Origin of the sequence: Streptomyces sp. NPDC047022, assembly GCF_040644155.1 — a bacterium.
Lineage (GTDB): Bacteria > Actinomycetota > Actinomycetes > Streptomycetales > Streptomycetaceae > Streptomyces.
Genome location: NZ_JBEYVV010000005.1, coordinates 112,652 through 168,811, shown reverse-complemented (window position 1 = coordinate 168,811; position 56,160 = coordinate 112,652). Strand labels below are relative to the sequence as shown.

Here is a 56,160-nt window from a genome sequence, read left to right as displayed (position 1 = left end):
GACATGGGCAAGGTCGCCCGTGTCATCGTCAACCGCATGAGGCGCGGCATGCCGTTGCAGATGGACTCCACCCTCAACTACGCCATGGACCGTTTCACGCTCGACACCACCATGGGCGATACGCGGATCGACAGTCCTTACAACACGTACAGGCGCGTGGGGCTGCCCCCGACGCCCATCGCCAACCCCGGTACGGACGCGCTGCGCGCGGTGCTCAGCCCGACGCCGGGCGACTGGCTGTACTTCGTCACGGTCAAGCCGGGCGACACCCGGTTCTCGGCCACGTACGACGAGCACCTGCGCAACGTCGAGGAGTTCAACCGGCTGCGCGCGAGCGCTTCGCCGTCGCACTGAGCGCCGTATGCCGCGTCCCGGCCCGACAAGGGCGGCGTCCCGGCCGGATCGAGACTTCGGCCGGTGCAGTCGGCGCCCCGCGGGTCATGCGACGTTCTCTCCCGCCGGTTCGGAGGACAACAGCCGCCTGATGTCCCGCACCGCGGCGCGTCCCGCGCGGTTGGCTCCGATCGTGCTGGCCGACGGGCCGTACCCGACCAGATGAATACGCGGATCGGAGACCACCCGGGTGCCCTCGACCTGGATGCCGCCGCCCGGTCCGCGCAGCCGCAGCGGGGCCAGGTGGTCGATGCCGGCCCGGAAACCGGTCGCCCACAGAATCACATCGGCGTCCACGTGCCGGCCGTCGTCCCAGTCCGCCCCGTCCGGCACGATCCGGTCGAACATCGGCTGCCGGTCCAGGACACCGTCCGCGATGGCCCGGCGGACCGCGTCGTTCAGCGGCAGCCCCGTGACCGAGACCACGCTCCTCGGTGGCAGTCCCTGCCTCACCCGTTCCTCCACCAGCGCCACCGCGGCACGTCCCACGTCCTCGGTGAACGGGCCCTCGCGGAACACCGGTGGGCGCCGCGTCACCCATGTGGTCGCGGCGGCGAAAGGCGCGATCTCCATCAGATGCTGCGTCCCGGACGCTCCGCCGCCCACGACGACGACCCGCTGCCCGGCGAATCCCTCCGGCCCCGGGTACTGGGCGGTGTGCAGTTGCCGCCCCCGGAAGGACTCCTGGCCGGGGTAGCGGGGCCAGAAGGGCCGGTCCCAGGTGCCCGTCGCGTTGACCAGCGCCCGCGTCGACCACGTCCCGGCCGAGGTCTCCACGAGCAGCCGTCCGTCCGTGCCCTCACGCACGGCCCGTACGTCGACCGGCCGCCGTACCCGGAGGTCGAACGTGCGCTCATAGCTGTCGAAGTACTCGCTGATGACCTCGGACGACGGCCGCGACGGATCGGCGTCCTTCAGCTCCATCCCGGGCAGCGCGTGCATTCCGTGCACCCTGCCGTACGTCAGCGAGGGCCAGCGGAACTGCCAGGCACCGCCGGGTCCGGGGGAGTGGTCGAGGACCACGAAGTCGTGGTCCGGTACGAACCCGGTGCGCCGCAGGTGATAGGCGCTGGACAGTCCGGCCTGGCCGGCGCCGATGAGGACCACGTCGATTTCTTGCACCCCGGTGTAGTTCACGATTCCACCAACCTGGCCGGGGGCGTAGATCTTCCCGCGGGACCGGCACACCCCCCCGCGACGGCACGTCACGGCATGGCATTGCCGGGCAGCACGGTCGGCAGGCCCGTATCAGGGGCGAGGATGGAGACATGTCCGATGCATTCAGCACACGCGTCCTGAACGTCGTCTCCGGCACCGCGGAGACCGTCGTCGACCTCACCCGGGAATGTGAGGCGTTCCTCCGGGAGGCGGCGGGAGACCGCGACGGCCTCCTCAATGTCTTCGTGCCGCACGCGACGGCCGGCGTCGCCGTCATCGAGACGGGTGCCGGCAGCGACCACGACCTCCTCGCCGCGCTGCACACGCTGCTGCCCGCCGACGACCGCTGGCAGCACCGCCACGGCAGCCCGGGCCACGGCCGCGACCATGTACTGCCCGCCCTCGTCCCGCCGCACGCGACCCTCCCGGTCATCGGCGGTCGACTCGAACTGGGAACCTGGCAGTCGGTGTGCCTGGTGGACACGAACATGGACAACCCGGACCGCCAGGTGCGGCTGAGCTTCCTTGGCTGATGCGTGTGACGGGACTGTAGCGTCAAATTCCGGCCGCGCCGAATCGCCCTCGTCCTGTGCGTAATCAGTTCCTGAGCATCGAGTTCGGGGGGCACCCTCGGGAGGCGGGACTCCTGTGCGTGCCCGCGAGGCAGGAGGCCTTTCCCGGCTCCGCGGTGGCACCATGAGCGACTACCGCACGACGTCAGGAGCGGCGAGGCCAGGCTCGGCGGGAGAGGTCCCGCCCTAGAAGATGACGGCGGCACCCGAGGCGGCCGCGTTCACCGAGGCCTGAAAGTCGCGCAGTCACCCGGCACCACGAGCGTCGCAGCCGCTTGGGCGACCGGCGCGATTCCCACCCACGGCGCCCAGTGCCGACAGGACCTAGGGGTGACCTAGGGGCACTCGCGGCACTGGGCCGAGGGCAGGGCCGCTACACGGCGAGCCAGGCGGCCTGGTCCGGTGCCAGCAGGCCATTGTCGACAGAGCCGCTTGTCAGCAGCACCGAGGTGTGCTCGGGCAGTGGGCACGGCTCGGTCGAGAGGTTGACCACGCAGACGAATCCGGGAGCGCGGCTGAATGCGAGGACACCTTCGGGGGCGTCCAACCACGTCAGGGTGCCCTCGCCGAGGGCGGGTTGTTCGCGGCGCAGGCGCAGGGCGGTTCGGTAGAGCTCCAGCATGGACGTCTCGTCGCCGTCCTGGGCTTCCACCGTGCGCGCAGCCCAGCCCCCGGGCTGTGGCAGCCAGGGCGCGGTGGTGGCACCGTCGGGGCTGAAGCCGTACGGCGCGCTCCGGCCGGACCACGGGATCGGGACCCGGCAGCCGTCGCGGCCGCGGTTGGTGTGTCCAGAGCGCTCCCACACGGGGTCCTGGAGCACGGCCTCGGGAAGGTCCTCGACCTCGGGTAGGCCGAGTTCCTCACCTTGGTAGACGTAGGCACCGCCGGGCAGAGCGAGCATCAACAGCGCGGCCCCGCGGGCGCGTCGGGTACCCAGTGCCAGGTCGAGTGGGCCCTCGGGTTCGTAGCGGTCGTTGGCCACCCATCGCTTGACGGTCTTGCGGCCGTAGCGGCTCGGGTGGCGCATGACGTCGTGGTTCGAGAGGACCCAGGTGGCCGGTGCGCCCACCGCGCCGAGCATGGCGAGCGAGTTGTCGATGACCGCGCGCAGGTCCTTGGGGTCCCAACTGGACATGAGAAAGTCGAAGTTGAAGGCGGTGTGCAGACCGTCCTCGCGGACGTAAGCGGCGAGCCGTTCAGGGGTGTCCGCCCATGCCTCGGCGACGAAGGACCTCTCGCCCGGGAACTCGTCGGCCACGCTGCGCCAGGAGCGGTAGATGTCGTGGACCTCGTCGCGATCCCAGTGCGGGTGGTCGACGTGCTGCCAGGGCTGGGTGGTGTCGGGATCCCGGCGTGGCGGGAGGTCCGGGAGTTCCGGGTGCTTGATCAGGCCGTGTGCCACGTCTATGCGGAAGCCGTCCACTCCGCGGCTGAACCAGAACCGCAGGATCGACTCGAACTCCGTGCGCACTTCAGGGTGTTGCCAGTTGAGGTCAGGCTGCTGAGGGGCGAACAGGTGCAGGTACCACTCGCCGTCGGGCAGCAGGGTCCAGGCGGGGCCGCCGAAGCAGGAGACCCAGTCGTTGGGCGGATTGGAACCGTCGGGGCCGCGGCCAGGGCGGAAGACGTAGCGTTCGCGTGCTGAGCTGCCCGGTCCGGCCGCCACCGCCTCCCGGAACCAGGCGTGCTGGTCGGAGGTGTGGTTGGGCACGAGGTCGGGGATGACGCGTATCCCGTACGCGTGCGCCTCCTCGATGAGCTGCTCGGCCTCGGCCACCGTGCCGAAGAGCGGGTCTATCTGACGGAAGTCAGCCACGTCGTAACCGTGGTCCGCCATCGGGGACCTGTACCACGGGTTGATCCAGACGGCGTCCACGCCGAGCGACTTGAGATACGGCAGACGGGAGCGGATGCCGGCGATGTCGCCGACGCCGTCACCGTTGCCGTCGGCGAAGCTGCGGATGTAGATCTGGTAGATGACGGCGCTGCGCCACCAGGGTGCGGCGGTGGGGGACACGTTGTATGGCTCCTTGGGCGTTCGGGGGGAGAGAGAGCGTCTACTTCGCCGCGCCCGCGGTGAGTCCGGCGACGATGCGGCGCTGGAAGAGCAGCACCATGACCACCAGCGGGACCGTGACGAGGACACCCGCAGCCATCTGACTGCCGAACGGTGTCTCGTACGTCGTGGCGCCGGTGAACTTCGAGATGGCGACCGGCGCGGTCTGCATCTCCGGTTTGTTCGTCATCGACAGGGCGATGAGGAACTCGTTCCAGGCGGCGATGAAGGTGATGATCGCCGTAGTGAGGATGCCCGGTGCGGCCAGCGGAATGATGACCTTGCGGAACGCCTTGCCACGGGTGCAGCCGTCGACCATGGCGGCGTGTTCCAGCTCTTCGGGCATCTGCCGGAAGAACGTGGTCAGGTTCCACACCGCCAGCGGCAGTGCGAAGGACATGCTCGGCACGATCATGGCCTGATAGGTGTTGATCCAGCCGATGTCCGTGAACAGCTTCAGCAACGGGACGACGATCGACACCACCGGGAACATCGAGGTCGCGATTATGAGGGTCAGGATCAGGCGCTTGAAGCGGAACTCCAACCGTGCCATCGCGTAGGCGGTGAACGTGGCCAGCAGGAGGGCCAGTGCGGTGGTGACGCCGGCGACGACCAGGCTGTTGAGCAGGGCGCGCGAGAAGCCCTGCGAGGGGTCGAACACCGCCCGGTAGTTTTCGAAGGACACCGGAGACGGGAGAAGCGACGTGTCGAAGATGTCCGAGGTGCGGCGCAGGCTGGAGACCAGCATCCAGTAGAACGGGGCCAAGCAGTAGGCCACGACCGCGACGACACCCGCGTACAGCAGGCCGGCGCGCCATTTCGCCTTGCCGGCCGGCTTCGGCATGACGATGGTCGTCATGCGGTCACCTCCGTACGGCGGGAGCGCGACATCCATCGGTGTCCGATGTTCTTTCCGCTCCTGTCACCCGCGCCGACGAGGTCCGCGCCGAGCAGCCGTACGAAGGCCAGTGCGATGAGGAAGACGTAGAGGAAGAGGAGTACGGCGTAGGCGGAGGCCGGTCCGAAGCGGACGTTGGACGCCTCGTTCTGGGCGAGCATGGAAAGGGTTTCCACCGAGTTCTTCTGGGGGCCGATGAGTATGTAGGGCAGGTCGAACATCCGCAGTGCGTCCATGCAGCGGAACAGCATCGCCACCAGCAGCGCCGGTTTGACCAGGGGCAGGGTGATGTGCCAGAACTGGCGAGGTGGGCCGGCTCCGTCGAGGCGGGCGGCCTCGTACACCTCCTTCGGGATCACCTGCAGGCCGGCCAGGACCAGCAGACCGATGAAGGGGGAGGTCTTCCACACCTCGGCGATGATGACGGCGACCTTGGCGTGGAAGCCCTCGGTGGTCCACAGGACCTGGTGGCCGATCAAGGCGTTGGCGACGCCGTCACTGTTGAAGATCCACCGCCACAGAAGCCCGGAGATGGCCGTGGGCACCGCCCAGGGGATGAGGATGCCAGCCCTCACGAGTGCGCGGCCCCGGAACGCTTTGTGCATGATCAGGGCCATGGCCACACCGATCATCGTCTCCAGGCCGACCGTGACGACGGTGAAGAAGGTGGTGTTCCCGAAGGCGTTCCAGAACCGGTCCCCGGTAGCGCCGAGGATGTCGGCGTAGTTCTTCAGACCGACGAACGGTTCGGTGGGGCTGATGAATCCGGTCTTGGGGTCCAGGCCCTTCGGCCCGTACAGCGACTCCTTCAGCGCCATGAGTGTCGGGTAGAGCACGACGATCGACAGCACCAGCATCGTCGGTGACACCAACAGGGCCGCCATCCGTCCCGAGCCAGCGGTTGCGCCGGTCTGTCGCGGGGCGCGCCGCCGACGCTTCGCCGGCTCGGAAGGCCGCCTGGTCCGGTCGTCGGCGGTGACGGTCGCGGGCGGGATCTCGGTCTTGGCCATGGCCCCGTTCCTCACTGCGCCGCGGACTTCTGCAGAGCCGACTGCAGATCCTTCAGCGCCTGCGCGCTGCTCTTGGTGCCGGTCAGGGCGGCGTACGCCTGCTGCTGGATCGCTGAGGTCACGTCGCCGTACTGCACGACGCGCGGGCGGGGCACGGCGCGCAGGATGGACGCCTTGAGGACGGGCAAGTACGGGTACAGCTTGATCAGAGCCTGGTCGTCGTACAGAGCGGCGTACGGCGGGGCGAGGGAGGCGTCCTTGAGGAACGTGGCTGTCGTCTCCTCGCTGGTGAAGAACTTGATGAAGTCCAGGGCGGTGGCCTTGTTCTTGGCGTAAGAGGACAGGGCCATGTTGTGGCCGCCCAGGCTGGAGGAGCCGGGTCCGTTCAGGCCGGGAAGCGGCGCGACCGCGTACTCCCCCTTGATCCCGCTCTTGCCGGCCAGGGCGTACACGTAGGGCCAGTTGCGCAGGAAGACCAGCTTGCCGGACTGGAACGCCTGGCGGCCGTCCTCCTCCTGGTATGTGATGGCCTCCTTGGGGATCGTGCCGTCCTTGACGGAGCTGACGAGGAAGTCCAAGCCCTTCTGCGCCTCGGGGGTGCTGACGTCCGGCCTGCCGTCGGCGTCGGTGACGGTGCCGCCTGCCGAGTTCACGGCTTCGGAGAAGTTCACCGTCAGACCCTCGTACTTCTGGAACTGCCCGGCGTAGCACGACATGTTCTTGGCCGCGGGCAGCTTCTGCACCTTTGCGCAGTCGACCTTCATCTGCGCCCACGTCGTCGGCGGCGCGCTGATGCCGGCCTTCTTCAGCAGGTCGGTGCGGTAGTACAGCATTCCACCGTCAGAGCTGGCCGGAACCGCGTACAGGCCGCCGCGGTACTTGGCCGTCTCGACTACCGGCTTGAGCATCTTGCCCAGGGGGAACTGCTTGTCGGGCAGCCTGTCGATCCACTGGTGGGCGGCGAACTCCGACGTCCACACGACGTCGAGGGAGAGCACCGTGTAGGCGTCGGACTTCGTCTCCGCGTTCTGGATCATCTGCTGGCGCTGTGCGTCCGCGTCCGTCGGCAGCTGGATGAAGGTGACCTTCTCCTTCGGGTGCAGCTTGTTCCAGCGGTCGATCGTCGGCTGGACGGTTCCGGTGGTGTCCTTGCCGGCCACGTACGTGATAGGTCCGCGCCCTTCGAACGACGACGTCCCGGCCTGTCCGGAGCCGTTGTCGCCGGATGAGCCGCAGGCGACGAGGAGGAGCCCGCCGGCGGCGAGCACGGCCGAACACTGAACCGCTCTGGTGGTGGTCTTGGAGGTCTTGGTCTTCACTGTCTCTCCTGGCTGGGCCTGTCGTGCGAAACCGTTGTCGCGGCTGGTTTCCCTGTAGGGCGCTCGCTGCCGAGACGGCTCTGAGATGACTCTGTTGTGAGACTGCGTTGTCACGGACTGTATAGATCAACTTCGCAGGTCAAAGCTCTGAGGGTCAGCTTGATCGGGCTGCTTCAACTCCGCTGAGACAACGCTTGCACGCTAGGGGGGTGTTTTCCGGAAGTCAATGCGCTACTTGGCGGTAATTGATTGTATGCAGGGCGGGGCGGCGCATGGTATTAGCCCCTTTTGCTCGTTTATGGGCGCCATGGCAGCGCTGTCATTGAAATCGGTAAACGAGACATTGATTGTGCTACCGTCCGCTCATGTCACCAGCTCAACGGCACCCCACGATGGCTGACGTAGCCGAGCGGGCCGGGGTATCGGTATCCACCGTCTCGCGCACCCTGCGCGGGCTGTCCACGGTTTCACCGGAGGTGCGCGCCCGTGTCGAGGAGGCCGCGCGAGAACTGAACTTCGCGGTATCCCGGCAGGCTGCAAGCCTTGTCACAGGCCGGACCGGGAACGTGGCCGTGCTCGTGCCCGCTCTCGACGCGTGGTTCATGGGATCCGCGCTGTCCAGTCTGGCTCCACTGCTGCGGGCGGCGGGCATGGAACTCAACGTCTATGTGATCCCCGACCTGGCCGAGCGCACCTCGTTCTTCGAGCGCCTCCCGGCCCGGCGCAATGCAGACGCGCTGCTGGTGTTCTCCTTCGACCTCACCGACGAGGAGACCACGCGCCTGGACAACCTGGGCATGCCCGTCATCTATGTCAGCCAGCACGTCGACGGGCGGCCCAGCGTCTACGTCGACGACGTGGCCGGCGCCCACTTCGGCACTCGCCACCTGCTCAACCTGGGCCACCGCCGAATCGCCTTCGTGCAGACGATCGGCGCCAGCGGCTTTTCCTTCAGCTCCAACGAGCGCCTGCTGGGCTACCAGCAGGCGCTCACCGAAGCGAATGTCCCCCTCGACAGCGACTTGGTCGTCGCCACCCAGGTGGGCGACAAGCGCGGCACGGCCGAGGTACTCGGTAAGCTGCTCAGCCTGCGCGAGCCGCCCACCGCGATCTTCGCCGAACAGGACGAGGTCGCGGTCGCTGTCATCCGGACCCTGCGCAAGACACACATCGCGGTCCCGGAACGGATCTCCGTCCTCGGCTTCGACGATCAGCCGCTCGCCGACTGGTTCGACCTGTCCACGGTGGCCCAGTCACCCTCGGACATCGGGCGGCAGGCCGGCGAGCTGGCCCTGAAGCTCATCGCCGACTCCGGCACGGACCACGGGCGGCACATCGTCCTGCCCACCATCGTGATACCACGGGCCACCACCGCGCCCCTCCCCAGCCCCCAGGACGAACAGGAAGTTCGAGATCACCCCTGAGGGCGTCCGCCAGTAGGTGCGGTGGTGGGGAGGCCGTAGCAGTGCGGGCAAGGTTCACACGAGTGCGTGCCTGTGCTGAGGGTCGCCTTAACGAAGGTTGGCGGACACCAACAAAGACAATGCAAACCGTCAGGTGCGGCTGAGCTTCCTGGGCTGAGCGAGATCGTCCTGGGTGTGGCCGCCAAATCTCAGTACGCAACTGGGAGCGGCATTCTCCGGCCTCGGTCATGGCAGTGGTGACTGCGGCTCCGACGTCGCGATTGCCGTAGAGGAAGGTGCGGGAAACGTCCGCGCGGCGGCCGACGGCGGCGACGCTGACCTGGGCTTTCTCAGCTCAGCTCAGGATCAGCTCAGCCACTGGAGCCGTCCGTGCCGCCGGACCGTGGTCCCCGACCGGGAGTTCCGGTCCGGCGGCGGGCCCCGTTCAGTGCTCAGGCCGTTCGAACGCCAGCAGCTCCCGGAGTTCGTCCATCGCCTCCCGGAGCCGGTCGGCGAACGTCCGCATCTGCGCAGCGACCGCAATCGGCGTGCTCAGGTAGAGGTTGAACCGCTCGGGAAGCAGCACATAGGCGACACCGATGCACTGGCTGCTGGTCGACCCGAAGCCGAAGTACTGGATATTGACGGACGGCGCGGAGCTCGTGCTCAGGTAGTCGTCCCGCATGGTCAACCAGCCCGGCGTCCGGTACAGCGCGGGCTGCTCGGTCACCCCGAGCTCGGCCCCGCGCCGGCGCTGGATCAGCTCCAGCTCCCACAGGTGCTGCTCCGGCACCTGCCCGGCCTGGCACGCCTTCGCGCGCGCCACATGGGCCTCGGTGGCTGCCCGGAACGCGGCGCGCCGGGCGTCCGCGTCCGCTGCCGGGTCCTCCATCACCGCCACGAAAGCCACCATCTCGGTGGTGACGACGCGCATCGCCTCGGTCCGCCCGTGCCGGTACTGCCGGGTGGCGATCGACTCGTACGTGGCACCCAGGTGCCCCTTGGCGCGCTGGTGGGCGAGCTGGTAGGCGGCTTGGACGAACGCGTCCGGCGAGACCCCCAACACCTTGGCCGCGCTGCTGCCGAAGTCCGCGAACGACAACGTGCTCGTCGCGGTGTTCTCGCCGTACGCCGCGAACGCGTCGGCGGCGGAGCGCGCCTGGTCCCGCAGCGCGTCGTCCAGTTCGAACACGATCCGCTCCAGCGCCGGAAGCCCCTGGGAGCGGGCTCCGGACTGCCGGGACTGCTCCTCGGACGGGGTGTTGAGCAGGGCGTCGGTGAAGGTGAGGATCGTGGTCCCGTCCAACTCGCAGTGCTCGACGTTGATGCCCGCCCGTCCGTCGGCGAAGACGACGAAGGACACGGCCTTGTCGAACCAGCGGTTGCCGCGGTCGCCGTACAGCAGCTGGTCACAGGCCTCGTGGACGTCCGCAGGGGCGAAGTCCTCCAGAGCGACGCAGAACAGCGCGGTCTCGACAACGTCAAGGGCGTCGGCGTTGCGGGGGTGGCTGGCGACCAGGGACTCCCGGGCGGCCGCCCACTCCGCGCGGGCCATGGTGGTGAGGTGGCCCACCGAGGTGTCCGTGCCGGCCGGGTCGGCGCCGGCCTTCATCACGGCGCGCAGTCCCGCCTCGATGTCATGCAGGCTGTGTGGGACACCGCCCGGACCCAGCACGTCCAGCCGGAACATGCCGCCCCGGAAGAACACCACGACATGCCGGGCCTCGGACGGGCCCGGCCACTCCTCGGTGTAGGGGGCGCGGACGGTGTCCTGCTGCACGCCGGGGATACGCGTGGTGGAGAACAGGAACTTGTTCTGCACCATCGACTGAGGTGCTCCGCGCTGCACCACCGGTGGAATCAGCCCCTGATCGAGCTGCCGCTTGTAGTTGAGGGCCCCGGCGACGAGCCCGGCCGCCCGCTCCACCTGCGCCTGGTCGGAGTCCTGGAACAGGAAGAAGAAGTTGGCGTTGAGCGCGATCCGGTCCCGGCGGCCCAGGTATCGGTACGGCCAGAAGGTGTCGAGCCAGCTGTGCACGCCCTCCGTGGCGTCGTACTCCTCCAGCGCGGCATGCAGCACCCGGCCGGGGCCACCGGGTCGGAGGAAGGCGGCGACCTCCGCCTCGGTCGCCGACCGCTCGTCGGCGGTCAGCAGCGGCGTACACCAGGCGAGAAACCTCTCGCAGCTCGCATCCAGCGTAGGCAGCGTCACGCGCGGGAGGCTGTCCTCCTGGGCGAAGGTCGCGTTGCCTGACGCATCCTGACTGGCCTTCAACTCTCTTCTCCATTCGGATCGTCGGTACCTGTGATGTCGTACGGCCGGGAAATGTAGAGCTGTGCGTACAGCCAGCCTTCCGCTTCCAGGCCCCGTGGATCCACCCCTGCGGCCGACATGCTGTCGAGCACGAGCGCCTGCTCCTGCGGGGAGGCGAACCGCCGCTGTCTGAACACCCCGTCGACGCGGACGGTCCGGTAGCCCAGACTCGCCAATGCGCGCTCGACGGGGTCGAACGGGAACATCCGCAGCACGAAGTGCGCCATCCAGGGCCGGCGGATGCCCTGTGTTCGGACTACTCGCGTGAGCGTCCGCTCGGTGACGTAGCCGACGCAGCCCGTCGAGATCACCAGGTCCGTACCCGAGAGCTGGGCGCGCTGTCGCGGTGTGGGCTCGTGCTCTTCCAGGTCGGCTTGCACCGCGTCGTCGAGGAACCCGGCCTCAAGGCCGTAGGACAGTGCGCTGCCGGAGGTGTCGAGGCCGACGAAGCGGATCGCTTGCGGGGGTTGGCGCGACCGTGCCAGCTCCCGGTCGCGGGCCAGCAAAGCCTCGCGGCTCTCACCCGCACGCTCCTCGTCGCCGTAGCGCGCGTACAGCTCGTCCATGGTCGCGTCATACTTCAGCAGGGCGGCGTTGGTTCCGTACGAGCAGCCGATGTCCAGCACCTTCGGTACCGCGACGTGCCGGGACTCCCGGTACTCCGTGATGATCTTGGCGAAGTAGGGCTTGGCCCGCTGCGGAACGCAGTAGTCGAGCGGGCGCAGCACCCTGAAATAGGTTCGCGGATCGGGCTGGTCGTAGATGTGGTCGAGTGAGACTTTTCCGGTCATGTCGAAACGCACAGGGCTTACTCCTCCGTGGGATCGCGCAGGGGAAACGGCCTACGGCGACTACGCGTTCTCGCCATCCGCTAGTGCCGCAGCAGGCAACGTTCGCCCCGTCGCGACGCCCGGCACATGCTTTCGCCGCACCGGCCGAAAGCCCAAGTACGTCCAGTACGAGGGCTTCCGGCCGGCACGCCGAGAGCACGCGCCCCCAAGCTCTCGACTCCGCTCGAGCAGGGGGGACCCCCATGACGCCGCTCCTCAACGGGCAAACGCTGCCTGCCACGGCACTAGTCCAGGAGCCGGTCGCCGCGGACCGCCCGGCCCTCGGCCGCCAGGTGCTCGGGCAGCACCCGGCCGAAGAGCTGCCGGGTCCGTTCCACGCTCCCGATGACGCCGGGGCGCTCGCTGTAGGCGAATATCGCGGAGTGGCGCGCGACCTCGCCGCGCACCGGGCTCACTCGGTGCAGCGAGTAGCGGCCTTTGAACAACTGAAGGTCACCAGGTTGCAGGGGGAGGCGCCGGGTCAACCGCTCGCCCCGGCCGTCCACTACGTCCCGGACGTCGTCGAAATTCTCGTCCTGCGCGGTCCGAATGTTCGGGCAGTACTCGAAGACTCCGCCGGCCTGCGCTTGCTGGGTGAGCATGCTCACGGTGAACTCGTTGGTGTCGAAGTGCCAGGGGTGCTCCATGCCCGGCGCGATGACGTTGAGAACCAGCCCGGAGAGCGGGTCCGCCAGCTCGTGCAGCTCCGGCAGTTCGAAGCAGCGGGCGATGAAGTGCCGGAACGCCATGTTGGAGTAGAGCCGGCTGACGAGGGAGTCCGCGGGGATGCGGTCCCGCGCGACGAACGCGTTACCCCGCTCGAAGATCTTCCGGCCCGGATGGTCCTCCGGCAGTGCCGAGTCCACTGCGATGTTGTAGACGTTCACCGTCTCGGTGTCGTGGTACGCCCGGGGGGCGATGGCCGAGCACTCCTGCCGCAGCACATCGCGTAGCGACGGGCGAATGAAGTCCGGCAGCACGGTGCATCCGAGAGTCAACAGGTCGCGCCGGGCACGGGAAACCACGGTCTGTCCCCGGGCGCTCGCGAGTTCCGACAGGGGATAGCGAGCCGTGTCGACTACCTGATCAAGCGTCAGGGCTTCGAAAGAGCGCATTCGATCCTCTCCGCAGGCGGGCCGCCCCTCTCGCCGGTTCCCCCGCCGGCCGGCGGTTCCGCCTCTTACGCACACATGGGACGAGCGACGCGATCCGGGCGGTCGGCCGGACCTCATGCTCGGCATTTCAGTAACTAGGCTGGCAGGAAGGGCACTTGAAGTTCCCACAGTGGTGCAGTGTTGTCTGTATGTGACGCGTCACACTGCCCAACTGTGCGTTCCAGCAGGCTTTCGCGGGTTCGGCACGGGCCGACAACGGGACCCGCCCGCCGACCCGGCCGGCTTCCGTGGCCAAGTGCTCGTCCATCTCCGGCTCCAGGGTGGCATGCATCAGGGGACCGGCATGATGCGCCGCCATGGGAACGGGAGACGACAGTGACGAGGCGTACGTAGCCGGCCTGTGCAACCTGGTGCTGATCCAGTCGGGCTTGACCCAGCACAAGTTCGACTGGTTGCTGGGTGATCCCGGGACGGGCGGTCGACACAACCGGTCGCCCCGACTCCGCTCTCAGCAGGTCGGAGGCCGATCTCTCATCCGTGAGGGGGAGGCCTTCCGTGCGTCCGGGGCTGTTGCAGCCGAGCCGCGAGCTCCCCCGGCAGGACGTCCCGGTTTGCCGGAGTGAGCTGGACGACCTCGATGTCGGTGCGCCGCTTGAGGGCGTCGGTGAACGGATCGGGGTGCGTGTGGACCGTGGCGACGACGTCGACCTCTGCGGCGAACAGCGCGTCGACCGCGTGCCGGAACGCCGTGCACGCCAGTTCCATCCGCCCCAGCTCGTCGATGAGCACCAGCCGCCCTGTTGCCTCCTCGGATGCTGCCGGCAGAAGCGACGGCAGCGCCAGTCGTTCCATGACGCCCGGGTCGACGCCGTATTTCCCCACCCGTGGCGGACCGGGCAGGTCGACATGGGCGAACACTTCCCGTCGGCCCGCCAGGGTCTCCAGAGCGAAACCGACGCGGGCGCCGGATTGCCGGATCTCCTCCGTGGTGAAGCCGCTGGCCGCGTGGGTGGGCAGCAGCGCGGCCAGCCGACGCAGGGCGGTCGTCTTGCCCGCGCCAGGGCGGCCCTCGAGCAGGATCCTTGTCGGCACACTGCCATCTTCACCCCGCTTCCAGAGGCGGCCCCGGGTGGGCTCGGCCGAACGGGGGTTTTGGGGTGTGGACCGGTGCCGGTGCTGCTGTTGTGGGCATGGCGGCGCGCATGAGCGGAATTGAACTCTGCAGCACCGCGTTCGACGACAAAACGGTGATCCCCCGTCGGTACAGCGGGGAGGGTGAGAACATCTCACCGCCCCTGACCTGGTCGGGGGTGCCCCACGAGGCCGCGGAGCTGGTGCTCCTGTGCGAGGACCCGGATGCGCCGGGGGCGACCTTCCTGCACTGGCTGGTGACCGGCATCGATCCGGGGAGCACCGGGGCGGCGGAGGGCCAGAAGCCCCAGGGGGCCTGCCGTGGCCCAACGGCTTCGGCCGCGTCGGCTGGGGAGGGCCGACGCCTCCACCGTGGCACGGGCCGCACCGCTGCTTCTTCCGTCTGTACGCCCTGTCCGAGCCACTGCCGTTGCACGACCATCCGGGCGTCGAGGACGTGCACCGTGCCCTGAAGGGCAGGGGGCCGGCCTCCGGCACCCTGGTCGGGACCTATCAGCGCTGAGCGCGTCACCGCTGGTCGTAGCCGTGCGCGCCGTACGGCCGGACGAACCGGGCCGCGGACCGTCTGGCGGTGCACCAGGTTGTGGGCCCGCCGCTCGTACAGCACGACGCGCTCCTGCCCGCCCTGCCCGATCGGCTGGACGAGCCGGCCACCGGTGCGGAGCTGATCCACGAGCGGCTCAGGCACTTGCGGGAAGGCCGCGCAGACGATGACGGCGTCGTACGGGGCACGGTCGGCATCCCGGGGGTCCCGTCGCCGGGTACGACCTCAGCATCGCCGACGCCCGGACAGCCGCAGGCGGGCCTCGTCGACCAGGCCGGGCCAGCGTTCGACGCTGACGACTTACGCGGCCAAGCGGGCCGGCGGCGCGGTCTGCCAGCCGTAGCCGGTCCCGACCTCCAGGACCTGTTTGTCTCCGGTGAGGCCGAGAGCGGAGACCATCATGGCGATCAGTGAGGGCTGGGTGGTCACCTGCCCTTGGGGGAGCGGAACGGGCGTGTCCCCGTACGCGGATGCCACCTCGTCCGCGGGGACGAACTCCGCCGGGAGGCGCAGCGCGTTGGCGTCAGGACGGGGTCCCCGGGTCGGTGTACCGCAGCAGGGCGCCCATGCTCTCGCACAGCCTCAGCTCGCTCTCCGGTACGAAGACCAGCTCGGCACCGGTGCCGACGAGGGCCCGGACGAGGGCCTCGTCGACGCGTTCCTCGCGCGGGGCGCGCACGCCGAAGGACATCAGCTCCGCCTCGGTCAGGGCGAGCTGAGCGGGCTGTGAGCCCGCCCAGAGCCGCAGCGAAGATCCTGGCGGCCGGTTCAGTAGCATTGCCGCGACCTGGCCGCGCTGGAGGGCGGCGACGGTGGCGGCCAGCCCCTCCGTCATGGGTCCGTCCAGGGCACGCCGGCCGATGAAGATGTCCACGAGTTCCCGGTCGTGCGCGGCCATGCGACCGCGGAAGACGCCGTCGAGCTGCGACTCCAACAGGGCGCGTCCGGTGTCGGTGGGGGTCCGGCCGCCCACGCGTACGACCTTGTCCCGCAGGGTGTGCGGCAGGCGGCGGATCAGTACGTTGCACGCCCACTCGTCCCCGCCCACGACGACGGCGTCGGCATGGGCGCGCCGCGCCCGTTCGTCCAGCCGGTGACCCAGCCGGAGGGAGGTGCCGTGCCAGGTCGCCACCGCGACCCTGCGGTGCAGCCGCTCACCCGGGGTGACGGTGGACACGGGCCAGGTGCCGGTCTCCGCCTCCAGAGTTACCCAGCCGTGGGTCTCGGCGGTCGGAAGGCCGCCGTAGTGGACGACTATGGCCATGTAGGGGATCTCCGGAACGTGCTGGGCGACCAGGGGCATCGCGTCCGGCAGGGTGCTGTAGCGCGCGGAGTCGTGCTCGGGCGGCCTGGGCAGCTCCCCGTACAGGACGAGTGTGCCGTGGGCGGCGAAGATGGCCTGACCGTGCCTTCCCGGCACCTCTGTGTCGGCGCCGACCACTTCCTCCAGTACGTTCAGCAGCGCCCGGTCCGAGCCCTGACGGGACAGACTCTCGCGCAGCCGCCGCCAGCGCAGCGCGATCGCCTGCTCGGGATGCTCGACGTCTCGGGAGGTGTCCAGGTACACGGAGGCGAACGGGCCCGGCTCCGCGTAGAGGGGTTCAAGGAACGACAGCCTCATCGCCACTCCTCGTCGATGGTCTCCCCTCCTTTGATGATGCGCGCCCCGGGGGCGATGGACCTCGACGAGCGCAAAGCGGTGCGGAACGCGGGGCGGTCAGGCGCCACCGGCAGCAGCCGGCCCATCGTGAGCATGGTGGCGGCGACCAGGCCGTCCAGCACCGCGGAGCCGGGGGCCGGGACAGCAGGCCACTGAGCAGTTGGGCTCCGTAGCCGGATGAAGGCGCAGTCTGCGCGGGGCCACCAGATCGTGGCGGGGGCCCCCTTGCTCCACATGAATACCGGTTTCTGGGCCGTTTTCGACAAACCGAGCGGCGCCTTCGTGAGCTGCGGATCCAGGACGGGCCCACCCACCCGGAGGCCATCGCGGCGCGCATGGAGTTGAAGAACTGGACGAGCGTGTCGGCTTCGGCAGGACGGACAGCCCCCGCCCGCCGGCAGCGTGGCGTCGACCTCCTTGGTGAAGGCCGGGCGACGACCCTCGTCCATCGCCCGGCCTGACCGTACCCCCGTCACTCGTTGTGCAGCACCTCGGCGATCGGCAGCCGGGCCGCAGAGCGGGCCGGGATGAGCGCACCGAGTACGGCGATCACCAGGCCGGCGAAGGCCAGCAGGATGAGCAGCGGCGCATGCCAGACGTCCAGCATCGATCCCGGGAGGTCGATTTGCGCCGCGCGGGCCATCGCCGGCATCACCAGGCGGTGGGCGAGGACCCCGAGCGGGAGGCCGATAACGCCGCCGACGGCGCCCAGAGCCGCCATTGAGCTCATCATCATCAGCGTGACCTGCCGGGGTGTCATCCCGATGGACTTGAGCATGCCCAGGTTTCGGCGGCGCTCGCGAGTGGTGAGTACCACGGTGTTGAAGACACCGAGCGCGGCGACCGCAGCCAGCATCAGGGTGAAGAGTGATGCGAAGCTGACGACGCTCAGGGTCCCCTGGTTCAGCTCGTACGTGTGCTTCACGGGATACAGACCGGGCCCGGACGCCTTCTTGAACGCGGTCACGAAGGCATCGGCGTCGGTGCCCGGGGCGAGCTGGACCATGTATCTGCTGGCCCGCTGGTCCGGTGCGAGCTCCGTCAAGGTGGCCCAGTTGGAGAGCATGCCGTCTGGGTCGTTGGCCATCAGCTGCCCGACGATGGTCACCGGGACCTGCTTGGCTCCCAGATCCACGGTGAGTCGGTCGCCAACTGCCAGACCACGCTGCCTCAGGAAGCCTCCCGAGACAACGATCTCACCCGGCCCGTCCAGCCAGTGTCCTTTGACCATCGTGTAGTTCAGGCTTGCGGAGTCCCCGCGCAGGAACTGGCCGTTGAGGATCTGTGTGGAACCGGCGAACTTGACGTTCTGCCATGTGCTGGCGGTGACGCGGACCGCACCCAGGGAGCGCATCAGGGATTCCGTCCGGGCATCGCTCAGCGTCGGTGCGGGCTGATCGGGGCGATGGCCGCCGACGGTCACATAGACCTGGTACGTGCCGTTGTGCTCCTCCGCGTTTCCATAGGCCGTCATGGTCTTGCCCAGGCCGCTCGCGAAGGTCACGGTGGTGACACCGAGGACGATGGCAGCCATGGTCAGTGCGGTGCGCGCCGGGCGGGCGAAGGGCTGGCCCAGCCCCAGGCTGACCGAACGCGGCAGTCGGGAGGCGCCGAGCCGGCGTTGGACACCCAGTCCGCGCCCAGCGCGTGGTGTGCTGCCCGCGCTGATCGCCTCGGCCGGGGAGAGCCGGTGGGCTCGCAGGGCGGGGCCAAGTGCGGCAAGAGCGACCACCATGGGCATGCCCAGCAATGAGACGGCATCCACCCAGTAGGCGAGGCTCACACTCTGTACCCCGAGCCCCTGGAACGCACTGAGCAACAGGGGTTGTGCCAGGAGGTTGCCGAGGACAGTGCCGACCAGGCAGCCGAGAACCGCGGGAACGGAGATCATCAGGACATAGACCGCGGCCACCTGGTTCGGGGTGAAGCCCAGCGCCTTCAGCACTCCGATATGCCTGAAGCCCGAAACGACCGCGCCGCTGACCACGTTGGCGACGATCAGGATGGCGACCACCAGCCCGAGGACGCCGAACGTCATCAGGAACGGGACGTAGGCGTCGGTTTGGACGGCGACGGTCTTCCTCAGGGCCAGGTAGGACTGTGATCCGGTCAAGGAGCCCTGCGGCAGGCCCGCAGTGACCGTCGCCACATCGGCGCGGATGTCCTCGTCCGTCGCGGAAGCGGCGAAGCGGTACAGCATCTGGCTGGTTCTCGGATGCAGGGCCATGAGCTGGTCCGGTGTCACCCACGCACCGGCCGACTGGCTCACGCTGTAGGCGTAGCCGACGACCCTGAGCTTCGATCCGTCAGGCAGCGGGAGCACGTAGTCGGACGGGAACGACGCATTGCGCCCGAACGGGGGGCTGTTCAGGACGATCTCGCCAGGACCGGTGGGCCAGCGGCCGGCCCACAGATTCAGATGGTCCACCGGGCTGTTCGGACCGGAACGATCCACCACCGTCATCGGTCCGGCCGAGAAACCCGGCGTCGCGTCAGGGACGTTGACGATGGCCTCGGCGAACGGCCCGGCGGCAGCCTTCACTCCTGGGCTCCGAGCCATCTGCGTCAGTTGCGCATCCGACACCTTGGAGCTGTCGAAGGTAGCCACGACATGGGCTCCGTGCTGCTGGGAGAACGCGTCGTCGAAGGGAGCCGCAGCAGCCGCCATCAGCCCCAGCGCGACCACGATCGTCGCGGTGGAGAGCAGGACGACTATGCCGATGATGGTCGTCTGCAGCTTCCGGCGCTTCACAGCTGCCCGTGACGCCCGCCGAACGGCGCTCATGCCGCCCGCTCCATCGTGCTCTCGCGCGCCACCTGGCCGTCCGCGACCTCGACCAGGCGGCTCGCGCAGCGGGCGGCCAGGTTGGGGTCGTGGGTGACGATCAGCAGGGTCTGCCCGATCTGGTTGAGGTCGATCAGCAGGTCCATCACCTGCTCGCCGGAGCGGCTGTCCAGCGCGCCGGTGGGCTCGTCCGCGAGCAGCAGGGCCGGGCGGTTCATCAGGGCGCGGGCCACCGCGACGCGCTGGCGTTCGCCGCCGCTGAGCGTGGCCGGGTAGGTGTCCTTGCGGTGTGCGACACCTAGTTCGTCGAGCAGCTCCAGCGCGCGGCGGCGAGCCTGGCGGGCCGTGGTGCCGGTGAGCTGGGCGGCCAGGGCGACGTTGTCGAGTGCTGGGAGGTCGTCGATGAGGTTGAAGAACTGGAAGATCATGCCGATGTGGCGGCGGCGGAACAGGGCCAGTCCGGTCTCGTTCAGCTGCCCGAGGTCCTGCCCCTGAACCCGGACGGTGCCGGAGGTCGGCCGGTCCAGCCCGGCCACCATGTTCAGCAGCGTGGACTTGCCGCAGCCGGAGGGCCCCATGACGGCGACCGCCTCGCCCGCCCGGATCCGCAGGTCGACGCCGTCGAGGGCCTTGGCGTCTCCGAATTCCTTGTGGACCTCGGACAGCTCGACGACGACCTGCGCGCCGTCCTGCCGGGTGCTCCCGGCGGGATCATTATTCATGGAACCCGACGGTAGGAGCGGCGGCCCCGGCGGGGCGTCCCACCCCGGGTGTAACCTTCCGCGGCCGTAGTACCTGGGATGTACCAGGGCGGCACCCCCGGATGATGTGGATCAAGACCTGAGCTGGGAAGCTGGCGACGTGTGGGGAACGGAGACGGGCTGGGTTGCCGCCCTGGTGGCGGCGGCCGCGGTCGGCTGGCTGGTCGCGACGGCCCGGGCGCGACGGGCGTACCGGGCGGCGATCGGCGAGCGCGGTTGGCTGCTGGAGCGGGAGCGGGAGAGCGCGGCACGCACGGCCGTCGAAGCCGAGCGGGCCAGGATCGCAGCAGAGCTGCACGACATCGTCAGCCACAACGTGAGCCTGATGGTCGTGCAGTCCTCGGCCGCCCGCGAGGTGCTCACCACCGCGCCGCAGGAGGCGGCCGCCGCGATGGCCGCCGTCGAGGCGGCGGGCCGGAACGCGATGACCGAACTGCGGCACCTGCTGGGCCTGCTGGCCCCCGCGCAGGACGGCCGCGACGACCAGGCAGAGGCCGAGTTCGCGCCGCAGCCGAGTCTGGCCCGGCTCAGCCCGCTGATCGACCGGTTCGCCTTCGCCGGCCTGCCGGTGGAGGTGCGGATCTCCGGCGAGCCGAGGCCGCTGCCCGGTGGCATCGACGTGACGGCGTACCGGATCATCCAGGAGGCGCTGACCAACGCGCTCAAGCACGGGGACGGGGGGAAGGTCGAGGTGACGGTGCGGTACGCGGACCACTACCTGCGGGTGGAGGTGCTCAACAGCGGGCCGAGCGTGCTCGCCGGCGACGCGGTGGCCGGACGGCAGCCCGCCGACGGGGCCGGGCGCGGGCTGCTCGGCCTGCGCGAGCGGGTCGCGGTGTACGGCGGCGACCTCGACGCCCGGCGCAGGTTCGGCGGTGGCTTCCGGGTCCGCGCGCGCATCCCGCTGGACCGGCCATGACCGGGGCGGTTCCCCAAGGCGACGTGGAACACGGCGATATGGAACGCCGCCCCAGGGTGGTGATCGCCGACGACCAGGAGCTCGTGCGCACCGGCTTCCGGATGATCCTCACCGCGCGCGGCATCGACGTCGTCGCCGAGGCCGCCGACGGCGCCGAGGCGGTGGCCGCGGCCCTGGCCCACCGGCCCGACGTCGCGCTGCTGGACATCCGGATGCCCACCATGGACGGCCTGGAGGCCGCCCGCCGGATCCTCGACCGGCTCCCGCGGTGCAGGGTGATCATGCTGACCACCTTCGACCTGGACCACTACGTGTACGAGGCCCTCGCCGCCGGTGCGAGCGGCTTTCTGCTCAAGGACGTCACGTCCGCCCATCTCGCCGCCGCCGTACGGCTGGTGGACACCGGGGGCGCGCTGCTCGCGCCGTCGATCACGCGTCGCCTGGTCGAGCGGTTCGCGGGAGGCACCCCGGCGCTCCACCGCGACCTGACCCCGCTGACGCCGCGCGAGGTGGAGGTGCTCACGCTACTCGGGCGCGGGCTCTCCAACACCGAGCTGGCGGGTGCGCTGACGCTGAGCGAGTCGACGGTGAAGACCCATGTGGCCCGGATCTTCGCCAAGTTGAACCTCCGCGACCGGACGCAGGCGGTGGTCCTGGCGTATGAGACCGGGCTCGTCGCGCCGGGAGGTGGGTGAACGGGCACACCGTCCTCGTGCTCACCCTCTTCGCCGGAGCCTGCGGGCACCGCGCGCGACTCACCCACTCCCGAGCGAGACCGAGGACGCGTCTACCACCGCTGCGGCTGCCGCGACGACCACCGCCGCCGGCCCGGCACCGCCTGACCCCGCAGGCAGTCCGCCGTCCCCCGGAACCGCGAGAGCTGAGGTTCCGTGGCTCTGGCGGGTAGTCGACTGTCAGCCGATCGCACTGACCAGAGCCTGGGCCGGGGCCGGTTGCGCCGTCCTCGTCCCTGGCCGTCACGAGTACCGCGGCGTCGTCGACGCCACTGCGGCGTCGTCTTCGGTTCGTCCGGCGCCGACCACGACCGAGCCCATGCCCACTGCGTCGGTGCCGGCGCCCGTGCGGCCTTGCCGGGCGATGCGGAGAACCCGGTGGATCCGGTGCACCGGAGTGTGATGCCGACCCATCCGAGGAGCTGACGCAGTGGTGGCCGGTCCGCTCTGCTCAGCGGGCCGGCCAGCCGGCTCAATGATGCCGGATCAGTTCCTGACGGGCAGTGTGATTCTTGCAGTCGGGTGGTTCGCCGTGCTGAACAGGACCGGGCCGTTGGTGGAGGGCGTGGTCCCGGAGCGCAGGGCGAGGCCGCCTGCGACGGTGTACAGACTCTCGTCGAAGGCCTGGCCGTTGGTGGGGGTCTTGCCGACAGCGAAGATGGAGACGCTGCGGCCGTTCACCATCGAGGTGGAGATGTAGTCGCCGACCGTGCTGCCCTGGGTGCTGCCGGCGACCTGGGCGAGCGACATGGGTCCGGCGACAGTCTGCAGAGTGCTCCAGGTGGCGCCGGCGTTGATGGAGGAGATGAAGCCGACCGCCAACTGGCAGGTGGGCCTGCTGCAGTTGGCGTTCGGGTGGAAGGAGCAGTAGAGGCCGAGCTCGGCGGTGCTGCCCGAGGTGGTGTGGTCGATGCCGAAGCCGGGGATGAAGTGGTCCACGCTGCTGATGGTGGCGTCGATCGGTACCCGCGTCACGGCGGACCAGGTGGTGCCGTTGCTGGAGGTCGAGTAGACGATGCCGTTGGAGGAGCAGCCGGAGCGGAAGCGGCAGTCCTGCCAGGCGACGTAGATGTTTCCGGCGGCGTCGATCTCGGCGGAGGGCAGGCCGCTACCGTGGCCCGTCGGGGGCACCGGCTCAGGCAGGCTTGCGCCACACGGAGATGTGCTTCCCGGAGTGCTCCGTGAACGGCGCCCCGTCCCAGTCCGCGACACGCCGTTCCAGTTCGAGCCCTGCGATCCGGGCCATCAGATCGAGCTCCGCCGGCCACGCGTACCGGTGCCGGGAGCTCTCGCGGCGGTACCGGCCGTCATCGCCGTCGCGGGTGAGGTGGTGCGAGACGAGGACCTGGGCGACGACGTCGAAGGTGTCGAAGCCGAGATGCCCCTCGGAGACATCGAACGGCACCGCGGCCTGACCGGGAGGCAGGCGTCGCAGCGGCGGCACGCCGAGCTCGATGACGAACCGGCCGCCGGGGGCCAGATGGCGTTCCGCGTTGCGGAAGCACTCGACCTGCTCGTCCTGTGTGAGCAGGTTCGAGATGGTGTTGTAGACGAGATAGACCAGGGTGAACTCGCCCGGTACGACGGTGGTGGCCATGTCCCCGATCGTCACCGGCAGGGTGTCCTCGCCGACCTTGCGCCGCAGGACCGCCGCCATGTCCTCGGACAGTTCGATGCCCGCCACCGGCACACCGCGTTCCCGGAGCGGGACGCCCACTCGACCGGTTCCGATGGCGAACTCCAACGCCCGGCCCTCTCCGGCGAGCCGGGCGAGGAACGCGAGGGTGGGTCCGAGGACCTCGGGCGAGGACATCGTGCTCTCCTCGGCGTCATAACGGTCGGCAGTCGCACGCGTCCACAGCTCACTGCTCGTCATGGGCGGTCACTCTGCCCGGTGCCGCGAGGGGCTGTCGACGCATTTTCCCGGGGCGCGGGCCCTTGAGGACGCTGTGTCGTGTGCAGCGTTCCCTGCGGCCCGCACCACCGCCGCATGTGGGAATTCGCCATCCCGGGGCCGCAGATGGAAGAAATCCTCCATCGCCGCGCTCTGGCTGGAGCTGCCGGGATCCGCGCTCGCACGCTGGCCCTTGGCCGCGCCGGACGCCCGCACCAAGGGACCGGCCCGGCGTGTCGACGACGGTGGAGAGGAACCCCGATGACTGCTGAGCGCGTGCTTTCGCCTGCCACGGCGACGGCGTACCGATGGCGCTGGACGGCGCTCACCGCCCTGCTGCTGGGCGAGGCGATGAACCTGCTGGACACGACCATCGTGCAGGTCGCCGCACCCGTGATCCACGCCGATCTGGGGGGATCGGTGTCCGACGTCCAATGGTTCACGACGGCCTACACACTGCCGTTCGCCGTGCTGCTGATCACGGGCGGCAGGCTCGGCGACATCGCGGGCCGCCGACGCATGTTCGTGGTCGGCGTAATCGGCTTCATGCTCGCGTCCCTCGCCTGTGCGCTGTCCCCCGCGCCGGATCCGCTGATCGTGTTCCGGGCGGTGCAGGGCGCCGCTGCGGCGTTGATCATTCCGCAGACCATCGGGCTGATCAAGGCGATGTTCTCCGGCGACGAGATGTCCAAGGCCCTGGGCAGCATCGGTCCCGTGATGGGCCTGGCCGCCGTCTGCGGGCCGGTGCTCGGCGGTGTCCTCACCCACGCCGACCTCTTCGGCTCATCGTGGCGTGCGGCGTTCCTGGTCAACGTTCCCGTGTCCCTGGTCGTGCTCGCCCTCGCTCCCAGACTGCCGGAGAACCGCGCCCCGAAGCGGCCCACGCTCGACCTGACCAGCACGCTCGCGGCCATGGCGGGCACCGGTCTCCTGGTGTACCCGCTGATCGGCGCCGACCTGTCCGCCATGTCCCCGTGGAGCTGGGGTGCCATCGCGGCGGGCCTGATCGTGATGGCAGTGTTCGCGCTGCACCAGCGCTCCGCGGCCACGGCCGGGCGCAGCCCCGTGGTGGAGCCGAGCCTGTTCGGCCACCGCGGTTTCCCGGCAGCCCTCGTGACATCCCTTGTGTTCTTCGCCGTGACGAACGGTTTGACGATGGTCGTCGTGCTGCAGCTTCAGCTGGGTCTCGGCACCGGCGTGCTCGGCGCGGGGCTGACACTCGCCCCGTGGTCGGTGGGGCTGGCCGTGGCGTCCTGGGCGTCAGGCGCCCACCTGGTCCGGCGTTGCGGACATCGCACGATGCCCCTGGGACTGTCCGTGCTCCTCGCCGGAGCGCTGGCGGCCATCGCGGTCTACCATGCCTCGGATCCCGCGAAGTACCCCAAGCCGTTGCTGATCGCGCTCTGCGTGATCGGTCTGGGCGCCGGGCTCTTCAGCCCCGCCTTCTTCACCCTCGCCCTCAAGCCGCTGCGACCGCAGGAGGTCGGATCGGCCGCGGGGCTCCTGAACGCCGTCCAGCAACTGGGCGCCACACTCGGGGTCGCCGTCCTTGGGAGCGTCTATCTCGACAATGCCGCGGCGGGAGGCCCCTCGGCCGCCCTGCACGGCGTCCAGGTGGCCTTCTGGGCGGGCGCCGCGCTGCTGTCGGTGAGCTTCGTGACCAGTGTGCTGATGGCTGAGAAGGCCGCGAAGGATGCCGTCACCACCACCGGTTCGGAGCACTGACCGAGACGGATCCACGCGGGCGCGAGTGCTCCGGTGCGGCGGCTTTGGCCGTCGTACCGGAGCGCGTGCCTGCCGGGCGTACGTGCCTTCACGACCGTCCGCGTGGAGGCGTGACGCTGAGCCGCGAGCGGGCGAGATCCGTGATCACCGGGCTCGCCGCCTTGACGTTCTGGAGCACCGGACTCGTCTCCAGGGAGCGGATCGCTTCCAGGGATCCGAGCCGGTGGACAAGGTAGTCGTGCAGGTCGGCGGGGTCCTTGCACAGCGCCTGGGCCACCAGGTTGGTGGGCCCGGTGGTGGCCGCGACGAAGGCCAGTTCGTCGTGACCCGCGAGTGTCGTCGCGACGTGCTCCAGACGCGCCGGGCTCACGGACATCCACAGCAGAGCCCGGGTGTTGGCGCCGAACAACGCGGCGTCCACCTCGACGTCGAAGAAGAGGGCCCCGCCCGCCCGCAGATCGGCCAGTCGGCGCGCCACGGTGGCCGCTGACCAGCCGGTCGCCCGGGCGAGTTCGGCGTGGTCGGTGCGGCCGTCCTTCTGCAGAGCCGTCAGCAGGTCCGCGTCCCTGTCTCCGAGTGGACGCGACAAGGGCACATTAACCGTCGAGTCCCGGTTGTCCGCTCGCAGGATGCGCTGCCGGTCCTCGTCGAGAGTCTCGGTACTCCGGCGCCAGTTGGTCGGGCCTCCGAGGTACATGTGGAGCAGGTAGTGGGCGGAGACCGCGGTGATGTCGCTGGTACGGGGGATGTCGCGCAGCAGCAGCGGATTGCCGCCGGCAGCGGCGTCAGTGGGGGCGTGGACGATGGCGACGATCTCGGTGCCGCCCGAGGTGAGCTTGACCCACGAGGTGTCCCGTCTGCGGGCCAGCGCGCGGGCGAGGTCCCGAGCCGAGCCCGCCGCTGTGGTGAGCCGGAGAATCCACTGCGTCTGGCCCGCCAGGTGGGGATCCGCGAGCCCGACGACCCTTAAGGACGCCTCGTGGCGCAGCCGCCGGTAGCGGCGGGCGACGGTCTGGGGCGAGACGTCCAGGGCGGCGGCGATCCGGCTGAAGGGCGCACGGCCGTCGATGTGCAGCGCGTGGATCAGGGCACGGTCCAGATCGTCGAGCATGCGCGCACATCCTTCACGGCGACCGCCGAAGATCAGGGGCGCGGCCCGTGGGACTGCTCGGCGGCTTCGGCGCGTTCGGTGTCCCTCTTCTTGATGCGCGCCGCTTCCTTGCGGACCTCGGCCTGCGTGGCGCGCTCCTTCTCCAGCCACTCGGGCCGGTTCTGCTTCAGGGCCTCGATCTGCTCGGTGGTGAGGGCTTCCGTCACCCCGCCGCGCGCCAGGCCCGCGATGGAGACACCCAGCTTCGCCGCGACCACCGGGCGGGGGTGCGGTCCGTCGCGTCGCAGCTCCAGCAGCCACTGGGGCGGATCGGCCTGCAGCGTGTTCAGCTCGGCGCGCGAGACGACGCCCTCCTGGAACTCGGCGGGCGTGGCGGGGAGGTACACGCCCAGCTTCTTCGCGGCGGTGGCCGGCTTCATCGTCTGGGGGGACTGGTGCGACTTCATGGTCTCCAGAATATCGGCCATGTGCGAGACGTCCGACCACGCCCGGTAACCTGGCGGAGTGACAGGCTCGGAAGCATCCCCCTCGTTCCGGCTCGCGTACGTCCCCGGGGTGACGCCCGCCAAATGGGTGCGGATCTGGAACGAACGCCTGCCCGACATCCCGCTGACCCTGCTCCAGGTGGCATCCCACGAGGTGTCGGATGTGCTGCGTGAGGGCGGGGCGGACGCGGGGCTGCTGCGGCTGCCGGTCGACCGCACCTTCTTCAGCGCGATCCCGCTCTACACCGAGGTGAGCGTGGTCGTGGTCCCCAAGGACCATGTGATCACGGCGGCCGAGGAGGTGTCGGTGAAGGACCTGGCCGAGGAGGTCGTCTTCCACCCGCTCGACGACGTCCTCGGCTGGGAACGGCCACCCGGTGAGCCCGCCTTCGAGCGTCCCGCCACGACGGCGGACGCGATCGAACTGGTCGCGGCAGGCGTAGGCCTCCTCGTCGTGCCGCAGTCGCTCGCTCGGCTGCACCACCGCAGGGATCTCACCTACCGGACGGTCGTGGACGCCCCGCAGTCGAGTGTCGCCCTGTCCTGGCCCGAGGGCGCGACCACCGATCTGGTGGAGGACTTCATCGGGATCGTCCGCGGGCGGACGGTCAACAGCACGCGGGGACGCAACGCCCCCGCGGCCCAGCCGGGGCGCAAGCAGTCCGACGCGTCGGCGGCACGGCGCAAGCCGGCGGCGGCGAAGAAATCCACCGGCAGGAACCCGCGGGGCAGTTCCGGCGGCTCCCGCGGTGCCGGCGGTTCCAAGGGCACGGGACGCGGCAAGCCCCGTCGCCGCTCCTAAGGCCGGCCCGCGGTCGGTCAGCGGCCTGCCGCGCGTCCGATCGACTCGACCAGGGGCAGCAGCCTGTGCGGTACACGCTCGCGCAGTGCCACCTCCGTGCGGGTGCGGACAACCCCGGGCAGGCTGATCAGTGCCTGGATGACGTCCTCGAGGTGCTCGTTGTCCCGCGCCACGACCCGGGTCATCAGATCACCGCCCCCGGTGATCGAGAACGCCTCCACGATCTCCGGTACGGCCGCCAGGGCGTCACCCACGTCGTCCAGGTGGCCCTGTGTCACCTCGATGTGCACGAAGGCGAGCACCGGGTGGCCCAGCGCGGCGGGGGAGAGTGAGGGCCCCGTTCCGGTGATCACCCCATCGCGCTCCAGACGGTCCAGCCGGGCCTGAAGCGTGCCGCGGGCGATGCCCAGGGTGCGTGCGTACTCGCGGACACTGGTCCGCGGCTGCTCGAGCAGCAGCCGCAGGATGCGGGTGTCGAGTTCATCCACAGACATGGTCCGTTGGCCTCCCTGTCACCTGAGTGGATCTTTCGTGACTGTACCAATGGCTCAGTCGATTCGGGCTCACTTGAGCCACTGCCGTAGTGATGGTTTGCTTACTCGTATCAATGGCGCCGCGCAGCGCAGGACCGGTGACGAAGCCGGAATCCGTGCCCGCGGCGCCATTTCCATGTCCTCGTGCCAGTGACGTCACCCGGGCATGCGGGCAATCAGGCGACACACAGGCAAGTAGTGGGGCGGGCGTCCGAAGGTGAAGAAGATGTTCACGGCTCCGGACCCGGGGCTGTTCCGGCTGCGGATCTCTCTGCGCGCGGTGCTCGGCATCGGCCTCGCCGTGACCGTGTGCGAGGCGGCCGGACTGCCGCTGTCCGCCTCGGTCACCGGCGGCCTCGCCGCGCTGCTCGCCCTGTTCACGGTCGCGGACCCGACCGTGCGCGGCCAGGCGATCACGACCGCGCTGCTGCCCTTCGCCGGGCTTCCGGTCCTCGCGCTCGCGAGCGCACTGCACGGCGTGCCACAGGCACGGGACGCGGCCTGGCTCGCGGTTGTCTTCGCCGGAGTTCACGCCCGCCGTTGGGGGCCGCGGGGCCATTCGGCCGGCGTCTTCGCGTTCATGATGTTCTTCGCCGCCCAGTTCCTGCGCGCGGTGCCGGACGAGATCCCGCGGTTGTACGCGGCTGTCGCGCTGTCACTCGCCGCCGCGTCAGCGGTGCGATTCGGCATGTGGTGCATCGAGCGCCGTACGCCCCTGCCCACGCCGCCGGCTCCCCTCGACGGGCGGGGCCTGGCCCGGCCCGCCACCCGTCAGGCGTTCCAGGCGACCGCCGCGTGCGCCTTCGCGATCGCCGCCGGTGAGGTGGTGTCCCATGACCGCTGGTACTGGGCCGTCGGCACCGCCTGGTGGATCTTCGTGAACACCGCCTCGCGCGGCGAGACGCTCGTACGAGGCTTCCGGCGGCTCCTCGGCACGGTGAGCGGCATCGCCGCCGGGCTCCTGGTCGCCGTTCCGCTGCACGGCGCCCCGGCGCCCACGGCCGCGCTCATCGCCGTCTGCGTGTTCGGGATCTTCTACACGGCGGCCCCGTCGTACAGCTGGATGATGTTCTTCGTGACCGTCATGGCGGGCCTGCTGTACGGCCTCCTGGGCGTGCTGCACCCCGGGCTGCTCGGCCTGCGCCTCGCCGAGACGGGCGTCGGGGCGCTCGGGGCGGCGCTCGCCGTCGCCCTCGTCCTGCCGGTCACCACCCATGCGGTCACCGACCAGTGGGTACGCCGTGCCCTGCACGCCGTGCACGGCTGCACCGCGGCGGCGGCCCGGCGGCTGGCGGGTGACGGCGAGGCGGATCCCGTGTCCCGTGCGGCGGAGCTGGAAGCGCTGCTGGCGCGTGTGCGCCAGGCACTCGCACCGCTGGTGCACCCGCTGAACCCGTTGCGGGCGCGCAAGGCGCGGGCCGGGCACGTGCTGGCCCTTCTCGACGAGTGCGCCCGGCAGACAGGGGGCCTCGTCGCCGTCGCCGCCGACCCTGACGCCTCGCACGACGCGCGCCTGACGGCCGCGTGCCGCCGCGTCGAGACCGCGGTGGAGGCGCTGCTCGGCGCGGTTCCCGAGGGCCCTCTCACGGTCCACGCGAGCGTTCCGGGCCACCACCCGGGCGCCGAGGAGGCTCTTGGCCATCTCCACGGCCTGGAACGAGCCCTCGTGTCCCTGGCCCCGCATCTGGGTAACCAACTGGGCAGCCCTTCACCGGTCCGCGTCTGACGTCGCCATCGGCGACGGGAACCCGGAGGGTATGTCGACGGGAGGGAACGGCAGTGGTGGACGGCGGCGGGCGGCGGCAGCGGGCGTACATAGGCTCCTTCACGACGGCCGGAGGGCGCGGGATCCTCGTCGCGGACGTGGACCCGGACAGTGGCGCCCTGCGCGTTCTCAGCGCCGTGGACGATCTGCCGGACCCGTCGTACCTGGCGATGTCGGGCGACCTGCTGTACGCGGTCAGCGAGACCCCCGACGGCATGGTCGCCGCCTACCGCCGGGACGGCGACGAGCTGAAGCTCATCGCCGAGCCCGTCCCCGTCGGCGCCGACGAACCCACGCATCTGAGCGTGCACGCGGGCCATGTCCTGACCGCCAACTACGGCTCCGGCAGCGTCACCGCCGTCATGCTGCGCGATGACGGCACCCCCGTCGTCGGCGCGGCGGCCGTGCTGCAGCACGAAGGCTCCGGGCCGGTCCGGGACAGGCAGCGCTTCCCGCACGCCCATCAGGTGCAGCCCGACCCCAGCGGCCGGTGGATCGTCTGTGTCGATCTCGGCACGGACTCCGTCCGCGTGGGTGCGCTGGAAGGCGGCGCCATGGCGTTGAAGCGCGAGATCCGGCTGCGTCCCGGGTCGGGGCCACGCCATCTGGCGTTCCACCCCGACGGGAGGCGTGCGTACGTCCTCAACGAGTTGACGCCGACCGTCATCAGCTGCGGCTGGGACGCCGAGAGGGGAATCCTCGAGCCGTTCGCCGAGACGTCCGTGCTGCCGGACGTACCCGTGGGCGACGCCTGCCCGTCCGGGATCGTCGTCTCACCCGACGGACGCTTCGTGTGGACCGCGACGCGCGGGCAGGACGTGGTTTCCGTGCTCGCCGTCGAGAACGACGGACTCCGCCTCGTGACCACGGTGCCGACCGGGGGAGTCTGGCCGCGGGCGCTCGCCCTGACCGGCGGATTCCTGTACGCGGCCAATGAACGGTCCGGCGATGTGACCTGGTTCGCCGTGGACCCGGATACCGGCGTGCCACTGCCGGGCGGCTCGGTGTCCGCGCCGGCGGCGTCCTGCGTCGTCTTCGGCTGAGCGGGGGTGATGTCGCCGTCCGGGCCGGTCATGCCGTCCGGGGCCGAGCCGCGAGAGCTTGTGCGGGTCCCGTCCATACCCGGGACCTCCCGGCACCGGCCACCGCGAAGGGCCCGCTCCGGAAGAGGAGGAGCGGGCCCTTTGTCGTACGAAGGTGTCCGTCGGGGCTCAGCGCACCGGAGCGCCCTGGACCTGCTGCGGGGCGATGCCGAGCGCCGCCGTGTACTTGGCGAGGGCCAGCTTGCCGATCGCCGGGTACGGGCCGAGCGCCTCGGCGGCCGCGCAGCCGGCCTCCTGGGCGGCGGCTTCGAGCAGGCCGGCCTCGAGCTCCGGACCGATCAGGTACGGGGCGAGCGCCAGCTGCTGCGAACCGGAGGAACGCAGCTGCTCGGCGACGGACGCGATCGAGCCCTCCTGGTCCACGGCCGCCGCCATCACCGGCACGGCGAGTCGCGCGGCCAGCAGCATGCCCGTGATCCCGGCGGCCTGTACGGCCTCGTCGCCGCCCACGGAGGCGAGGATGATGCCGTCGGCGGCGGTTGCCACGGTGAACAGCCGGGCACGGTCGGCGCGCGCCAGGCCGGACTCGGACAGACGGACGTGCAGGGCCTCGGCGAGCAGTGGGTGCGGGCCGAGGGCGTCGGTCAGGTCGGCCGCGACGCGGCTGTCCATGACGGCCTGGCGGACCCGGCGCAGCAGAGCGCTGTCCGGACCGGCCAGCAGCGGCACCACCACGGCGACGGGGCCGTCGGGCTCCTTGGCCTCCACACCTGCGGCGACGGCCTGCTCGAAGCGGGCGGTGCGCTCCTCGGCGGCGTGCGCGAGGATGGACTGCAGCGTGGGGAACTCGGAGTCGTCCCCGTCCAGGTAGCCGATCCGGGCGTCGAGGCCGGGGAGCTCGGAACGCGCGATGCTCACGACCTCCTCGGCGAGGCTGCGCGTGGCGGCACTGGGAGTGCCGGGCACCGCGAGGACCAGCGCGGGCGCCCCCTCGGGAGCCGCCAGGGGTTCCGGACGGCGGTGCCGACCGGGCTGGCGGGGTCGCGGCATTCGTACAGGCAGGCCGGATGCGGGGCCGGTGGAGGAGCTCATGGCGCCGCATGCTACTCACTTTGTGGGCTCCCCTGTTCGGGGAGGGGGCACGTGAGCGGTTTCCGTCCGGTTTTGTCTGATGAGTTACGTACCGATGAGAAGTGGTCGATACGGTCTGACTTTTCCATCACGTACCGGGATCAATTGCCTGCTTCCGGCAAGGGGAATCAGTCGCCCTTTTCGGTTGATATGTGCAGCAAGTGTTCGCTGCAGGGCAGTTCGGGACCGATCGGGGCGGTTCGAGTGCATGGCGGCGGTCCGCCCCACCGGCATCCCGCCCAGGGCGCAATCCAATCCGGCCTGCCCTCCGCGGGAGTTGGTCCAGCGGCTGGCAGGAATCGATCGTGAGCGCTTGTCGGGGGGAGTCCACATGGCGCGGTGGCGCTACGGCAGGCGCCAGTCCACCGGCTGTCCGCCCTGCCGGACGAGCAGGTCGTTGGCCCGGCTGAACGGACGCGAACCGAAGAATCCCCGGTCCGCCGACATCGGGGACGGGTGGGCCGACTCGACCGACGGCAGATCGCCGAGCAGCGGCCGAAGATTGCGGGCGTCACGTCCCCACAGGATCGACACGAGCGGCGTTCCGCGCGCGGCCAGTGCCCTGATGGCTTGTTCGGTGACCTCCTCCCAGCCCTTGCCCCGGTGCGCGGCAGGCCGCCGGGGCGCCGTGGTGAGCGCCCTGTTGAGCAGCAGCACGCCCTGCTGCGTCCAGGGCGTGAGATCGCCGTTGGACGGCGCGGACAGGCCCAGGTCCGTGTTCAGTTCTCTGAAGATGTTGATCAGGCTGCCTGGCAGCGGCCGCACCTCCGGGGCGACCGAGAACGACAGTCCCACCGCGTGTCCGGGGGTGGGATAAGGATCCTGGCCGACGATCAGGACGCGGACGTCGTCGAAGGGCTGCTGGAACGCCCGCAGAACGTGCGCGCCCGCGGGGAGGTATGTGCGTCCCGCGGCGATCTCCGCGCGCAGGAAGTCCCCCATTTCGGCGATCCGTCCGGACACGGGTTCCAGGGCTTTCGCCCAGCCGGGTTCGACGATCTCATGCAACGGTCGTGGTGCCACGGGCGTCACCCTACTGCCGGTCGGGTGCCGACGATCAACCGGTGGCCCGAGGACGACTGTGAATGATCGCCCGGGTGCCGAACCGGGTTCTCTGTGGGCGCTCGTGGCCGAAAGCGGCCGAGCGGTCCCGGTCAGGGCATACCCGACGGCCGGCGCGGCAGGCGGATGGGCGGCGCGTCAGGCGATCACCGCCGCTCGTACGCACAGGACGTCGGGCAGATGGGACGCGAGTTGCCGCCAGCTGTCGCCGTCGTCCGCCGAGGCGTACAACTCGCCGTTGCGGTTGCCGAAGTAGACGCCCGCGGGGTCTCCGTCGTCCGTGCACAGAGCGTCCCGCAGCACGGTCCCGTAATGGTGCTCCTCCGGCAGCCCGGCCGTGAGCGGCTCCCAGCTCCTGCCCGCGTCCGCGGTGCGGAAGACACGGCAACGGTGGCCGGCCGGGACGCGGTCCGCGTCCGCGTTGATGGGAAAGACGTACGCCGTCTCCCCGCGGTGGGGGTGCGTGGCCGCGGCGAACCCGAACGTCGACGGCAGCCCCTCGCCGATGTCCGTCCAGTGCGCCCCCGCGTCGTCGCTTCTGTACACACCCCAGTGGTTCTGCAGATACAGCCGGTCGGGAGCGGCCGCGTCCTGTGCGATCTTGTGCACGCACTGGCCGAACTCCGGGTTGGGGTCGGGCAGGAACACGGCGGAGACACCGGAGTTGGACGGCTGCCAGCTCTCGCCGCCGTCCCGGGTGCGGAACACTCCGGCCGTCGAGACGGCGACCGTCACGGCCTTCGGGTCCCGCCTGTCGGTGACCACGGTGTGCAGTCCCTCGCCGCCGCCGCCCGGCACCCACTTGTCCCTTGTCGGGTGCTCCCACAGGCTGCGCACAAGGGCGAAGCTCTCGCCCCGGTCCTCGGAGCGGTACAACGCGGCCGGTTCCGTGCCCGCGTACACCACGTCCGGTTCGGCGGCGGCCGGGTGCAACTGCCAGACGCGCTCCAGCGAAGCACCCGTGTCCTTCGGGAACTTGACGGCGGCCCGCGCCGGCTCGGTCCAGGTGCGGCCCAGGTCGTCGGAGTGGAAGACGGATGGTCCCCAGTGCGCGCTGTCCCCTCCGGCCAGCAGGCGCGGGCTCGGGCCCCGGGTATCGATCGCGACCGAGTAGACGGCCTGTGCGTTGAAATACGGACTCTCGTCGAACTCCCAGGCACCGCCCCGTCGTCTCCCGATGAACAGTCCTTTGCGCGTGCCCACCGTGAGTAGTACCTCGGCCATGCCGATCACCTCCGAAACGCCGTTGTTCCAGACATGGGCCAGTCTGCACCCCTGCACTGACACTCAGCCTAGGCCCTCTCATCAACGCAGGTCAGCTGCCGTGTTGTCAGTGGTGGAGGGAGCGCTCTCCGGATTCCCGGGGGGCCTTCGGCCAGTTTTCGGCAAGGGCCCGCGGCGGCCGATGGACACGAACCGGCCGCCGTCGGCTGAGCACTGCGGCGCCGGGCTCCGTATGGGAGGACGGGCGGGGGTGTCCGATGCGCTTGAGGAGGATTCCATCGATGAGGTGGCTGCCTTCGACGACCGTGATCCGCGGTTCCAGGGTGTGGCTGTGGCGGTGGCGGCGCAATCCGTTGCGGCGCCGCAGCGACGCGCTGGAGGCATGGGTTGTGCTGACGGTCTGGGTCGCGATCGTGATCGGGGGAGTGCTGACGGGCGTGGCCGCGGACCACTCGGTGGAGCGAGGTCTGACCCTGGAGCGGGACGAGTGGCACGTGGTCGTGGCCCGGCTCGCCGAGGACGCGCCCGAAGCGACCACGGCGACGGCGGCCGGTGGGGGACAGGTATGGGCGAAGGCGCGCTGGAAGACGGCGGACGGCTCGTCCCGCACGGGTCAGGCACGCGTGGCGGCCCGCAGCCCCCGAGGCACCTCCGTCAGGGTGTGGACGGACCGTGACGGCTCCATGGTGTCCGCGCCCGACACCGCGTCCGAGGTGCGGATGCGCGCGACGATGGTCGGTGTGCTGATGGGGGCGAGCGCCGCGGCGGTCCCGTTCATGTTCGGGCGCGTCGTCCGCGAGCGTCTCGAACGGCGGCGCATGGCGCAGTGGGACGAGGCATGGGCGCGGTTCGGCCCGTTGTGGGGGCGGACGACGGGCTGAGGTGCCAGCGGCACCGGCACGGCGTGACGGGGCGGACGTCACCTGATCCGGCCTGATGCAAACGAAAGACCCTAGTAGGGCTTGGTCATGTCGACTGGGGCGGTGCGTGTCCTCCAGGCCCGGCCTGGTGTTGGGAGTGTGTGACTCCGGACGAGATTGCTGTGGTGCGTGGTGAGTTGGAGGCGTTCGCGGCGGAGGTGTTCGAGCCGTTCGCGCGCAATGACCAGCGCCGTTGGGGGCAGGTCTACCTGCGGGGGCTGCTCACCGACGGGCAGCGCAAGTCGGTCGAGCCGATGGCCGCGCGGCTCGGTGAGGACGGGAACCGGCAGGCGCTGGCCCATTTCATCACCACCAGCCCGTGGGACCCGGCCCACATCCGGGCGAAACTGGCCTGGCGGATGGAGGGAGTGATCAGGCCGGAGGCCCTGGTCTTCGACGACACCGGGTTCCTGAAGGACGGGACCGCTTCGGCGTGTGTGTCGCGGCAGTACACCGGCACCGTCGGCAAGGTCACCAATTGCCAGGTCGGCGTCTCGCTCCACCTCGCCTCCGACCACGCCTCCGCGGCAGTCAACTGGCGACTGTTCCTGCCTCAGACATGGGATCCCGCGTCTGCGAGGGCCGATGCGGGCAAGGTCACCCGACGTGCCGCCTGCGGCATCCCCGACGACGTCGGGCATGTGGAGAAGTGGCAGCTGGCCCTGGACATGCTCGACGAGACCCGCTCCTGGGGCATCGAGGTACCGCTGGCCGTCGCGGACGCCGGATACGGCGACGCTGCCGCGTTCCGGCACGGACTGCAGGCCCGCGGCCTGAACTACGTCGTGGGAATCTCCAGCACGCTGTCGGCTCAGCCCGCCGGCGCGGTGCCGGTGACCGAGCCGTACTGCGGGACCGGACGCCCGCCGGTGGCCAAGTATCCCGACAAGCCGCAGTCGGTGAAGGAACTGGTCATCGCGGCAGGGCGGAAGGCGGCTCGGCCGGTGCAATGGCGGGAAGGCTCCCGGCCCGGCAGCGGACGCTCCGGCCGCAAGCGGATGTACTCCCGCTTCGTGGCCTTGCGTATCCGGCCTGCCGGACGCGAGGTCCGGCAGGCCACCGACGACCCGGAGCTGCCGGCGCGCTGGCTGCTGGCCGAATGGCCTGCCGGCGAGCCCGAGCCGGTGCAGTTCTGGCTGTCCGACCTGCCCTCCGGCATGCCACTGGCCACACTGGTCCGGCTCGCCAAGCTCCGCTGGCGCATCGAGCACGACTACCGGGAGATGAAGCAGGCCCTGGGCCTGGCCCACTTCGAGGGCCGAACCTGGGGCGGCTGGCACCACCACGTCACCCTTGTCTCTGTCGCGCATGCCTTCTGCACCCTGCAACGACTGGCCCGGGCCCCAAAAGACACGGCGTCGGCCTGAGCCTCTACCAGGTCGTCCGCGAGCTACAGACACTCCTCGCGGTCTGGACCGGCGCCTGCCCGACCTGCCACCGCGACATACCCACACCAATACACACCTGACCAAGCCCTACTAGCCACCGCTGCCTCCCAGGTCCTCGCCCCCGGCGGTCGCTGAACCGGCCTTCGAGGGGAGGTGGTTGAAGAGCAGGTTCAGGGAGATCGCCGTCAGGCAGCCGGCGCTGATTCCGCTGTTCATCACCGTCTGGAACCAGTCGGGGAACCCCGCATACACCGTCGGCACACCGACCGGCAGTAGGCCGACGGCCACGGAGACGGCCACCACGGTGAGGTTGTCGTTGGCCCTGAAGTCCACCTGGGCCAGGGTGCGAAGACCGCTCGCCGCGACGGTTCCGAACATCACCAGACCGGCCCCGCCCAGCACCGGTGCAGGGATCGCCGCCACCACGGCACCCAGCTTGGGCAGCAGACCCAGGAGGACGAGCATGACTCCGGCCGTCGCCACGACCCAGCGGCTGCGCACCCGGGTCATGCCGACCAGGCCGATGTTCTGCGCGTACGCCGTATACGGAAAGGTGTTGAACACCCCGCCGAGCACCGTGGACAGCCCGTCCGCCCGCAGCCCGTCCGCGAGCGACCGCGGAACGGTCGGGCGGCCGGTCAGCTCGCCGACGGCGAGCAGGTCACCGGTCGTCTCCGTCATTGTCACCAGCGCCACCACCAGCATCGACACGATCGCCGCGGCCTCGAAGTCCGGGGTGCCGAAGTGAAAGGGCGTGCTGATCCCGATCCAGCGCGCGTCGCTGACACCGCGGAAGTCGGTGAATCCGAACGGCACCGAGACCGCGAGCCCCACCGTGATACCGATGAGCACCGCCGTCCGGCTCAGAAACGGGGGCGCGAACCGTTGCACCCCGAGCACCACCGTGAGCACGAAGGCGGCGAGTGCCAGGTTCCTGGGTTCTCCGAAGCTCCTCGAGCCCTGCCCGCCCGCGGCCCAGTTGCCCGCCACGGGCAGCAGTGAGACGCCGATGATCAGGATCACGGTGCCGGTGACGAGCGGCGGGAAGAACCGCAGCAGTCTGCCGTAGACCGGTGCGAGCAGCATGATCGTGAGTCCCGCCACGATCACCGCGCCGTAGATCGCGGGCAGTCCGCCACCGGTCGTGCCGATCAGCACCATCGGAGATACGGCCGCGAAGGTGCAGCCCTGCATGATCGGCAGCCGTACGCCGAAACGCCAGAAGCCGACACACTGGATGAGCGTCGCCACACCGCAGACCATCAGATCCGCCGTGATCAAATAGGCCAGCTCTGGCCCCGACATCTTCAGCGCACCGCCCACGATCAGCGGAACGGCCACGGCGCCCGCGTACATCGCGAGGACGTGCTGCAGGCCGAGGGCGGTGAGCTGGCGCAGGGGCGGGACCTGATCGACGGGGTGCGCGGATGTCGTCATCGAGCAGACCCTGAGCCGCTTGAACGGGTTGTTGATTTCACGGTGACGGCCGGTGTGTGTCGCGCCGCTTCGGGAAGTGCTGCTTCAAGGCGTGCCATCGCGGGTGTACCGCTTCGCGGTGCCGCGCCGGGACGTGCCGTATCGGGACGTTCCGTATCGGGACCTGCCGGCTCAGCACGTGTCACGTCGGCGTATGCCACGTCAGGACGTGCCGCTGTGCGCGGCTGCCATGAGGGACCGCCAGTCCGGGAGCTTCACCACCGACCTGCCCAGCGACACTCCCAGTTCCGCCTCCGCACGCTCGATCGCGAGCCATCCGCTCCAGTCGACGGGGGCGAGCCCGTCCGCCCGCAGCGCCGGGAGAGCGTCCTCGGGAACCTCGTGCCGTACGAGTCCGGGTGCGTCCTCGAGCAGCGACGTCACCGTCTCCTTCGCGCACGGCCGGTTCGTGCCGATGACTCCCGTGGGGCCGCGCTTGATCCACCCGGCCACATACTCGCCCGGCGAGACGGCGCCGTCGCGCAGCACCCGGCCCGCTTCGTGCGGCACCGTGCCCCGTGTTCCGTCGAACGGCAGCCCCTCCAGGGGCACTCCGCGGTACCCGACCGAGCGCAGCACCAATTGGGCCTCGATGTCCTCGTACCGTCCGCTGCCCGTGACCCCGCCGGCTCCGTCGGGGAGTGTCCGCTCGAAGCGCACCGCGCCCACGCGGCCGGCGTCGGAGAGGAGTTCGACCGGGCGCAGGAAGAACCGCAGCCGGATCCGCCGCGGGGCGCCGCGCGGCGGTGCGGCGGCCCAGCCGCGCAGCACCTCGATGTTCCGGCGCTGGGCGGCCGGCAGACCGGACGGGTCGGCGTACGCGGGGTCGAGTGCCAGCTCGGCCTCGTCGACGACCACTTCGGTGTCCGGCAGGGAACCGAGTTCACGCAGTTCCTTGGTGGTGAAGCGGGCCTGTGAGGGGCCGCGCCGCCCCACCATATGAACTTCGGTGATCTTGCTCTCCGCCAGCGCGGTGAGCGCCGCCTGCGGCATGTCGGTGGGGCTGAGCTGCGGCGTCGCCCGGGCCAGCATCCGGGTCACGTCCACCGCGACGTTCCCGACGCCGATCACCGCCGCGCTGCGCGCACCGGGCACGAAGCCGCCGGCCACCGCGTCCGGGTGCGCGCTGTACCAGGACACGAACTCGGTCGCAGACCAGCTGCCGGGCAGTGCCTCGCCCGGAATGCCGAGCTGCCGGTCGGTCGCGGCGCCCACGCAGTAGACGACCGCGTGGTACAGCTCGCGCAGCCGCGCCGGCGGCACTCCGCCTTCGCCTGCCTGGACGCCGCCGAGGAACCGGATCCGCTCGTGCTCCAGCACGGAGCGCAGATTGCCCTGCAGCGACTTGATCTTCTCGTGGTCCGGGGCTACTCCGTAGCGCACGAGACCGTAGGGGCACGGCAGGCGGTCCAGGACGTCCACGCGCACGTCCGGGTCCTGCTGGACAAGGGTCTGGGCGGTGTAGACCCCGCTCGGCCCGGAGCCGACGACGGCGACATGCAGCACGGCGGAACTCCCTCACTGAGGAGATCGCTGGATCGCTGATGGCTCCAGCATTGCACCGCGCACGGCATGAGGGGAGAGGGCCGGCGAAGCGGCGCTGGGCCGACGGGGTGCGGTGAGTGAGCCTGCCGTGCGTGGCTTTCGCATGGTATGTGATGGTTCGCTTACGTTGCGTCTGTGCTCGAAGTGTCCTTTCGGGAATTTTCCGACCACTTTCGATCGGATAGAGCGGTGTCCGTGTGGACCGCGTGGGAAGTGCGGGAGCACGCAGGCGTCACGACGTGGCTGGCGGTACGGCTCGACCTGCCCGGCGGGGGGTGGGTCGACGCCCTTGCCGTGGTGGCGGGCGGATGTGTCGGGATCGAAGAGGTGCGGGCCCAGCCGCCCCTGTCCCTGGACGACCTGGCGGTGCTCGCCGACTGGATCGAGGAGCCGCTGCTCGCTGCCTGCGGAATGACCGCCGACCTGGCGCCCGTGCCTGCCGGGGCGTCCGCGCCCGAAGCGAGTCCCGAGCCCGGCAGGAGGCCGGTCGCCGAAGAAGGCCCCAGGCCCCCCGGGGTGTCCCTGCCCGAGGGGGCGTCCGCGCCCGGGGAGGGGCCATTGCCGGTAGGGACACCCGTGGCCGGAGGTGAGGCGGACACCTGGACGCGGGGCGCGGACGGGGCGCGTCGGATCGCCGAGGAGTATCTCGCGGCTCAGAGGCAGGGTGCCGATCCGGTGTCCGCCGTGATGTGCGCGACCGGGCGCAGTCGCCGTCAGTCCCTCAAGCTGATCGGCGGGGCGCGCGACGCGGGATACCTGACCCCGCGTCATGCCCGCCGCTGAACGCCCGTCTCCCACGCGCCCTCGCCCGCGGGCGCCGCGCCGTCACAGTGGGTCGCCGAGGGGCCCGTACTCCTCCTCCAGGCTCCGGGCCCAGTGGGCGGCGAAGTCCGGTTGCGTGCCGTCCGCGTCGGTGAACCCGTACTCCCGGTACAGGCCCCAGGTGGCCAGTGCCCGCCCGGACTTGGCCATGACACGGGGGTCGGCGGCCAGCGCGGCGACCGCCCGGCCCAGATAGGCCGGGGTCTCGGAGTGGGCGAAGTCGGGGTCCTGGGCCACGCCGTCGCGCCAGGTGGCCTCGGTGACGCCGAAGTGGTCCAGCATGGCCTCCGAGCGCAGGAAGCCGGGCGTGATCGCCACCGCCGCGACGCCGTGCGGCCTCAGTTCGGCCGCCTGCGCCACGGCCAGGCGGATGACCGAGGACTTCGCCAGATCGTAGAAGAACGAGCCGCGATAGCGGGCGGTGTTGCCGTCGGTCACCTCCACCACCAGGCCGCTCTTGCGGGCGACCATCAGCTGCAGCGCGAACCGGCTTGTGATCACGTGGGTCTCCACCGCCTGCCGCAGCAGCCGCAGACCTGTCTCCAGATCCTGCTCCCACAGGGGGTGCTCCCAGTCGGTCAGCGGGTCTCCGCCCCACACGGAGTTGACCAGGACGTCGAGCCGCCCGTCCTGCTCCGCCGAGATCTTGCCGACCAGGGCCCGCACCTCGTCGGGGCTGCTGTGGTCGGTGCGCACGGGAATGCCGAGACCGCCCGCGCCGGTGACCTTGTCCGCCGTCTCCTCGATGGTCTCGGGGCGGTCCAGAGCGGAGCGGCCGGCGGTGCTGCTGCGCCCCGTGACGTACACCGTCGCGCCGGCGGCACCTAGCTCGACCGCGATGCCCCGTCCGCCGCCCCGGGTGCCCCGGCTACCAGGGCGACCTTTCCGGCCAGCGGGCGTGTGCCATTGGTCATGCTTCCTCCAGGTCCTTCCCTTACCGGGGCGTGAGGTGGGGCGACAGCGCGATGCCGAGTTCGTGCCGCAGCCGCTGTCCGAGGGTGCCTTCGCGCTCGAGCGCCCAGGTCAGGCCCGTACCTGCGGTCATCGCCTGCACGGTGCCGGCCAGTACCGCGACATCCGTTCCGGTACGGAGCTCGCCCGCGTCGACCGCCTCCGTCAGCAGTGTCTCGATCGCCTGCTTCTGTGCCCGGTGAACGGCCAGGGCGCGTTCGTAGAGCTGCGGATCGGTCAGGTCCATGCACAGGAACGCCAGGTGATGGGCGAAGCTCTCCGGAGTGGCCATCTCGGCCGCCGACTGCACCGTCAACACCGTCAGGGCCTCGAGCGCCGAGTCGTGCGCCCGGCGCACTCGCCCGGCCAGTTCGCCCGCGTCCTTCGCGGACCGGTCGGCGAGCGCCAGCAGCAGACCGTGCTTGGACCCGAATCGCTGCACAAGGGTGCCGGGCACCAGCCCGACCTCGCGCGCCACGGCGGCCAGCGTGAGCCCCGCAGGACCGACCCGGCCCATGACCTGTGCCGTCGCGCGCAGGATCACCGCATCTTCGACCCCTCGGGGACGCCCCACAGCCGCACCTCTCATTAATAAATGGACGTTCATTTATTAAGCAGCAGGGACCCTCCCCCTGACAAGTCCCGCCCCGCCTCATGGCAGGCTTCGGCTTCAGCCGCCGTCGGTGATGCTTCTGTCAGCCAGGGTCAGAAATGGCTCATCGAGACCGGTCGCCCGTCCCGGGTGACCTGCTCTCCGTCGCGAAGAACCTCGACAGGTCCGGGTCGTACCCTTCGTCGGTCCCCTCCGGAGCCGGCGGTGTGCCCATCTCCCGGTCGAGCCCGTACCGCTTGAACAACTCGGCCCGTAGTACGGGCAGAGGCATCGGGGCGCCGGGCACCAAGGCCGCGTAGACGGCTCCCATCAGCAGGGCCCGCAGTACGGGGTAGTCGGCGTCGGGGTCCGACGACCCGTGCCTCGCGACCGTGTCCCGCAGGAGCTCCGCAAGCCGCTGCTGCTCGGGGCACTGGACGAACCCCTCGGCCTGCAGGATCGCGGCCATGTGGTGGCGCATGAGGACGGTGTGGTGGACGGTGAGGCCCAAGATCGCGTCGATGGCTCGCGCCATCCGCTCTCGGCCGTCGTCCGTGCGGGGCTCGCGCTCGAGTGCCTCCTCCAGAGTGCGGTGCATCAGCCGGTGGACGGCCGACTGGAGGAGCTGCCGTTTCCCCGGGAAGTAGTACGACACCAGTCCTCGCGCGGAACCCGCGCGATCCGCGATGCCGCCGAGGGTCGTCGCCTCGTAGCCGCGCTCGCTGACCAGTTCGACCGTCGCGTGCAGGAGCCTTTCGCGGGAACGCCGACGCAACTCTTCATTGACCGAGGCGCTTCGTGGCGACATCCTGGACTCCTGCGTTGACTGGCTGCCAGCCAACTATAATCAGCGCAACCCGGGCTCATCCCGCGCGGGTGGGTCCAGGGGGGAGGCCGACGCCTGCTCTGGGTCACACGGGGGATGGCCCAGAGCGGGCGCCTCGGCCGATCAGGCCGAGCACCGGGCGCAGGCCGTCCGGGCGTTCGGCCACGGGACGGTGGTCGACGAAGTGCACCGCGCACCCCAGATCCGCGGCGCCTCCGTCCGCGGGGCGGCTGTCGCCGACCATGAGGGTGTCCTGGGGGTCGACCCCGATCTCGTCGCAGGCCCGGGCGAACAACCGGACGTCGGGCTTCTGGATGCCGTGCTCGTACGACAGCACGTACGCGTCGATGTACGGATCGACGCCATGTTCGCGGAAGACGGGCCGCAGGTCCCAGCCGATGTTGCTGACCACGCCGACGGCCACCCCGTGCGCGTGCAGTGCGCTGAGCACCTCGGCCGTATCGGGATAGGGCTGCCACGCGGCGGGCGTCATATGGCGGTCGTACAGCGCGTCGTGCAGGCGGGGGTCCGGCAGCGGAACCCTTCGGGACAGGCCCGTGTAGGCGGCCCGGTGCGCCTCGGCGCTGCTGTCGCGCAGCGCCCACAGGTCCGCGAGACCGTCCGGCAGGGGCCCGTCGGGGGGAGACCCGCCGGCCAGCGCGCCCGCCGCCTCCAACTGCGCGGCGGTGCGCAGCAACTCGGCTTCGGCCGGCACGGCACCGGTCTCGCGCAGCACCGCCCGAAGCCATGATTCGGTGGATTCGACGCGGAAAAGCGTTCCGGAGAAATCGAAGAGCACGCCTTTGACCGTCATGGAAACGATCTTTCGGGAGACTCCCGGCGCGGGTCAAGAGCACCAGTCGCGCGGCCGGACGAGGCCCTGGTGCCGTGGCAGGCAACGCTCGCCCCGCCGAGGCGCCCGGCACGCTCCCCCCAAGCTCTTCGAGCAGGGGGCACCCCACTAGCGCAGTGCCCGTAGTCCCGGGACGAACGCGACCAGTACCGGGATCACGGGCACCAGCGCGGCCATCGCCGTCAGCCGCAACCGGTGTGCCGCCGGCAGCCGGTCCGGGGGAGTGAGCAGACGATGGACCCGCTGCGGAACGTGCGCGTGCGGGGTGGGGCAGGGCCCGAACACCCCTTTGTCCTCATTGAGTTCGACGAGTGCGAGGGCGGTTGTGAGGCGGCCGTGACGGCGCGACGCCATGTCGTCGGCGGCGAGTTCCACCAGCCGGTGCATCTCGTCGCGGAACGCGGCGAACACCGGCACCTGCGGGAATCCGTTCGCCAGCGCCGCGGAGGAGTGCAGCAGCCAGTCGTGCCGGGCCCGGGCGTGTCCCTGCTCATGGGCGAGCACGGCGTCGAGCTGCTTGCCCTTGAGTCGACGCAACGCGGCGGTGGTGACGACCAGTTGGGGCGTGGCGCCGGGCAGCCACCAGGCGTCCGGACGCTTTCCCTCCAGGACCACCAGCCGGCCGCTGTCGGGTTCCTCGCCGGGCAACAGGGGTGCCCGGACGAGCAGTTCTTCCCGGTTCCGGCGGCGCCGTGACCGTGCCCGGGCGAACTCCCGCACCAGCATCGCCGCGGTCCACACCCCACCGCACGCCAGCGCCACGGCCGTGGTCGCGGCCCAGGGGCCTGCGCTGCCGAAGGCGTAGGCATCCACGACCGAACTCGGCGCGGAGGCGAACACATGGCCGCGCACCGCGGCCCAGGCAGCCGCCGCGCTGAGCGTCATCGACAGCGCGCAGCACACCAGTACGGCAGCCACCACGCACTGCCACACCCAGAGGGCGACCACCGGTTCCCGGTCCGGCCATTCCGCGCGGGCGAGCAGCCGCGGAGCGAGAACGGCGGTCAGGGCGCCGAGCAGCAGCAGTGCCGCGGGGACCATCATGGGCCGAAGCCTATGAGCCGGGCGTTGTCGCCGGATACGTGATGCCGAGGCAAAGTGACGTACGCCACGGCCCGATGCGGACCCGCGGCGCGGCGGGGCGCCGTGGATCGGCGGACAGCACAGCGGATCAGAGAGTGAGCAGCATGGCAAGCATGGCCATGGCCATGGCCAAACGGCATGCGCGGGCGAGTTCCGGCCGGTCGCCCCAGCCGACGGTCCGTCCGACCCCGGCCGTGGCCACCGCCGCGACCGGAACCAGCCTCCCTCCGGACCACAGCACATACCCGGCGAAGTACAGCAGCAGTGCCCCCGTCAGCGGGGCGACGCCGCCGTGGCCGTGATGCCGCCCGGTCGCCATGGTGGCCGCCATGTAGGCCATCGCGAACGCCCCGACCAGATGGTGCAGATGGTGCGCGCTCCCGCGTGCGGCCCGCAGCGTCCGTATCGCGGCCCCGCCGAAGACCACGACATAGGCGATCCAGGCCCAGCGTGGCGGCGCAACCACCGTGGCGGGCACGGCCATCAGCGCCATCGCGAACCCCATCAGCGCCTCGCCGCCCGCGGCCCGGCGCTGTTCCTCGACCCTGCTGCGCATGCGCAGCAGGCAGTAGCCCCCCGTCGCCGCGCACAGCGCGACCAGCAGCCAGCCGGGTGAAGCCGGTCCGTGCACCGCGCACCTCCCCCTCCACGGTCTCGGACGGTCGCGGAAGGCATGCCCATCACGGATGGTGCACAAGCGAGCGCACAGGGGGACAGGGGGAGCGTGGGAGGCGCGATGTGTCGCTGGAGCGGCATCTGGACCGTCCCCCGCCGGGGGCGGCCTTCCGCAGTGCCCGGGTGGGGAGGGGGTCCGGCCCTGTGCGGGGGCGCACAAGCCTGGCGCCCCCGCACAGGGCCTCAAAGGGGGTCTGGCGGAGCCGGATGCGGTTGGGCAGCGCCCCGAAGCAGCGCGGGGTGCTGTCGACACGCGGCTGCGCCGCGTGGGCACGACCGGCCGGACGGCCCAGCAAATGACGACACGGAATTCCCGTGGAGCGCTCAGCCTTCCTGACCCGCCACATGAATGCCGAACAAGGCGCCCTGCGGGTCCTTCAGGACCGCGATGCGCGGGCCGTCCGGCACCGACGTCGGCTCCATCAGGACGCTTCCGCCCGCCCGTGTCGCCGCGTCCGCCGTGGTGTCCACGTCCTCCACCGCGAAATACGGCAGCCAGTGCGACGGCACCTCGTGCGGGAACCCGTCGCCCATCTCCACCATGCCGCCGAAGTCGGCGCCGTCGATCCCCCACTGCGTGTACTGCTCGGAGGCGTGCACGGTCCAGCCGAAGACCTTGGTGTAGAAGTCGGTGACGCTCTCCGGGGCGCGCGTCAGCAGTTCGACCCAGCCGAGTGACCCCGCAGCGTTGAACAGCCCGGCGCCGGAGAAGGAGCCCGGCTGCCACATCTGGAAGACCGCGCCGCCCGGATCGCGGGCCACCGTGAGCCGGCCCGCGTCGAAGATGTCCCTCGGCGGCGCGATCACCGAGCCGCCCGCGTTCCGGACCGCCTCGGCCGCCGCGTCAGCGTCCGTGACCGAGAACGCCACGTTCCAGGCGACGGGCTGCGACTCCTGGAACAGGGGCAAGAACGCCGCGACCTCCGCGTCGCCCAGATGGGCGACCGTGTATCCGCCTGCCTTCTCCCGTGGACCGGTCCCCGGGCGCCAGCCGAACAGATCGGCGTAGAACCGCTTGGCCGCTTCCATGTCGCTGGTCCCCAGTTCCGTCCAGCAGGGACCGCCGGTCACCGGTTTTTCGAGCTTCATGTCCGCCTCTCGTTTCGCGGGTCCCCCTGTGCAAACCATGTCCAAGCCGGAGGGCGCCATCAGATCCCGGGGCGGTACCGCAGGGGATGATCCGCCGGGATCTCCACGAGCACGATCTGCGTGCCGTCCGGATCCTCGATCCACATCTCGACCAGGCCCCACGGCTCCTTCACAGGCGGCCGTACGATCCGGATCCCGGCGTCGGCCAGCTCCCGGTGGACGGCTGTCACGTCCGCCACCTGCAGCCAGAGCTTCAGCGCGGGAGAAGCAGGAACGCCACCCCGGCCCGACACCTCCAGGAAGCCACCGCCGAGGAAGTACACGACTCCGCGCTCCGGCCCCGTGCCGAACTCCCGGTGGACCGGGAGCCCGAGCTTCTCGCCGTAGAAGGCGCGGGAGCGCTCCGGGTCTACGGGGCGCAGGAGCACGCGGCTGCTCAGTACGTGGACCATGCGTCCGGAGCCTACCGGCAGGGTTACCCTCGTCGATGTCCGCGCCGCGCCCGAGAACCGAAAGAAGCCGCCCATGGACAGCGCTGCCGCCGGCCTGACCTTCCGTGACGCAACCGGCGCCGACGTCGGCGTGCTGGTCGCGCTGATCGAGTCGGCGTACCGCGGTGACGCCAGCCGGGTCGGCTGGACCACCGAGGCGGACATCCTCAAGGGGCAGCGCACCTACCCCGAGAGGATCCACGCGCTCATCGAGTCGCCCGGCAGCCGGATGCTCACCGTCGAGCGCGACGGGGCGGCAGTCGCCTGCTGCCAGCTCGAGCACCGCGGCGACCACGCCTACTTCGGCATGTTCGCGGTCAGCCCCACGCTTCAGGGCGCGGGTCTGGGCAGGGCGGTCCTCGCCGAGGCCGAGCGGGCGGCACGCACCGTGTGGGGCGTCCTGGAGATGCGGATGACCGTGATCTCGGCCCGCGAGGACCTCATCGCCTGGTACGAGCGGCGCGGCTACCGCCGTACGGGACTGATGAGCCCTTTCCCGTACGGCGATGAGCGCGTCGGTATCCCGCAGCGCGACGACCTGGAGTTCGAACTGCTGGTCAAGCCGCTGGTATGACACCGGGCCGGGACGCACTCGGCGGTAGCCGCCCCGGGCGCAGTTCAGGCGATGAAGCGGCCGGTGCGCTTGATCTCCGGATAGTCGGTGGTCGCCGCGTCCAGTTCCAGGGCGCGGACCAGCCTCAGATGGTCCAGAGTGTTCACCACCCAGCCGTAGATCCTTAGGTCCGCCTTGCGCGCGTGCTCGACGACCTCCAGGGTCAACCGGCGGATGTTGAGGCAGACCGCGGCCGCACCGGCCTCGACGGCGCGCTCCACGACATCGGTCCCGTAGCGGCTGGCGACCAGCGCGGTGCGCACACCCGGTACGAGACGGGCGATCTCGGCGATCGCCTCGTCATGGAACGACAGCACCTCGACCCTGCCGACAAGGTCCCGGCGGTGCATGACCTCGGCCAGCGCCTGCGCCGCGGCCACATCCTTGATCTCCGCCTGGAGCGGCGCCTTCACCGCGTCGAGTACCTCCTCGAAGACGGGCACACGCTCACTGCGGCCCGCGTCGAGTTCGCGCAGTTCTGCGAGGGTCTGTTCGGCGATCGGCCCCGTGCCGTTGGTCGTACGGTCCACATCGGCGTCGTGCATGACCACGAGGGCGCCGTCTTTGCTCAGATGGAGATCGAGTTCGATCACATCGAGACCCGCGCGCTCGGCGGCGACGAACGACCGAAGGGTGTTCTCGGGCTCGACGCCCATGACTCCGCGGTGACCGATGGTGAGGAAGTTCAAGGTTCAACTCGCTTCCGTCGACGGCGGCTCGGCTGCCGCGCGGCGCCCCCGTACCGGCGCGGCTGGGCGGCAGCCTAGTGGTCCGGCCCCTCCGTGAACCCGCTCGTACACGAGGCAATGAGCGTGCGGCGCGCGGGAATCACGGCCGCGCCCCCGGCCACCTGTCACCCTCCGGTGGGCGCGTCACATGCGCGTTGACCCGGCAGGGTCCGCCGTCTCCTCCCGTGCCTTCGCTCACCTGCTCATGGCCGGACTTTGCCGTCGGAAGCGCGCCAATTGGCGGGCGTCGTACGCCGGGGGCGTTGTCCCGGGGGTGTCGAGAGGCGGACTTCCCGGTGACCTGGATCACCTTCCGCCCCGCATGACCGGCCCTTGGGGCGGGTAGCCGGTCTCGTTGTCGTTGTCGCGTCCGGCAGGAAAAAGAGCGGCGAGAGTGAGGGAGTGCAGGATAATTTCCCGATCATCCACTTGCCGAGAGAATCGGTGTACCCATACGGTGTCCTTACGCGAGTTTCTCCCGTGGAGGTTGGGTCATGACGGAAATTCTTGTGCAGGTGGGTACGGAGGAGCAGGTTCCTCCGGAGGGCAGGGTGGTGGATCACCCGGCTTGGCCCGCGCTCAAGGGTGCCGTGGAACAGATCCGGCCATGGCAGTCGAAGGACGGATCGATCGACTTCGACGCCGAGGGCGCGCCCGGCCGCTCGGAGGCCGAGGCCGCCGTTCGCCGCGTGGCGGACGGCGTCGCCGAGCTCTCCCCGCTCGTTCCGCACGACGCCGCCTACCACGAGGCGCTCGTGAAGGACCTGCACCGCTGGGCCGAGGACGGCTTCGGGGTGCCGGACTTCCTTGACTCGCTGCTCGCCTTCCACCCCGCGGCCGACCGCCGGGACGGCCTCCAGCACCTGGTCGTCTTCCCGATGTACACGCAGAACGGCAACCCGGACCGCAACCTGGAGGCGGTCGTGCTGCGGATGGTCTGGCCCGAGTGGCTCGCCGACCTGGAGGCCACCCGCTACGACAACCCGCTGTTCTGCGGCATCACCTTCGAGGACTTCACCCCGGGCTACGACACCAACTCGGCGGTCCTCTTCCCGGAGACCATCGCCGTGCGTGAGGCGCCCGCGCGCTTCACCTGGGGCGGCATCTTCTGCGACCGTGAGGCGGCCCGCTTCCGCCGGGTGACCGACGCCGCCGTGGACATCCTGGGCCTCGAACTGCCCGAGGACATCGCCGCGATGGTGCACGACCAGGAGCGCTGCGAGCAGGCCTTCGTGCTCTGGGACATGGTCCACGACCGGACCCACAGCCACGGGGACCTGCCGTTCGACCCGTTCATGATCAAGCAGCGCCAGCCGTTCTGGATGTACGGCCTGGAGGAGCTGCGCTGCGACCTCACCGCCTTCAAGGAGGCCGTGCGGCTGGAGGCCGACGGCTTCGACCAGGGCCGCGACGTCCAGTACGCGGTGCTCTTCGACCGCATGTTCCGCTTCCCGGTCACGGGTGACCGCGTCCGCAACTACGACGGTCTCGGCGGCCAGCTGCTCTTCGCCTATCTGCACAAGCACGACGTGCTGCGCTGGACGGACAACAAGCTCTTCATCGACTGGCAGCGCGCTCCGCAGATCACCAACCAGCTGTGCGGCGAGATCGAGGAGCTGTACCGGGAGGGCATCGACCGCCCCAAGCTGGTCCACTGGTTCAAGGCGTACGAGCTGGTCTCCACCTATCTCGCGCCGCACCCGGGTTCCCGCTGGGCCAAGGGTCCGGACACGCTCGACCTGTCACTGCCGCCGCGTAAGCTCGTGGACGACGTGCTTCCGGACGAGTTTCCGCTGAGCATGTTCTATGAGGCGCTCCAGAAGAAGCTGAAGAACGTGATCGCTTCCACCAAGGGCATCACGGCACAGAGCGCCGAGCAGGCCGCGTGAGCGACCGCACCGATGCGGCTCGGCAGGAGGCGAACATGGGGAACGGGGAACACATGGGGAACGGGAACGGTCCGCTGAGCGGCGCGGTCATCGCGGTGGCCGGTGCGGGCGGACCCGCCGGCAAGGCGGTGCTGATGCGGCTCGCCGAGGCCGGGGCGACCGTCGTCGGCTCGGACAACAACCCGGAGCGGCTGGCCGAGGCCGTCGACGCGGCCCGCTACGCACACGGCGGCGCCAGCGTCGTCGGGGAGAAGGTCGACCTGCTCGATCTCCAGTCCGTCCGTGACTGGGCGGACCACATCGAGAAGGACTTCGGCCGGGTCGACGGGGTGGTGCACCTGGTGGGCGGCTGGCGCGGTGGTAGCGCCTTCGCGGACACCGGCCTCGCCGACTGGGACATGCTGGAGAAGCCGCTCATCCGTACCGTGCAGCACACGTCGCTGGCCTTCTTCGACGCGCTCCAGCGCAGTGACCGCGGCCGGTACGTCCTGATCAGTGCCGCCGGCGCGTCCAAGCCGACCGCGGGGAACGCGGCGTATTCCGCCGCCAAGGCCGCAGCCGAGGCGTGGACCCTCGCCATGGCCGACGGATTCCGCAAGGCCGGCGGCGAGGGCGGTCCCGCCTCCGCTGCCACCGTCCTGGTCGTCAAGGCGCTGGTGCACGACGCGATGCGCGCCGAGCGGCCCAACGCGAAGTTCGCGGGCTTCACCGACGTCAAGGACCTGGCCGAGTCCATCGCAGGGGTCTGGGACAAGGCCGCCGCCGAAGTGAACGGAAACCGTCTGTGGCTGACCGAGCAGCCGTGAACCCTCCCAAGACCGACGCGTCCCGCCACCACGATCCCGAGATACGCGGCTTCGCGAGCGACAACTACGCGGCGGCGCACCCGGAGGTGCTCGCCGCCCTGGCCGTGGCCAACGGCGGGCACCAGGTCGCCTACGGCGAGGACGCCTACACCGAGAACCTTCAGCGGATCATCCGCAGCCACTTCGGTGCCACGGCCGAGGCCTTCCCGGTCTTCAACGGCACGGGTGCGAATGTCGTCGGGCTCCAGGCGGTCACCGACCGCTGGGGTGCGGTGATCTGCGCCGAGAGCGCGCACATCCATGTGGACGAGGGCGGCGCTCCCGAGCGCATGGGCGGCCTGAAGCTGCTCACCGTGCCCACACCGGACGGGAAGCTCACGCCCGAGCTGATCGACCGGCAGGCGTACGGCTGGGAGGACGAGCACCGCGCGATGCCGCAGGTCGTCTCGATCACCCAGAGCACCGAGCTGGGCACCCTCTACACGCCCGACGAGATCCGCGCGATCTGCGAGCACGCCCACGCGCACGGGATGAAGGTGCACCTGGACGGTTCCCGGATAGCCAACGCCGCCGCGTCCCTCGACATGCCGATGCGGACGTTCACCAACGCGGTCGGTGTCGACATCCTCTCCCTCGGCGGGACGAAGAACGGCGCCCTGTTCGGTGAGGCGGTCGTCGTCATCAACCAGGACGCCGTGAGCCACATGAAGCACCTGCGCAAGCTGTCCATGCAGCTCGCCTCCAAGATGCGTTTCGTGTCGGTCCAGCTGGAGGCGCTGCTGGCCAAGGATCTGTGGCTGCGCAACGCCCGCCATGCCAACGAGATGGCCCAGCGGCTGGCGGAGGGCGTACGGGCGGTGCACGGTGTGGAGATCCTCTACCCGGTGCAGGCCAACGCCGTCTTCGCCCGGCTGCCGCACGACGTGAGCGAACGCCTCCAGAAGCGCTTCCGCTTCTACTTCTGGGACGAGGCCGCGGGCGATGTCCGCTGGATGTGCTCCTTCGACACGACCGAGGACGACGTGGACCGGTTCGTCGCCGCCCTCAAGGAGGAGATGGCCCGGTAAGGCCTGAGCGCGAGCCCAGCACCGCATCTGCATAGATATGCGATCGACCGTAAAGTGATTGACCATCGGTCGGTCGCATTTCTATGCTCCGGACATGGATCTGATCCAGCAGACTCCGGACCTTTCCGCGTACCTGGCCGCCGATACGGTCATCGACCATCATCACCCGGTGGTGCGCGAGACGGCCGCGCGTCTTGCCGGTCATGTGGCGGACTCGTATGCCTATGCGCAAGCGGCGTACGACTTCGTGCGCGACGCCGTCGCGCACTCCGCCGACAGCGGCGACCCGCGTGTGACCTGGCGGGCCTCCGATGTACTCGGGCAGCGCACCGGCATCTGTCACGCCAAGGCGCACGCCCTCGCCGCCCTGCTGCGCGCCGAGGGCATTCCGGTGGCGCTGTGCTACCAGCGGCTGCGGGACGACGACGGCGGTCACGTCGTCCATGGCCTTGTCGCCGTACGGTTCGATGGCGCATGGCATCGGCAGGACCCCCGCGGCAACAAGCCGGGCATCGATGCCCGGTTCTCCCTCGAGGGTGAGCGACTGGCGTGGATCCCCGACAAGAAGTCCAGTGAAGAGGACTACCCGGTCCTGTACAGTGAACCTCACCCGGTTGTGCTCAGTGCCCTCAAAGCCGCGCCCGACCGGCGGACGCTCTGGAAGACGCTCCCCACCGCACTCCGAGGCAGGCCATGACCTTCACCCTGACCGTGTCCGACGAGGTGCGCGCTCTCGCGCCCGGTTTCACGTATGTCGCGATCGAGGCGCGCGGTCTTGTCAACTGCCCCAGCACCGACGGCACTTCGGCCCTGCTCGACGATGCTTCCCGCCGGCTCGCGGCACGTCTCGACGGCCGCGCGCCGCACGAGGATCCGCATATGGCGGCCTGGCGTGCGGCGTACACGGACTTCGGCGCCAAGCCGTCCCGCACCCGCAACTCGGCCGAGGCGCTGGCGAAGCGGGCCCTGTCGGATGCGGGTCTGCCCCGGATCAACGCCCTCGTCGACGTCTACAACGCCATCAGCGTGGCCCATCTCGTCCCGGTCGGCGGTGAGGACCTCGACCTCATCCAGGGCGCCATGAGGCTCGTACGGGCCACGGGCGAGGAGGAGTTCGTGACCGTCGCCGGGGGAGAGGCCACCGTCGAACGCCCGGACCCCGGGGAAGTGGTCTGGCGCGACGACGCCGGTGTCACGTGCCGCCGCTGGAACTGGCGCCAGGGGCCGCGCACCCGGCTCACGGAAGAGTCCACCTCGGCGATCTTCCTGCTGGAAAGCCTGTCCCCGATGCCGGTGGCCGACGTCGAGCAGGCCGGTGCGGAACTCGCCGAACTGCTGGAGAAGTTCAGCCCCGGGGCGCGGATCACCGTCCACGCCCCCGTCTGAACCGCGCGTCAGCGGGCCTCGGCCGCGAGCTGCTCCGGCGTGGGCGCGGTGCCGCCGAGGTGGGCGGGCATCCACCAGGTGTCGTCCGGACCCTTGGGGCGCACGGGGTAGGCGCGCTGCGCCGCCTCCAGGAGCTCCTGCACCCGCTCGCGCAGCTGGCGGGTGAGCGCTCCCGCGTACGTCTCCCGGGGAGCCTCGAACGCCTCGCCGACCCGGATCGTGACCGGGATGTGGCTGCGCTTGAAGTTGCGCGGGTGACCCTTGGTCCACAGGCGCTGGGTGCCCCACACGGACATCGGGATCAGCGGGACCCCGGCCTCCTGGGCCAGACGCACGGCACCCGACTTGAAGCCCTTGAGGGTGAAGGACTGGGAGATGGTGGCCTCCGGGAAGACGCCGATGATCTCTCCCGACTTCAGCGAGTCCAGCGCGTGCGCGTACGCCGCCTCACCCTGCTTGCGGTCCACCGGGATGTGCTTCATGGCGCGCATCAGCGGGCCGGAGACCTTGTGCCGGAACACGGACTCCTTCGCCATGAAGCGCACCAGGCGCTTTTGGGGGAGCGCCGCGAAGCCGTTGAAGATGAAGTCCAGATAGCTGATGTGGTTGCTCACCAGCACCGCACCGCCCGAGCGTGGAATGTTCTCCGAGCCCTTGCAGTCGATCTTCAGGTCCCATGCTTTGAACATAGTGAGGGCGAGACCGACGACGGGACGGTAGACAAGCTCAGCCATGGACGGGGTGGACCCTTCTCTCTGCCTGGAAAGGGCTTCCCGGCGAAAGTTACGCTGCCGTAGGTTTACGGCCTGTCGCAGATCGTGCCCGAAGAACGGACGCGGGGCCAGTCCTGGTGCCCCCGAGTGGCGAGATCCTCGTCACGTCACCCGAGTGCGCCCTTGCGCCGCGGGGGCGGCGGCGGGGAATCATCGCGGTCCGGTGAACGCTGGTGCGGAAGACGGCCGGTGGCGGAGCGGGAGAGTGCGGAGAGTGGGCATGCGCGGACGGAGCGACGGACAGCGGCTCGGCGTGGCCGAGTTGGGCCAGGTGCTCGGCGAACGAGCGACGCTGGTCCAGTTCTCCAGCGCCTTCTGCGCCCCGTGCCGGGCGACCCGGCGGATCCTCACCGAGGTCGCGGCGATGGTGCCCGGTGTCGCCCATGTGGAGATCGACGCCGAACAGCGGCTCGAACTCGTCCGCGCGCTGGACGTCGTCAGGACGCCGACCGTACTCGTCCTGGACGCGGAGGGGCGGATCGTGCGGCGGGCGGCGGGCCGGCCCCGTACGGCCGACGTCATCGCCGCACTCGGGGAAGTGGTCTGACGAAAACCCGACCGGACCGGGCGTGAGCCGGTTGATGACGTATATCCCAGTTCCCGGTACGCACTTGACTGTGGCCACCACCTATCGTCAACCTGACCGTATGCCCCCGGAACTCCTTCTCTTCGAGCGTGTCCACGTGGACCTGGCCCGCACCGCCGGCGCGAGCTGTCCGGCCTGTTGAGCAGCCACGGACCTTCTCCCTCGCCCGGCTTCGTCCGCGCGCAGGGATCTCCACGCCACCTCTCGCAGAAGGACAATTCCATGACGGCCACGCCCGGCCTAGGCGCCCGCTCGCTCGCTTCCCCCGGTCTCCTGCGCTCCGTCTTCCGGCGGCACGCCGCGGGAGTCGCCGTGATCACGGCGCAGGGGGACGGCGGACCGGTCGGATTCACCGCCACCTCCCTCACCTCCGTCTCGGCCGAGCCCCCGCTGCTCTCCTTCGGTATCGGTACCGGCGCCTCCAGCTGGCCCGCCGTCTCCGAGGCCGGCCACGTCGGCGTGCACATACTCGGCGAGCACCAGGAGGCGCTGGCCGGCACCTTCGCCAGGAGCGGCGCGGACCGCTTCGGCCCGCCCACGGTCTGGCGCGAGGGTCCCGAGGGCGTACCCGTCCTGGAGGGCGTGCTCGCCTGGCTCGTGTGCCGGGTGGTGGCACGGGTGCCCGCGGGGGACCACCGCATCGTCCTCGCCGGTGTCGTCCACGGTGATTCCTCCGGAGAGGGGCGCCCGCTGCTGTACCACCAGGGGCGCTTCAACACGCTGCGCGACTGACCTGCCCCGCCTCCCGAGTCCTGGCGGGACGCGACTGGTTACGCAGCGTTGTCAAGGTCACAGTTCAAAGCGCTTGCTTAGCGGGCAAGCACTGGGTGTACTGGCGAGTAATATTTCGTTCGGAGCGCGGGGTCGCCCCGAACGGGATCGGCCGCTTCAGGCGCCTATGCTGCCTGCAAGCAGGCAGCCAAGAAATGACGATGCAGTAGGAGAGCCGGCGTGAGCTTGAGGATCGTTGTCACTGTGAAGTACGTGCCCGACGCCACTGGCGACCGGCACTTCGCCGATGACCTGACCGTCGACCGGGACGACGTGGACGGTCTGCTCTCCGAGCTCGACGAGTACGCGGTCGAGCAGGCGCTGCAGATCGCGGAGAACGCTGACGACGCCGAGGTCACCGTACTGACGGTGGGCCCGGAGGATGCCAAGGACGCGCTGCGCAAGGCCCTTTCGATGGGCGCCGACAAGGCG

Annotated in this window: 53 protein-coding genes and 3 pseudogenes (2 of these 56 only partly in view); 22 read left to right on the top strand and 34 right to left on the bottom strand. The window is 70.2% G+C overall.

Annotated elements, in window-relative coordinates; translation table 11 throughout:
- A protein-coding gene (mltG, locus tag ABZ845_RS08835) for an endolytic transglycosylase MltG (protein WP_360974922.1) crosses the window boundary here: on the top strand, positions 1-354 show its 3' end. Its footprint begins 483 nt before the window's first position; the window shows 354 of its 837 coding nt (coding positions 484-837); its start codon lies off the left edge, out of view; the stop codon is at positions 352-354.
- A gap of 84 nt (positions 355-438) precedes the next feature.
- Here mltG and ABZ845_RS08830 read toward each other — a convergent pair whose 3' ends face one another.
- Entirely contained in the window at positions 439-1,530 is a 1,092-nt protein-coding gene (locus tag ABZ845_RS08830; RefSeq protein ID WP_360974919.1) for an NAD(P)-binding domain-containing protein, read from the bottom strand.
- A 131-nt stretch (positions 1,531-1,661) separates the two neighbouring features.
- Here ABZ845_RS08830 and ABZ845_RS08825 point away from each other — a divergent pair, with 131 nt between their 5' ends.
- Positions 1,662-2,084 (top strand): secondary thiamine-phosphate synthase enzyme YjbQ, encoded by a 423-nt coding sequence (locus ABZ845_RS08825; RefSeq protein ID WP_360974916.1) that lies wholly within the window; start codon positions 1,662-1,664, stop codon positions 2,082-2,084.
- Between the two features lie 412 nt (positions 2,085-2,496).
- On the opposite strand, the gene ABZ845_RS08820 is transcribed toward ABZ845_RS08825, so the two are convergent.
- From ABZ845_RS08820 to ABZ845_RS08805, 4 genes are read right to left on the bottom strand one after another with little or no spacing between them, the layout of a single operon-like run.
- The gene (locus ABZ845_RS08820; RefSeq protein WP_360974913.1) at positions 2,497-4,140 is read right to left on the bottom strand and encodes a glycoside hydrolase family 13 protein; all 1,644 of its coding nucleotides are present in this window, start codon (positions 4,138-4,140) and stop codon (positions 2,497-2,499) included.
- Positions 4,141-4,180: 40 nt separating this feature from the next.
- Entirely contained in the window at positions 4,181-5,038 is an 858-nt protein-coding gene (locus ABZ845_RS08815; RefSeq protein ID WP_360974910.1) for a carbohydrate ABC transporter permease, read from the bottom strand.
- Complete coding sequence (locus ABZ845_RS08810) at positions 5,035-6,087, bottom strand: sugar ABC transporter permease (protein ID WP_360974905.1); 1,053 nt, start codon at positions 6,085-6,087, stop codon at positions 5,035-5,037. The genes ABZ845_RS08815 and ABZ845_RS08810 overlap by 4 nt, the downstream gene beginning before the upstream one ends.
- Before the next feature lie 11 nt (positions 6,088-6,098).
- On the bottom strand, positions 6,099-7,406 hold the full coding sequence (locus ABZ845_RS08805) for an ABC transporter substrate-binding protein (protein ID WP_360974902.1): 1,308 nt from the start codon (positions 7,404-7,406) through the stop codon (positions 6,099-6,101).
- A 392-nt stretch (positions 7,407-7,798) separates the two neighbouring features.
- On the opposite strand from ABZ845_RS08805, the gene ABZ845_RS08800 reads away from it, so the two are divergent.
- The gene (locus tag ABZ845_RS08800; protein WP_360975189.1) at positions 7,799-8,830 is read left to right on the top strand and encodes a LacI family DNA-binding transcriptional regulator; all 1,032 of its coding nucleotides are present in this window, start codon (positions 7,799-7,801) and stop codon (positions 8,828-8,830) included.
- 424 nt (positions 8,831-9,254) lie between these two features.
- Here the strand turns inward: ABZ845_RS08800 and ABZ845_RS08795 are convergent, their stop codons facing one another.
- The 4 genes from ABZ845_RS08795 to ABZ845_RS08780 form a co-directional block, all read right to left on the bottom strand.
- Positions 9,255-11,021 (bottom strand): choline/carnitine O-acyltransferase, encoded by a 1,767-nt coding sequence (locus ABZ845_RS08795; RefSeq protein ID WP_360974899.1) that lies wholly within the window; start codon positions 11,019-11,021, stop codon positions 9,255-9,257.
- A gap of 59 nt (positions 11,022-11,080) precedes the next feature.
- Positions 11,081-11,926 (bottom strand): class I SAM-dependent methyltransferase, encoded by an 846-nt coding sequence (locus tag ABZ845_RS08790; RefSeq protein WP_360974896.1) that lies wholly within the window; start codon positions 11,924-11,926, stop codon positions 11,081-11,083.
- Between the two features lie 272 nt (positions 11,927-12,198).
- Positions 12,199-13,068, bottom strand: a complete 870-nt coding sequence (locus ABZ845_RS08785; protein ID WP_360974893.1) for an arpA protein — start codon at positions 13,066-13,068, stop codon at positions 12,199-12,201.
- Between the two features lie 531 nt (positions 13,069-13,599).
- Positions 13,600-14,160, bottom strand: a complete 561-nt coding sequence (locus ABZ845_RS08780) for a nucleoside-triphosphatase (protein ID WP_360974890.1) — start codon at positions 14,158-14,160, stop codon at positions 13,600-13,602.
- Positions 14,161-14,258: 98 nt separating this feature from the next.
- Between ABZ845_RS08780 and ABZ845_RS08775 the strand changes: the two are divergent.
- A pseudogene (locus tag ABZ845_RS08775) lies at positions 14,259-14,722 on the top strand (YbhB/YbcL family Raf kinase inhibitor-like protein).
- Between the two features lie 123 nt (positions 14,723-14,845).
- On the opposite strand, the pseudogene ABZ845_RS08770 reads toward ABZ845_RS08775, so the two are convergent.
- The 5 genes and pseudogenes from ABZ845_RS08770 to ABZ845_RS08750 form a co-directional block, all read right to left on the bottom strand.
- A pseudogene (locus ABZ845_RS08770) lies at positions 14,846-15,241 on the bottom strand (rRNA adenine N-6-methyltransferase family protein); the annotation flags it as partial.
- A 46-nt stretch (positions 15,242-15,287) separates the two neighbouring features.
- Positions 15,288-16,385 (bottom strand): hypothetical protein, encoded by a 1,098-nt coding sequence (locus tag ABZ845_RS08765; RefSeq protein ID WP_360974887.1) that lies wholly within the window; start codon positions 16,383-16,385, stop codon positions 15,288-15,290.
- Positions 16,382-16,660, bottom strand: a complete 279-nt coding sequence (locus ABZ845_RS08760; protein WP_360974884.1) for a hypothetical protein — start codon at positions 16,658-16,660, stop codon at positions 16,382-16,384. The genes ABZ845_RS08765 and ABZ845_RS08760 overlap by 4 nt, the downstream gene beginning before the upstream one ends.
- Positions 16,661-16,896: 236 nt before the next feature.
- Entirely contained in the window at positions 16,897-19,209 is a 2,313-nt protein-coding gene (locus ABZ845_RS08755) for an FtsX-like permease family protein (RefSeq protein WP_360974882.1), read from the bottom strand.
- Positions 19,206-19,931, bottom strand: a complete 726-nt coding sequence (locus tag ABZ845_RS08750) for an ABC transporter ATP-binding protein (protein WP_360974879.1) — start codon at positions 19,929-19,931, stop codon at positions 19,206-19,208. Before ABZ845_RS08750 ends, ABZ845_RS08755 begins: the two co-directional genes overlap by 4 nt.
- A gap of 139 nt (positions 19,932-20,070) precedes the next feature.
- On the opposite strand from ABZ845_RS08750, the gene ABZ845_RS08745 reads away from it, so the two are divergent.
- Both ABZ845_RS08745 and ABZ845_RS08740 read left to right on the top strand, forming a co-directional pair.
- Positions 20,071-20,889, top strand: a complete 819-nt coding sequence (locus ABZ845_RS08745; RefSeq protein WP_360974876.1) for a histidine kinase — start codon at positions 20,071-20,073, stop codon at positions 20,887-20,889.
- Positions 20,886-21,584 (top strand): response regulator transcription factor, encoded by a 699-nt coding sequence (locus ABZ845_RS08740; RefSeq protein ID WP_360974873.1) that lies wholly within the window; start codon positions 20,886-20,888, stop codon positions 21,582-21,584. Before ABZ845_RS08745 ends, ABZ845_RS08740 begins: the two co-directional genes overlap by 4 nt.
- Positions 21,585-22,109: 525 nt before the next feature.
- Here ABZ845_RS08740 and ABZ845_RS08735 read toward each other — a convergent pair.
- Together ABZ845_RS08735 and ABZ845_RS08730 are read right to left on the bottom strand one after the other, a co-directional pair.
- Positions 22,110-22,754, bottom strand: coding sequence for a hypothetical protein (locus tag ABZ845_RS08735; RefSeq protein ID WP_360974870.1), 645 nt, complete (start codon positions 22,752-22,754; stop codon positions 22,110-22,112).
- A gap of 4 nt (positions 22,755-22,758) precedes the next feature.
- Positions 22,759-23,499, bottom strand: a complete 741-nt coding sequence (locus ABZ845_RS08730; protein WP_360974867.1) for a class I SAM-dependent methyltransferase — start codon at positions 23,497-23,499, stop codon at positions 22,759-22,761.
- Positions 23,500-23,778: 279 nt separating this feature from the next.
- Here ABZ845_RS08730 and ABZ845_RS08725 point away from each other — a divergent pair, with 279 nt between their 5' ends.
- Entirely contained in the window at positions 23,779-25,242 is a 1,464-nt protein-coding gene (locus tag ABZ845_RS08725) for an MFS transporter (protein ID WP_360974864.1), read from the top strand.
- 88 nt (positions 25,243-25,330) lie between these two features.
- Here the strand turns inward: ABZ845_RS08725 and ABZ845_RS08720 are convergent, their stop codons facing one another.
- Together ABZ845_RS08720 and ABZ845_RS08715 are read right to left on the bottom strand one after the other, a co-directional pair.
- Positions 25,331-26,353, bottom strand: coding sequence for an AsnC family transcriptional regulator (locus ABZ845_RS08720; protein ID WP_360974861.1), 1,023 nt, complete (start codon positions 26,351-26,353; stop codon positions 25,331-25,333).
- Positions 26,354-26,385: 32 nt separating this feature from the next.
- The gene (locus tag ABZ845_RS08715) at positions 26,386-26,799 is read right to left on the bottom strand and encodes a DUF5997 family protein (RefSeq protein ID WP_360974858.1); all 414 of its coding nucleotides are present in this window, start codon (positions 26,797-26,799) and stop codon (positions 26,386-26,388) included.
- Positions 26,800-26,857: 58 nt separating this feature from the next.
- Between ABZ845_RS08715 and ABZ845_RS08710 the strand changes: the two genes are divergently transcribed.
- On the top strand, positions 26,858-27,640 hold the full coding sequence (locus ABZ845_RS08710) for a LysR family substrate-binding domain-containing protein (protein WP_360974855.1): 783 nt from the start codon (positions 26,858-26,860) through the stop codon (positions 27,638-27,640).
- A gap of 17 nt (positions 27,641-27,657) precedes the next feature.
- Here ABZ845_RS08710 and ABZ845_RS08705 read toward each other — a convergent pair whose 3' ends face one another.
- Positions 27,658-28,134, bottom strand: coding sequence for an Lrp/AsnC family transcriptional regulator (locus ABZ845_RS08705; protein WP_360974852.1), 477 nt, complete (start codon positions 28,132-28,134; stop codon positions 27,658-27,660).
- Positions 28,135-28,399: 265 nt separating this feature from the next.
- Between ABZ845_RS08705 and ABZ845_RS08700 the strand changes: the two genes are divergently transcribed.
- Both ABZ845_RS08700 and ABZ845_RS08695 read left to right on the top strand, forming a co-directional pair.
- The gene (locus tag ABZ845_RS08700) at positions 28,400-29,899 is read left to right on the top strand and encodes an FUSC family protein (RefSeq protein WP_360974849.1); all 1,500 of its coding nucleotides are present in this window, start codon (positions 28,400-28,402) and stop codon (positions 29,897-29,899) included.
- A 53-nt stretch (positions 29,900-29,952) separates the two neighbouring features.
- Positions 29,953-30,981 (top strand): lactonase family protein, encoded by a 1,029-nt coding sequence (locus ABZ845_RS08695; RefSeq protein WP_360974846.1) that lies wholly within the window; start codon positions 29,953-29,955, stop codon positions 30,979-30,981.
- Positions 30,982-31,149: 168 nt separating this feature from the next.
- On the opposite strand, the gene ABZ845_RS08690 is transcribed toward ABZ845_RS08695, so the two are convergent.
- The 3 genes from ABZ845_RS08690 to ABZ845_RS08680 all read right to left on the bottom strand — a co-directional run bounded on the left by ABZ845_RS08690 (position 31,150) and on the right by ABZ845_RS08680 (position 34,398).
- On the bottom strand, positions 31,150-32,073 hold the full coding sequence (locus ABZ845_RS08690) for a hypothetical protein (RefSeq protein ID WP_360974843.1): 924 nt from the start codon (positions 32,071-32,073) through the stop codon (positions 31,150-31,152).
- A 384-nt stretch (positions 32,074-32,457) separates the two neighbouring features.
- Positions 32,458-33,135 carry a uracil-DNA glycosylase gene (locus ABZ845_RS08685; RefSeq protein WP_360974840.1) on the bottom strand — a complete coding sequence of 226 codons (678 nt, stop codon included), beginning with the start codon at positions 33,133-33,135 and terminating at the stop codon, positions 32,458-32,460.
- 177 nt (positions 33,136-33,312) lie between these two features.
- Entirely contained in the window at positions 33,313-34,398 is a 1,086-nt protein-coding gene (locus ABZ845_RS08680) for an exo-alpha-sialidase (protein WP_360974837.1), read from the bottom strand.
- A 281-nt stretch (positions 34,399-34,679) separates the two neighbouring features.
- Between ABZ845_RS08680 and ABZ845_RS08675 the strand changes: the two genes are divergently transcribed.
- The gene (locus tag ABZ845_RS08675; RefSeq protein WP_360974834.1) at positions 34,680-35,279 is read left to right on the top strand and encodes a hypothetical protein; all 600 of its coding nucleotides are present in this window, start codon (positions 34,680-34,682) and stop codon (positions 35,277-35,279) included.
- A gap of 140 nt (positions 35,280-35,419) precedes the next feature.
- Complete coding sequence (locus ABZ845_RS08670) at positions 35,420-36,685, top strand: IS701 family transposase (RefSeq protein WP_360974831.1); 1,266 nt, start codon at positions 35,420-35,422, stop codon at positions 36,683-36,685.
- Positions 36,686-36,796: 111 nt separating this feature from the next.
- Here ABZ845_RS08670 and ABZ845_RS08665 read toward each other — a convergent pair whose 3' ends face one another.
- Entirely contained in the window at positions 36,797-38,143 is a 1,347-nt protein-coding gene (locus tag ABZ845_RS08665) for a nucleobase:cation symporter-2 family protein (protein WP_360974828.1), read from the bottom strand.
- 201 nt (positions 38,144-38,344) lie between these two features.
- Entirely contained in the window at positions 38,345-39,688 is a 1,344-nt protein-coding gene (locus ABZ845_RS08660) for an FAD-dependent oxidoreductase (protein ID WP_360974825.1), read from the bottom strand.
- Between the two features lie 228 nt (positions 39,689-39,916).
- On the opposite strand from ABZ845_RS08660, the gene ABZ845_RS08655 reads away from it, so the two are divergent.
- On the top strand, positions 39,917-40,510 hold the full coding sequence (locus ABZ845_RS08655; RefSeq protein WP_360974822.1) for a DUF6214 family protein: 594 nt from the start codon (positions 39,917-39,919) through the stop codon (positions 40,508-40,510).
- A 42-nt stretch (positions 40,511-40,552) separates the two neighbouring features.
- On the opposite strand, the pseudogene ABZ845_RS08650 reads toward ABZ845_RS08655, so the two are convergent.
- From ABZ845_RS08650 to ABZ845_RS08615, 8 genes and pseudogenes are all read right to left on the bottom strand, one after another.
- A pseudogene (locus ABZ845_RS08650) lies at positions 40,553-41,463 on the bottom strand (SDR family oxidoreductase).
- Between the two features lie 20 nt (positions 41,464-41,483).
- Positions 41,484-42,074: a helix-turn-helix domain-containing protein gene (locus ABZ845_RS08645; RefSeq protein WP_360974819.1), complete on the bottom strand. Its 591-nt coding sequence runs from the start codon at positions 42,072-42,074 to the stop codon at positions 41,484-41,486.
- Between the two features lie 142 nt (positions 42,075-42,216).
- Positions 42,217-42,900 (bottom strand): helix-turn-helix domain-containing protein, encoded by a 684-nt coding sequence (locus tag ABZ845_RS08640; protein WP_360974816.1) that lies wholly within the window; start codon positions 42,898-42,900, stop codon positions 42,217-42,219.
- A gap of 103 nt (positions 42,901-43,003) precedes the next feature.
- A complete protein-coding gene (locus ABZ845_RS08635; RefSeq protein ID WP_360974813.1) occupies positions 43,004-43,732 on the bottom strand; it encodes an HAD-IA family hydrolase in 729 nt (242 codons plus the stop codon).
- Positions 43,733-43,879: 147 nt separating this feature from the next.
- Positions 43,880-44,815, bottom strand: a complete 936-nt coding sequence (locus ABZ845_RS08630; protein ID WP_360974810.1) for a M56 family metallopeptidase — start codon at positions 44,813-44,815, stop codon at positions 43,880-43,882.
- A 127-nt stretch (positions 44,816-44,942) separates the two neighbouring features.
- Positions 44,943-45,485 carry a DUF5134 domain-containing protein gene (locus tag ABZ845_RS08625; protein ID WP_360974807.1) on the bottom strand — a complete coding sequence of 181 codons (543 nt, stop codon included), beginning with the start codon at positions 45,483-45,485 and terminating at the stop codon, positions 44,943-44,945.
- A gap of 368 nt (positions 45,486-45,853) precedes the next feature.
- Entirely contained in the window at positions 45,854-46,618 is a 765-nt protein-coding gene (locus ABZ845_RS08620; RefSeq protein WP_360974804.1) for a VOC family protein, read from the bottom strand.
- Between the two features lie 59 nt (positions 46,619-46,677).
- A complete protein-coding gene (locus ABZ845_RS08615; RefSeq protein WP_360974801.1) occupies positions 46,678-47,070 on the bottom strand; it encodes a VOC family protein in 393 nt (130 codons plus the stop codon).
- Between the two features lie 73 nt (positions 47,071-47,143).
- On the opposite strand from ABZ845_RS08615, the gene ABZ845_RS08610 reads away from it, so the two are divergent.
- Entirely contained in the window at positions 47,144-47,683 is a 540-nt protein-coding gene (locus tag ABZ845_RS08610) for a GNAT family N-acetyltransferase (RefSeq protein ID WP_360974798.1), read from the top strand.
- 44 nt (positions 47,684-47,727) lie between these two features.
- Here ABZ845_RS08610 and ABZ845_RS08605 read toward each other — a convergent pair whose 3' ends face one another.
- The gene (locus ABZ845_RS08605; RefSeq protein WP_360974795.1) at positions 47,728-48,411 is read right to left on the bottom strand and encodes a glycerophosphodiester phosphodiesterase family protein; all 684 of its coding nucleotides are present in this window, start codon (positions 48,409-48,411) and stop codon (positions 47,728-47,730) included.
- A 533-nt stretch (positions 48,412-48,944) separates the two neighbouring features.
- Here ABZ845_RS08605 and ABZ845_RS08600 point away from each other — a divergent pair.
- The 5 genes from ABZ845_RS08600 (at position 48,945) to ABZ845_RS08580 (ending at position 53,598) form a co-directional block, all read left to right on the top strand.
- The gene (locus ABZ845_RS08600) at positions 48,945-50,339 is read left to right on the top strand and encodes a DUF6421 family protein (protein WP_360974792.1); all 1,395 of its coding nucleotides are present in this window, start codon (positions 48,945-48,947) and stop codon (positions 50,337-50,339) included.
- A 53-nt stretch (positions 50,340-50,392) separates the two neighbouring features.
- Positions 50,393-51,145 (top strand): SDR family NAD(P)-dependent oxidoreductase, encoded by a 753-nt coding sequence (locus ABZ845_RS08595; RefSeq protein WP_360975186.1) that lies wholly within the window; start codon positions 50,393-50,395, stop codon positions 51,143-51,145.
- Positions 51,142-52,212, top strand: coding sequence for a low specificity L-threonine aldolase (locus ABZ845_RS08590; protein ID WP_360974789.1), 1,071 nt, complete (start codon positions 51,142-51,144; stop codon positions 52,210-52,212). Before ABZ845_RS08595 ends, ABZ845_RS08590 begins: the two co-directional genes overlap by 4 nt.
- Before the next feature lie 94 nt (positions 52,213-52,306).
- The gene (locus tag ABZ845_RS08585) at positions 52,307-52,909 is read left to right on the top strand and encodes a transglutaminase family protein (RefSeq protein ID WP_360974786.1); all 603 of its coding nucleotides are present in this window, start codon (positions 52,307-52,309) and stop codon (positions 52,907-52,909) included.
- The gene (locus ABZ845_RS08580) at positions 52,906-53,598 is read left to right on the top strand and encodes a phenylalanine--tRNA ligase beta subunit-related protein (protein WP_360974783.1); all 693 of its coding nucleotides are present in this window, start codon (positions 52,906-52,908) and stop codon (positions 53,596-53,598) included. Before ABZ845_RS08585 ends, ABZ845_RS08580 begins: the two co-directional genes overlap by 4 nt.
- 8 nt (positions 53,599-53,606) lie before the next feature.
- Here ABZ845_RS08580 and ABZ845_RS08575 read toward each other — a convergent pair whose 3' ends face one another.
- Complete coding sequence (locus ABZ845_RS08575) at positions 53,607-54,332, bottom strand: lysophospholipid acyltransferase family protein (RefSeq protein ID WP_360974780.1); 726 nt, start codon at positions 54,330-54,332, stop codon at positions 53,607-53,609.
- Between the two features lie 259 nt (positions 54,333-54,591).
- On the opposite strand from ABZ845_RS08575, the gene ABZ845_RS08570 reads away from it, so the two are divergent.
- The 3 genes from ABZ845_RS08570 to ABZ845_RS08560 form a co-directional block, all read left to right on the top strand.
- Positions 54,592-54,918, top strand: a complete 327-nt coding sequence (locus ABZ845_RS08570; protein ID WP_360974777.1) for a thioredoxin family protein — start codon at positions 54,592-54,594, stop codon at positions 54,916-54,918.
- Between the two features lie 261 nt (positions 54,919-55,179).
- The gene (locus tag ABZ845_RS08565; protein WP_360974774.1) at positions 55,180-55,689 is read left to right on the top strand and encodes a flavin reductase family protein; all 510 of its coding nucleotides are present in this window, start codon (positions 55,180-55,182) and stop codon (positions 55,687-55,689) included.
- 219 nt (positions 55,690-55,908) lie between these two features.
- A protein-coding gene (locus ABZ845_RS08560) for an electron transfer flavoprotein subunit beta/FixA family protein (RefSeq protein ID WP_360974771.1) crosses the window boundary here: on the top strand, positions 55,909-56,160 show its start. It continues 534 nt past the right edge of the window; the window shows 252 of its 786 coding nt (coding positions 1-252); it begins with the start codon at positions 55,909-55,911; the stop codon falls past the right edge of the window.

Bases quoted from the DNA above. Each gene is read 5' to 3' on its own strand.
- ABZ845_RS08765 (WP_360974887.1), bottom strand. From the start codon at position 16,385: ATGAGGCTGTCGTTCCTTGAACCCCTCTACGCGGAGCCGGGCCCGTTC.
- ABZ845_RS08825 (WP_360974916.1), top strand. From the start codon at position 1,662: ATGTCCGATGCATTCAGCACACGCGTCCTGAACGTCGTCTCCGGCACC.
- ABZ845_RS08715 (WP_360974858.1), bottom strand. From the start codon at position 26,799: ATGAAGTCGCACCAGTCCCCCCAGACGATGAAGCCGGCCACCGCCGCG.
- ABZ845_RS08750 (WP_360974879.1), bottom strand. From the start codon at position 19,931: ATGAATAATGATCCCGCCGGGAGCACCCGGCAGGACGGCGCGCAGGTC.
- ABZ845_RS08630 (WP_360974810.1), bottom strand. From the start codon at position 44,815: ATGATGGTCCCCGCGGCACTGCTGCTGCTCGGCGCCCTGACCGCCGTT.
- ABZ845_RS08725 (WP_360974864.1), top strand. From the start codon at position 23,779: ATGACTGCTGAGCGCGTGCTTTCGCCTGCCACGGCGACGGCGTACCGA.
- ABZ845_RS08610 (WP_360974798.1), top strand. From the start codon at position 47,144: ATGGACAGCGCTGCCGCCGGCCTGACCTTCCGTGACGCAACCGGCGCC.
- ABZ845_RS08720 (WP_360974861.1), bottom strand. From the start codon at position 26,353: ATGCTCGACGATCTGGACCGTGCCCTGATCCACGCGCTGCACATCGAC.
- ABZ845_RS08755 (WP_360974882.1), bottom strand. From the start codon at position 19,209: ATGAGCGCCGTTCGGCGGGCGTCACGGGCAGCTGTGAAGCGCCGGAAG.
- ABZ845_RS08815 (WP_360974910.1), bottom strand. From the start codon at position 5,038: ATGACGACCATCGTCATGCCGAAGCCGGCCGGCAAGGCGAAATGGCGC.
- ABZ845_RS08690 (WP_360974843.1), bottom strand. From the start codon at position 32,073: ATGAGCTCCTCCACCGGCCCCGCATCCGGCCTGCCTGTACGAATGCCG.
- ABZ845_RS08595 (WP_360975186.1), top strand. From the start codon at position 50,393: ATGGGGAACGGGAACGGTCCGCTGAGCGGCGCGGTCATCGCGGTGGCC.
- ABZ845_RS08785 (WP_360974893.1), bottom strand. From the start codon at position 13,068: ATGCGCTCTTTCGAAGCCCTGACGCTTGATCAGGTAGTCGACACGGCT.
- ABZ845_RS08580 (WP_360974783.1), top strand. From the start codon at position 52,906: ATGACCTTCACCCTGACCGTGTCCGACGAGGTGCGCGCTCTCGCGCCC.
- ABZ845_RS08565 (WP_360974774.1), top strand. From the start codon at position 55,180: ATGACGGCCACGCCCGGCCTAGGCGCCCGCTCGCTCGCTTCCCCCGGT.
- ABZ845_RS08705 (WP_360974852.1), bottom strand. From the start codon at position 28,134: ATGTCTGTGGATGAACTCGACACCCGCATCCTGCGGCTGCTGCTCGAG.
- ABZ845_RS08585 (WP_360974786.1), top strand. From the start codon at position 52,307: ATGGATCTGATCCAGCAGACTCCGGACCTTTCCGCGTACCTGGCCGCC.
- ABZ845_RS08575 (WP_360974780.1), bottom strand. From the start codon at position 54,332: ATGGCTGAGCTTGTCTACCGTCCCGTCGTCGGTCTCGCCCTCACTATG.
- ABZ845_RS08615 (WP_360974801.1), bottom strand. From the start codon at position 47,070: ATGGTCCACGTACTGAGCAGCCGCGTGCTCCTGCGCCCCGTAGACCCG.
- ABZ845_RS08600 (WP_360974792.1), top strand. From the start codon at position 48,945: ATGACGGAAATTCTTGTGCAGGTGGGTACGGAGGAGCAGGTTCCTCCG.
- ABZ845_RS08810 (WP_360974905.1), bottom strand. From the start codon at position 6,087: ATGGCCAAGACCGAGATCCCGCCCGCGACCGTCACCGCCGACGACCGG.
- ABZ845_RS08740 (WP_360974873.1), top strand. From the start codon at position 20,886: ATGACCGGGGCGGTTCCCCAAGGCGACGTGGAACACGGCGATATGGAA.
- ABZ845_RS08700 (WP_360974849.1), top strand. From the start codon at position 28,400: ATGTTCACGGCTCCGGACCCGGGGCTGTTCCGGCTGCGGATCTCTCTG.
- ABZ845_RS08800 (WP_360975189.1), top strand. From the start codon at position 7,799: ATGGCTGACGTAGCCGAGCGGGCCGGGGTATCGGTATCCACCGTCTCG.
- ABZ845_RS08620 (WP_360974804.1), bottom strand. From the start codon at position 46,618: ATGAAGCTCGAAAAACCGGTGACCGGCGGTCCCTGCTGGACGGAACTG.
- ABZ845_RS08675 (WP_360974834.1), top strand. From the start codon at position 34,680: ATGAGGTGGCTGCCTTCGACGACCGTGATCCGCGGTTCCAGGGTGTGG.
- ABZ845_RS08730 (WP_360974867.1), bottom strand. From the start codon at position 23,499: ATGACGAGCAGTGAGCTGTGGACGCGTGCGACTGCCGACCGTTATGAC.
- ABZ845_RS08760 (WP_360974884.1), bottom strand. From the start codon at position 16,660: ATGTGGAGCAAGGGGGCCCCCGCCACGATCTGGTGGCCCCGCGCAGAC.
- ABZ845_RS08665 (WP_360974828.1), bottom strand. From the start codon at position 38,143: ATGACGACATCCGCGCACCCCGTCGATCAGGTCCCGCCCCTGCGCCAG.
- ABZ845_RS08640 (WP_360974816.1), bottom strand. From the start codon at position 42,900: ATGTCGCCACGAAGCGCCTCGGTCAATGAAGAGTTGCGTCGGCGTTCC.
- ABZ845_RS08570 (WP_360974777.1), top strand. From the start codon at position 54,592: ATGCGCGGACGGAGCGACGGACAGCGGCTCGGCGTGGCCGAGTTGGGC.
- ABZ845_RS08680 (WP_360974837.1), bottom strand. From the start codon at position 34,398: ATGGCCGAGGTACTACTCACGGTGGGCACGCGCAAAGGACTGTTCATC.
- ABZ845_RS08635 (WP_360974813.1), bottom strand. From the start codon at position 43,732: ATGACGGTCAAAGGCGTGCTCTTCGATTTCTCCGGAACGCTTTTCCGC.